Source organism: Streptomyces endocoffeicus (assembly GCF_016741935.1).
GTDB lineage: Bacteria > Actinomycetota > Actinomycetes > Streptomycetales > Streptomycetaceae > Streptomyces > Streptomyces endocoffeicus.
The window spans coordinates 57,672-115,342 of sequence record NZ_JAERRG010000006.1; the positions used below are offsets into that span (position 1 = coordinate 57,672).

A 57,671-nucleotide genomic window follows, 5' to 3' on the forward strand; every position below is an offset into this window, starting at 1 on the left:
GCCCTCGTGGAGGTCCAGGCCCCGGCCATCCTGTTCTGGGAGTTCAACCACTACGTCGTCTACGACGGCATGGGGCGGCGGTTCGGCAAGCGCGGCGTCCACATCAACGACCCCGACAAGGGGCGCCGCTTCGTCCCCATCGAGGAGTTCGACACCAGCTTCACCGGTGTGGTCCTGGTCTTCGAACCCGAGGAGTCCTTCCGCCGCGGCGGGCGCCGCCCCGGGGTGCTGGGCGCCCTGCCGTCGCGCATGCGCGGCACCACCGGCACCTTGCTGGCCTCGCTGCTGGCCAGTCTGCTGCTGGTGGCGGTGGGGGCCGCGGTCCCGGCGCTCAGCCGCACCTTCATCGACACCTTCCTGATCGCCGGCCAGGACTCGACGCTTCAGCCGCTGTTCGCGTCCATGGCCGTGGCGGTGGTCCTCACCGCCCTGCTGACCGGTGTCCAGCAGGCGAACCTGCTGCGCGGGCGCATCATCTCCTCGACCCTCAGCAGCGCGCGGTTCCTGCGCCATCTGCTGCGGCTGCCCGTCACCTTCTTCGCCCAGCGCAGCCCGGCCGACCTGGTCCAGCGGCTGCGCTCCAACGACACCGTCGCCGAGACGCTCGCCCGCGATCTGGCCGCCGCGGCCGTCGACGGGGTCGTCGTGGTGCTCTACGCCGTGCTGCTGTGGACCTACGACCCCCAACTCACCGGCGTCGGCGTCGGGTTGGCGCTGCTCAACGTGGTGGCGATCCGGGTGGTGGTGCGGCTGCGGGCCACCAGGACCCAGAAGCTGCGGGCCGACACCGCGCGGCTGACCACCACCTCGTACACCGGTCTCCAGCTCATCGAGACGGTGAAGGCCACCGGTGGCGAGGCCGGCTACTTCCGCCGCTGGGCCGGTCAGCACGCCATCACCCTGGAGGAGCAGCAGCGCCTCGGCGTGCCGAGCTCCGTACTGGCCGTGGTCGCCCCCACCCTCGCCACGCTCAACAGCGCTCTCATCCTCTGGATCGGCGGGCTGCGGGCCGTCGAGGGTCATATCTCCATCGGTCTGCTGGTGGCCTTCCAGGCGCTGGTGACCCGCTTCACCGCGCCCATCACCCGGCTCAACGGAGTGGCCGGGCGCATCCAGGACTTCTCCGCCGACGTGGCCCGGCTCAAGGACGTGGAGAACTTCCCGGTGGACTCCCTCTACACCCGCGACGAGCCGAGCGAGGACACCCGCCGGCTGACCGGGCAGGTGACCCTGGAGAACATCACCTTCGGCTACAACCCGCTGGACGAGCCGCTGCTGCGCGACTTCTCGCTGTTCGTCGGGCCCGGCCGGCAGGTGGCGCTGGTCGGCGCCTCCGGCAGCGGCAAGTCCACCGTCTCCCGGCTCGTCTCCGGCCTCTACACCCCCTGGGAGGGGGTCATCCGCATCGACGGACAGCGCCTGGAGGACATCCCCCGCGGCGCCCTGGCCGCCTCCGTCTCCTTCGTGGACCAGGAGATCTTCCTCTTCGAGGGGACGGTGCGGGACAACGTGGCGCTGTGGGACCCGTCGATCCCGGACGAGGCGGTGGTGGAGGCCCTGCGGGACGCCGCGCTCTACGACGATGTGATCGCACGGCGCCCGGAGGGGATCCACTGCCGGGTGGAGCAGGACGGCCGCAACTTCTCCGGCGGCCAGCGGCAGCGGCTGGAGATCGCCCGCGCCCTGGTGCGCCGCCCCAGCGTGCTGGTGCTCGACGAGGTCACCAGCGCCCTGGACGCGCGGACCGAGCAGCTCGTCATGGACAACCTGCGCCGCCGCGGCTGTGCGTGTGTGGTGATCGCCCACCGGCTCAGCACCGTGCGGGACAGCGACGAGATCCTCGTCCTGAACCGCGGCACGGTCGTCGAACGCGGCCGGCACGAGGACCTCGCCGCCGCCGGAGGCCCGTACGCCGAGCTGATGAAGGAGCACTGACATGGCGTCCGTTCACCCGGCCGCGGCGGTGGCCGCGGACGGCGGCGACGCGGTGGTCCAGGCGCTGGGCGCGCTCGGCACGCCCGTCGACTGCGCCGGGCTGCGCAGCCTCCCGCTGGAGGGCCCGCAGGTGCTCTGGCTCGTCGTCGGCGGCGCCCTGGACCTGTTCGCGGTCGACGCCGCCGAGGAGGGGCAGTGGCACTTCCTCGGCCGCCTGGAGACGGGCGCGGCGCTCCCCGGCCCGGTCGAGGGGCCGCGCCACACCCTGCTGGGCAGGCCCTCGCAGGACTGCCTGGTGCGCCGCATCCCGCTGCGCGAGCTGTACCGCCCGGAGGCCTACGACACGTACGGCGCGGGCCAGTCCGGCGATCCGTACGCCACGTACGGCGGCGGATTCCAGGACACCCCGCCCACCCCGCTGGAGCACGCCGTGGCGCTCGGGGTGAGCCGCAGCCTCGGCGTCCTCTTCCAGGCCCCGCTGGACGGCGGGGCCGCGCCCGACGCGGAGGCGGCCGACGAGGACCTGCTCTGGCTTCCGGTGCCGCCCGGCAGTGTGCGCTACGGCGCGGAGTACAGCGCCCAGGCCGCCGGTGACCTGCTGATCGACGGCGCGTTGTGGCAGCGGATGGTCAACCAGCAGTACCGCCTCGGCACCGCCGTGGACCGCTGGATCGAGACCATGGAGCGGGCCCACGCCGACCGCACGGCGGCCGGTATCCGGGCCGGTGAGGCCGTGCGCACCCGCGCCGACCAGGCGCTGATCGCCTCCATCGGAGGGCCCCGGCGGGACCGGCGGCCGTCGGAGGAGAGCACCGACGACGCCGTGCACGCGGTGTGCCGCGCCGTGGCGGAGGCCGCCGGGATCACCCTGCCCGACCCGCCGAGGGGCCGCGCCACCGACGACCGTACGGACCCGGTGGAGCGCATCGCCGCCCACGCCCGGATCCGCACCCGCGCCGTCCGTCTTGAGGGCCAGTGGTGGCGGGACGATGCCGGACCGCTGGTGGGCTACCGCGCCAAGTCCGGGGCCCCGGTGGCGCTGCTGTGGCGGCGCGGCCGGTACGAGGCGGTCAACCCCGCCTCCGGTCTGCGGATCCGGGTGAGCGGCGGCAACGCGGCGGAGTTCGAGCCGCGGGGTGTGATGTTCTACCGTCCGCTGCCCGACCGGCCGATGACGATGTGGCGGCTGATGCGCTTCAGCGTGCGCGGCGCCGCCGGGGACGTCCGCAACCTCCTGATCAGCGGGCTGGTGACGGTGGCGCTCGGCGCGCTGGTGCCGCTCGCCACCGGCCAGGTGCTGGGCGGCTTCGTGCCCCGCGCCGAGAAGAGCCCCATCGTCCAGATCTCCCTGGCCCTGATCGTCGCCGGCGTCGTGGCGGCCGCCTTCATGCTGCTGCAGAACCTGACCCTGCTGCGTCTTGAGGGGCGGCTGGAGTCCACCCTCCAGCCCGCGGTGTGGGACCGGCTGCTGCGGCTGCCCACCACCTTCTTCGCCCAGCGCTCCACCGGAGAGCTGGCCAGTGCGGCACTCGGCATCAGCACCATGCGCCGGGTGATGTCCGGGATCGCCCCGACGGTCCTCCAGGCCGGGACCATGGGCGTGATGAACCTCGCCCTGCTGCTGTACTACAGCGCCTCCCTGGCGCTCGCGGTGATCGCCGTACTGCTGGTGGTCTCCGGGGTCTTCCTCGGCATGGGGCTGTGGCAGGTGCGCTGGCAGCGACGGCTGGTGGAGAACGAGAACAAGCTCAACAACCAGGCGTTCCAGACCCTGCGCGGTCTGCCCAAGCTGCGGGTCGCCGCGGCCGAGAACTTCGCCTACGCGGCCTGGGCCCGCGGCTTCGCCCACTCCCGTGATCTGCACCAGCGCACCGGGCGCATCAAGAACCTCACCCAGGTGCTGGACTCCGTCTACCTCCCGCTGGTGTCCCTCGGCGTGTTCATGCTGCTGGCCGGTCCGGCGCGGGGGAGCATGTCGGCGGGCGCCTTCCTGACCTTCAACACCTCCGTGACCATGCTGCTCACCTCCCTCACGCAGCTCACCAACTCCCTGGTCTCGGTGGTCGCGGTCCTGCCCATGTTCGAGCAGGTCAAGCCGATCCTGGACGAGCCGCCCGAGGTGCGCGGCGGCAGCGCCCAGCCGGGGCGGCTCTCCGGTGACCTCCGGGCCAGAAGCCTCACCTTCCGGTACGGCGACGACGGGCCGCTGGTGCTCGACGATGTCTCGCTGGAGATCCGGCCCGGCGAGTTCGTGGCCGTCGTCGGCCCGAGCGGTTGCGGCAAGTCGACCCTGCTGCGGTTGCTCATCGGCTTCGAACGGCCGGTGTCCGGCAGTGTGCTCTACGACGGCCAGGACCTCGCCGCCCTCGACCAGGCGGCCGTGCGCCGCCAGTGCGGGGTGGTCCTCCAGAACGCCCAGCCCCTGGGCGGTACGATCCTCGACTGCGTCCGCGGCGCCGAGCCGTACACCCCCGAGGAGGCCATGGAGGCCGCCGAACTGGCGGGTCTGGCCGAGGACATCCGGCAGATGCCCATGGGGCTCCAGACCATGATCTCCGGCAGCGGCGCCATCTCCGGCGGCCAGCGGCAGCGGCTGATGATCGCCCAGGCGCTCATCCGCCGTCCTCGCATCCTCTTCTTCGACGAGGCCACCAGCGCCCTGGACAACGAGACCCAGCGCATCGTCATCGACAGCACCCGCCGGCTCAACGCCAGCCGACTGGTGATCGCACACCGGCTGTCGACCGTCATGGACGCCGACCGCGTACTGGTCATGGAGGACGGCCGGATCGTGGAGCAGGGCGCCCCGGCCGAGCTGATGGCCATCCCGGGCGGCAAGCTGCACGAACTGGTGCGGCGCCAGACGCTCTAGCGCGGCGCCGCTCGGCGAGTTCCATGGGGCGTCGGGGTGGTCGCGGTGCTACGGGGCGGCCGGGGTGGTGGACTCCTCGGCCTCCTCGGCCTTCTGCGGCTGGGCCACCGGGCCCGGCCTGCCTCGCAGCGGGACCTCCTGGACACACAGGGCGGCGATGAAGGCCACGGTGCACACGACGGCCGCGGTCAGGAAGATCCGCTGGGTGCCGGTGGCCACCGCGTGGAGATAGCCGTCCCTGACGGACTCCGGCAGCCGGGCCAGCGCCGCCGGATCGGGCCGGACCTCGCCCGTCTCCGCCCCGGCGGGCGCGTGGCCCCGTACGGCACCGGTGAACAGCGAACCGAAGACCGCCACGCCCAGGGAGCCGCCGATGGTGCGGAAGAGGGTGACCGACGCCGAGGCGGCCCCCATGTCGCGCAGTTCCACGCTGTTCTGCGCGATGGTGGTGACCATCAGCATCTGGCAGCCCATGCCCGTGCCCACCAGGGCCATGAACCACCCGGTGGCCGCGCGGGAGGTCGTGGTGTCCATGGTGGCCAGCAGGAACAGTCCGACGGCCATGCAGACCGTGCCCACGATGGGGAAGATCTTGTATCGGCCGGTGGCGGACATGACCTTGCCGCCGACCTGGGACATGACCACCACGGGGATCATCAGGGGGAGCAGCAGCAGACCGGAGCGGGAGGCGGAGACGCCCTGGACGGTCTGCTGGTACAGCGGCAGATACAGCGAGCAGCCGAACATCACCACCCCGCCCACCAGGATCAGCGCGGACGCCAGGGGGAAGTTGCGGTGTCCGGTGAAGATGCGCAGCGGCATGAGCGGTTCGGCCGCGCGCCGCTGCCGGGCCACGAAGGCGGCCACGCCCACCGCGGCCAGAGTGAACAGACCCAGGATCTGCCATGAGGTCCACGCGTAGGTGGAGCCGGCCCAGGTGGCGGCCAGGGTGAGGGCGCACACGGTCGTCGTCATCACGGTGATGCCCGGCCAGTCGATACGGGCCTTGGTGCGGGTGGCGGGCAGCCGCAGCGTCAGCTGACACCAGACCAGGGTGAGGACGCCGAGCGGCAGATTGATGAAGAAGGCCCAGCGCCAGCCGAGGTGGCCGGTGACGAAGCCGCCGAGCAGCGGGCCGCCGATGGTTCCGATGGCCATGATGGAGGCGGTCATGCCCTGGTAGCGGCCCCGCTCCCGGGGCGGCGCCAGCGAGGCGATCAGGGCGAAGGCACCGGCGCCGATACCGCCCGCGCCCAGACCCTGCAGCGCCCGGAAGACGATCAGCTGGGTCATCGTGTGGGCCGCGCCGGACAGCGCCGAGCCGAGCACGAAGACGACGACGGCGATCAGATACATGTGCTTGCGGCCGTACAGATCGCCGAACTTGCCCCAGACGGGGGTGGAGGCGGCGGTGGCCAGGGTGTAGGCGGTCACTACCCAGGAGATGTGCTCCAGGCCGCCGAGATCGCCGACGATCGTCGGCATCGCGGTGCCGACGATCGTGGAGTCGAGCATCGACAGCAGCATCGCGAGCAGCACACCGAGCAGGGCCGGACGGACGCTTTTCGGGGTGTTCTCCGGCGGGGCGGGACTGCCGGACGGCGGTGCGTCGGATACGGACATGGCGGATCACTTCCTTCTCAACGCGCTCGGCGCGGGGTTCCGAAAGACGGGAGCCGAAAGGGCGGGACGCGAACAGAAGAGCACACCGACTAAAAAAGTGCAACGACTCAACTTTTCTATTCGGTCCACATGCGGCTAGAGTGGTCCCCGTGAACGAGACGATGGGGCGCCGTGAGCGCAAGAAGGCCGCCACCCGCCAGGCGCTGGCGGACGCGGCCCTGAGGCTGTTCCTCGACCGCGGCTTCGACCAGGTGAGCGTGCGGGACATCGCGGAGGCCGCCGACGTCTCCACCACCACGGTCTTCAAGCACTTCCCCAGCAAGGAGGCCCTGCTCTTCGACCTGGACTCCGACCGGGAAGCCGCCCTCATAGCCGTCGTGCGCGACCGGCCCGAGGGGATGTCCATCCCCCGGGCCCTGCGCGAGCACACGCTGCGGATGCACTCCGACGGTGCGGGCGACCCCCAGTTGGCGCGGTTCGTCGAACTGACGGAGAGCACCCCGGCGCTGCGGGAGTACGGCCGCCGCATGTGGATGCGCCACGAGGCCGCTCTCGCCGCCGCCGTCGCCGAGGCCACCGGCGCCCCCGAGGACGACCCGGGATGTGCGGCGCTCGCCCACTTCGCGCTGGAGACCGTCAGCTTCGCCCGGGGCCGGGCCGACGCCCGGCAGGCCGTCGAGGCCGCCTTCGCCCTCCTCGAACACGGCTGGCCCGCGGCCGGTTAGCGATGCCCACCGCGGCGTCCGGGCCGGTTTGCGGACTTGGCGCAAGTTTCGGGCGGCTGCCGGATGCGGGGGCACGAGGGCGTTAGCGTCTGTCGCTATGCGGTGGGCCGGTGTGATCGACAGCGTGACCAGGACCGTCGGCGGGTCGAAGGGCCGGTGGCCGGCGGCGTCGGCGCGGCATCGGCGGTGGCTGGTGGTGGCCGCCGTCGCGGCGCTCCTCGTCCAGATGGCATTCGCGATGGTCACCACGGCGGTGGAGCAGACGCCGACCATCGACGAGCCGGTGTACGTCGGCGCTGCGGTGGACTCCCTGCACCATCACCGGGTGCGCTACAACCCCGAACACCCCCCGCTGGGCAAGCTCATCGTCGCGACGGGGGTGGCGTTCGCCCGGCCGCACCTCGACGCCGGTTTCACCGGTGACCAGACGGCGCTCGGGCGGCATGTGCTGTACGAGGCGGGTAACGACCCCTGGCGGCTGATGCTGTGCGCACGGCTGCCGATGATCGCGCTGACGCTGCTGTTCGGGCTGGTGGTGTTCGCGTTCGCCCGCGAACTGACCGGCCCCGTGGGCGGGGCGGTGGCCCTCGCGCTGTACACCTTCTCGCCGGATGTCATCGCGCACGGCTCGCTCGCCACACTCGACGTACCGGCGGCCGGTTTCCTGCTCACATCGGTCTGGCTGCTGTGGCGGGCGCGGCGGCGGCCGCGATGGCACCTTCCACTCGCCGGGGTGGCGCTCGGCGCCGCCCTCGCCACGAAGATGAGCATGCTGGCAGCGGTCCCGGTGCTGCTGCTCCTGACCGTGCTCTCGGTCTGGTACGCCCGCCGCACCCACCACCGCACACCGCGCGACCAAGTGCGGTCGCTCGGCATCGGAGTGGCGGCGGCGGTGGCCATGGCGCTGATCGCGGTGGCCGTGGTGTGGGCCGCCTACCTCCTGGTCGACCCCCGGCTGCGCTGGACGCCCACCGGGCCGGTGCCCGCCGTCCGGGGCTTGCGCGGGCTCGCCGTCCACTGGCTGCCGCTGCCGGAGGCGTACCGCGACGGGATGCGCATCCAGTTCGGCTTCGAGCAGGACACCTGGCATGGGTTTCTGCTCGGCCGCCGCTACCTCGGGTCGCTGTGGTACTACCTGCCGGTCGCGCTGCTGGTGAAGACGCCCCTGGGCATGCTGGCGCTCTGGTCGGCCGGGGCGGTCACGGTGCTGGTGGTGCCCCGGCTGCGGCCCGCCGCGCCGTATGTGCTCGTCCCCGCGGCCGTGCTGCTGCTCGCCGCCCTGGACGGGGCCCGCAACCTCGGGGTGCGGTACGCCATCTTCCTGCCGATGTTCCTGGCGGTCGCGGCGGCCGGGTTGATGGCCGTGCGGCGGCGATGGGCGTACGGGGTCACGCTGGCGCTGGTGCTGTTCGTCGCGGTCAGCTCGCTGCGGACGTATCCGTACTACCTGCCGTACTCCAACGAGGCGTTCGGCGGTCCGTCCCGGACCCATCTGCGGCTGCACGACTCGAACGTCGACTGGGGGCAGGACCTGGGGCGGCTGGCCGACCGCCTCCGGGAGCGCTACCGGGGCGAGCGGATCTGGCTCGTCTACAAGGGCAGCGGTGTGCCGTCCGCCTACGGCATCCACGCCTCCGACCCACGCCGGGCCGCCCCGGAGGAGGTGCGCGGGCTGCTGGTGGTCTCGGACTCCTCGATCGCCCAGGCCACCGGACGGCTGGCGGCGCTGATCGACGGCAGCCGTCCGATTGACGAGGTCGGCCATTCGATCACCATCTACCGCCGCTGACCGCCCACCGCCATGTCATGACATCTCTCACACAGGGCGCCGGAGTAAAGGGGGCGTAGCGGCGCATATCGACTAGGCGGCATAGTGGGTTTTGTCTGTCCTGTCGGACATGGTGGATTCTGCGTCGCCCCGGCCCCGGCACTTCGGGCCCGCCACCCACTCGCCTGGTTGCCAGGATTTCTGATGGCGTGTCGGGCCACCGCGGCCTTCCCCGGAACCCGCTCAGCATGACTCTCCGCTGAGCGCAAGTTCCGTCCTCACTACGAACCCGTGTCGTACGAACACGTGTGTTGCCCGAGTGGCGGACGGCTCCAAGAATGACGGGCCTCAACCGAGTGTGAGGTCCCGAATGAGCAAGCACCGCAGCAGCACGACGCACCGCCGCAAGATAGCCATCGCCACGCTCGCCGTGGCCGCCGTGGGTGTTCCCTCGGCCGCGATGGCATCGCAGTACACCGCCCCCGCGCGCTCCCACTTCGCCCCCGCGCGCTCCCACTCCGCCACCCCCACGGGCTCCCCCTCCGCCCCCTCCACGGGCTCCCCCTCCGCGGCCGCCACCGACCAGCAGGAAGTGGTGGACCTGGTCAACAGCGAGCGCGGCAAGGCCGGTTGTCAGCCGCTGACCGTGAACGCGAAGCTGACCAAGGCCGCCCAGGACCACAGCGAGGACATGGCGGCCCACCGCAATATGTCGCACACCGGCTCCGACGGCTCCTCCCCGGGTGACCGGATCGAGCGCGCGGGCTACTCCTGGCGCGCCTACGGCGAGAACGTGGCCTACGGCTATGACTCGCCCAAGAGCGTCATGGCGGGCTGGATGAACAGCTCCGGCCACAAGGCCAACATCCTGAACTGCGACTTCAAGGAGATCGGCGTCGGCCTGGCGCAGCCCGGCAACTACTGGACGCAGGACTTCGGCACCGCCCGATAGCTCATCCCTCGGCTGTCCGGGGCAACCGGCCCAGCCCCAGCGGGGCGGGTGGCGGGAGGGGGCGGGCCGGTTCGGCCCGCCCCGCCTCGAAGGACCGCAGGAGGTGGGCGACCAGCCGCCGGGACGCGGCCGGTGCGGTCGCGGCGTCGCCGATGACACCTTTGTTGGCCAGGAAGACGAGGCTCAGGTCGGACACGTCGAAGTCCTCGCGCAGCCGCCCCGCCGCCTTGGCGCGCCGGACCACCTCGGCGAAGCCCTCTTCGATCCGCAGTCGCTCCCGCTCGAAGCCGACCGTGTCGGGGAGCGACAACAGCAAGGCGTCGTTGAACTCCCGGTCCTGCGCCTGCGAAGCACACACCGTCTCGATGGTCCGGCGGAAGGCCCGCCATGCGTCGTCGTCGGCCAGGGCGTCGTCGACGATCGTCGCACAGGTGGCGAACTCGTCCGAGAACACCTCCCTGACCAGCGCCTCCCGGGTGGGGAAGCGCCGGTACAGCGTGGCCACCCCGACCCCGGCATGACGGGCGATGGTGGCCATCGGCACATCGAGCCCACGCGAGACGAAGAGCACCCGGGCCGCATCGAGGACACGTCGGCGGTTGGACGCCGCGTCGGACCGCAACCCCGGACTTCCGGTGTCCCGGTCATCGGTGGCGGGCGCTATATGAGAGGCGTGAGCGGGCATGTTTCTCACCTTACGCCGACCGGGCGGTTTTCCCCTTTGCGCGCATTAGCGTGGCGGCAACCCCGATGTGCGAAAGGGACGATGAGGGCGATGAGCGAGATGCGCGCGGCGCGGTACGACCGGTTCGGACCTCCCGAGGTGCTGTACGAGGGCACCGTGCCGAAGCCGGTGGCCGGTCCGGACGAGGTGCTGGTGCGGGTGCACGCCACGAGCGTGAACGGTGGCGAGCTCTCGGGCCGGGCGGGCAAGCTGAAGCTGGTGACCGGGCGGAAGTTCCCCCAGGGTACCGGTGTCGACATCACCGGGGAGATCGCCGAGGTGGGCTCCTCCGTGGGCCATCTCGCGGTGGGCGACCTGGTGTGGGGGGCGACGCCGCGCGGGACGTTCGGGGCGGCCGCCGAGTACGTGGCCGTCCGGCCACGTCAGCTCTCCGTCGCGCCCGAGGGTATCGATCTGGTCCGGGCCGCGGCCCTGCCCATCGTCGGCACCACGGCCATCACGGCGCTGCGCGACAAGATCGGCCTGCGGGGCGGCGAGCGGCTGCTGGTGCGCGGGGCGGCCGGCGGTGTCGGCAGCGTCGCCGTGCAGCTCGGACACGCGCTCGGCGCCCATGTCACCGCGCTCGCCGGAGCGAAGGCGCTCGACCTGGTCCGGGAGCTCGGAGCCGATGAGGCGCATGACTACCGGACCACCGGGCCGACCGCCCTCGGTCCCTTCGACGCCGTACTGGACGCAGTGGGCACCGGGCTCGCCGCGTACCGCGGGCTGCTGTCGCCCGGCGGCCGCATGGTGTCCATCGCCTTCGACGCAGACCGTCCGCTGTCCGCGCTGGGCTCTATCCTCGTCTCCACCCTGCACGGCTCACGGCGGGTGCGGGCCTTCTCCGGCAATCCCACGCATCAGCTTTTCGCCGACCTCGCCGCGTATGTGGAGAACGGGGCGATCCGGCCGGTCGTCGACACCGTGCATCCGCTCTCCGGTATCGGAGAGGCCCATCGCGCCTTGGAAGCCGGCGGTGTCCGCGGCAAACACGTCATCCAGGTGAAATGAGGTCATAAAACAGAGAAACGCCCCGGCTGCCTTGACGGCCGGGGCGTTTCTCGGCGTATATTGGGGATTTCCTCTGCCATTACGCTTATGGCATGGGGAAACCTGATGAAGTCATCGTATCCCGGCGGGAGTCGAATTGTCAAACGAGGAATGGGACCGTGAGCAAGAATTCCTTGATCTGCTCAATGGGCGCCTCGCCGAGCTCAGGGCACGAGCCGAGGAGTCGGTGACCGAGGCACTGTCCTTGGAGGGCACCACCTTCCAGGCGCGGCTGGAGCGCGATGTGCTGGTGGCCGAGCGGTCCGGGCTGCTCGCCGCGTTCGAGGCGGGGGAGCGGGGGCTGTGTTTCGGCCGGCTGCTGTTCCGCGACGACCGCGACTACCACATCGGCCGCATCGGCATCCGGCGCGATGACGCGGACCGCACCCCGCTGGTCATCGACTGGCGGGCCGATGTGGCCCGTCCGTTCTACCTCGCCACCGGGCACACCCCCATGGGGCTGCGCCGCAGGCGCCACATCACCACCGAGGGACCCAAGATCACCGGGCTGCACGACGAGATCCTGGACCTCTCGGACACCATACGGACCGGGCATGAGGGATCCGACGCGGACGCCGTGCTGCTCGCCGCACTCGACGCCGCCCGCACCGGCCGGATGCATGACATCGTGCAGACCATCCAGGCCGAACAGGACCAGATCATCCGCGCCCCGCACCACGGCGTCCACGTCGTGGAGGGCGGCCCCGGCACCGGCAAGACCGTCGTGGCGCTGCACCGCGCCGCGTATCTGCTCTACGCGCACCGGGAGTCGCTGGCCCGCCGCGCGGTGCTGATCGTCGGGCCCAACCCGGCGTTCCTCGGCTACATCGGCGAGGTGCTGCCCTCGCTCGGCGAGACCGGTGTGCTCCTGGCCACGCTCGGCGAGCTCTTCCCCGGTGTGACGGCCACCGGCACCGACACCCCCGCGGCGGCCGAGGTCAAGGGCCGCCCGGAGATGGCGGATGCGCTGGCCCGATTCGTACGGGACCGGCAGACGCTGCCCGACCCCGCGATCGTCATCGAGCACGACGACGGCGATCTGGTGCTGGACAGGGACATCGCGTCCGAGGCGGGCCACAAGGCACGGGAGACCGGGCTGCCGCACAACCTCGCCCGTCCGCACTTCGCGTTCCGTGTCATCGACGCCCTCACCGACCAGCTCGTGGACCGGATCGGCGCGGACCCCCTCGGCGGGCCCAACCTCCTCGGCCCGGACGACGTCGCCCAGCTCGGCAAGGCCATCGCGGTCAACCCCGAGGTGCACGCGGCCATCGCGGAGCTGTGGCCTGCCCTCACCCCGCGGCAGCTCGTGGCCGACTTCCTCGGCGACCCCGTCCACGTCTCCGACGCCGACGCCGCCGCGATCCGCCGCACCGACGGCGAATGGACCCCCGCCGACGTCCCGTTGCTGGACGAGGCGGCCGAACTCCTCGGCCATGACGACGCGGCGGCCCGCGCCGCCGCGGAGGCCGAGCGCCAGGAGCGCATCGAGTACGCACAGGGCGTGCTCGACCTCTCCTACGGCTCCCGCACCCTGGAGTTCGAGGACCGCGAGGACGAGGAGTCGGAGGTGCTGGCCGCCCACGACCTCATCGACGCCGAACGGCTGGCCGACCGCGCCGAGGAGCGCGACCACCGCAGCGCCGCCGAACGCGCCGCCGCCGACCGCACCTGGGCCTTCGGCCACATCATCGTGGACGAGGCCCAGGAGCTGTCCGCGATGGCGTGGCGGCTGCTGATGCGGCGCAGCCCGACCCGTTCGATGACCCTGGTCGGCGACCCCGCGCAGACCGCGGAGCCGGGTGGCTGCGGCTCCTGGTCCTCGATCCTGGAGCCGTACGTCGGCGACCGCTGGGAGCACAGCCGGCTCGGCGTCAACTACCGCACCCCGACCGAGATCATGGACGTCGCGGCGCGGGTGGCCCGTACCGTCGACCCCGCCTTCCAGCCGCCGCGCTCGGTGCGCGCCACCGGGGTGCGGCCGTGGGCGGAGCACACCGGCGATCTGCCCGGCGCGGTGTCCTCGGCCGTGGCGCGGGAGACCCGCACCGAGGGCCGTCTCGCGGTGATCGCTCCCAAGGACCGCCATGACACGCTGTCAGCCGCGCTCCCGCAGGCGTCCACCGGCCGGTCCCCGGACCTGACCAGCGCGGTGGTACTGCTCGACCCCCGGCAGGCCAAGGGGCTGGAGTTCGACACCGTGATCGTGGCCGAGCCCGCGGAGTTCGGCACCAGCGACCTCTATGTGGCGCTCACCCGGGCCACCCAGCGGCTGGGCGTGGTGCACACCGGGCCGCTCCCGGAGGGCCTGCGCGACCTGGCCGGCACGGCGGATCCGGCCGGTCCCGCCGACCTGCCCGACGCGGTCGGTCACGAGGTGGTCGGCGGCTCCGAGAGGCGCGGCTGACCGCCTTCGACGGCCGGCCGTGGTCTGCCACGGCCGGCCCGTCGTGGGTCATGAGGAGCAGTTCTCGCTGGATCCGCTGGAGCTCACCCGCAGCGCTCCGCCGGAGGTGTTGGCGCTGTCGGCGAGGCAGTAGCCGGACACGTTCTGGACGACGACGTCCGCCGGGCTGTCGCTGCCGCGCTGTGCGGTGAAGTGGTCGAACCGCAGCGCGCTCCCGGAGTTGGCGATGACCGCCGGACGCCCGTCGTTCTTGGCGAACCGCACCGAGCTGTCGTTGAAGGTGATGTGATCCGCGTTGTGCAGATACCAGCCGAAGGCGGGACGGGTGCCGATGCTCTTCGGGTTGTAGTCGTCGGCGTCATTGCTGGGAACAGCGGTGGACATGGTGCCGTTGCCGCCGGGCACGGTGAGATTCACCTGGTTGAAGGTCACACCGCTGATGTGATTGCCACCGGACTCGCCCCACAGCGTCGGGCTGAAGGAGGGGGTGTTCCCGGTCCCGGTGATGTTGTCGTAGGTGATGTCGCTGATGTGGCCGACTCCCGGATTTCCGCCACACCGTTTTCTCGTCCCGATCTTCTGCATGATGGGGGAGTGCACATTGGTCATGGTGATGTCGCGGTAGTGCACATCGGAGATGTTGGCGCCGTCCATCGAGACCATGCCGAGCCCGGACTTGTCCGCACCGGTGATGGTGATGCCCTGGAAGTTGTAGTCCGAGAAGTCACCACAGGTCTCGGAGCCGAACATCAGGGCGTTGCAGCACTTCGCGGAGAGATGTGAATCGGTCACCTTCACATGGCCGTTGGACAGCTTGGCGCCCAGGGCGTAGTCGCTCTTGAAGACGAGCGCGTCGTCGTTGGCGGCGATATCGGCATGGGTGATGGTCACATTGGTGGTGCTGATGATGTTCCAGCCGTCGCGGTCGCTCGCCGTGTCGATGGTGAGGTGGTCCGAGGTCACGTTCTTGCAGCCGTTGATGAGGGCCGCGAAGTGGCCACCGCGCCGCAGGGTGATCCCGTCGAGGGTCAGTCCGTCACAGCGCGTCAGCGAAATGATCTTGTCCGCCTCGCCGGAGTCGGGGTTGCCGGTGATGAGGTTGCCCGCGCCGTCGATGGTGCCCGAACCGGTGAACCCGATGTTGGTGAGCTTGTCGCCGTAGAACATCGCGTTGTGGAAGTGGCTGTGGCCGTAGTCCTGGTAGTCGTCGTTCGGATTGGCCTCGGGCTTGTCATAGGTGTCCGCGCTCGAACCGAGGATCGTGGCCCCGGAGTCCAGCTGGAGGGTCACCTCGCTCTTGAGGTGGACGGTGTTCTTGGACTTGTACTGTCCGGACGGGAAGCGGACGATTCCGCCCCCGGCGCCGTTGGCCGCCGTGATGGCCTTCTCGATGGCGCCGGAATCATTGGACGAACCGTCGGCCTTGGCGCCGTAGTCCATCACGCTGAACACCGGTGCCGCGGAGGTGGCCGTCTCCTGCGCGGGGGTGGCGGCCGCCTGCGGCACTTGCGATAACCCGAAGACGGCGGCGAGGGCGAGCGCCGCGCCTGCGGCGAGTCTCTTCATCTCTCGTTCTCCTTCTCCTATGGAGCCGTGGAGATCCGACGTGTTGGAAGGTCTGAACCTGATTGAGCTGCGAGAATCCCTCTGGTGGGGCGACTTCTGTCTATGCCGGACCAGAAAGGTAGGATCTCTCTCCTTCTGTGGAAGGTAACAGGCGGATCCGAGCTGTCAATGGCCTCAGCCGCCACGACCGCTTCCCCGGCCGTCGATCGCCTACGATCCCGCCGTGGCCCCCTTCCGTATCGAGCGGCGCTCCGCACTGCCCGTCGACGAGACCTGGCGACGGCTCACCGACTGGCCGCGCCACGGCGCCCATGTGCCGCTGAGCGGCGTCACCGTGCGTCCGGCGGGGCCGACCCGGGTGGGCACCGTGGTCGTGGTGCGCACGGGTGTCGGCCGCGCCGGATTCGACGACCCCATGGAGGTCGTGCGCTGGGACCCGCCCACCGGGGACACTCCCGGCAGCTGCAGGCTGGAGAAGCGCGGCTCGGTGGTCCTCGGATGGGCCGAGATCGAGGTGCGCCCCCGGGAGGGCGGATCCGAGGTGGTATGGCGCGAGGAGGCGCGACTCCGGGGACTGCCCCGCCTGTTCGACCCGCCCACGGCATGGTCCGGCCGCCTGCTCTTCGGCCGGGTGGTCGACGCGTTGCTCAAGGGGTGACGGCGCCTCGGTTCTCGCCGGGTACCGGCGCGCCGGTGGTCACGCCCCGGTAAGGCGCCTCGCCCTCCGGGCGCCTCGGCCGTAGGGGGGCCGACGGATCGTGACGCTGCGGCGGGCTGCTCCCCTCCCCGCCCCTTCCCGAAACTGGGGCTTCGCCCCAGACCCCGGACCGGGGCTTCGCCCCTTCCCGCGGCATCGGTATGCGGCTCCGCCGCGCGGCGGAGCCGCAAATCGACACTGTGGGAAGGGGCAGGGAGGGGAAAGCATCGGTGTGCGGCGCCGCCGCGTGGTCCGCCGGACACCTCGTAAGTGGCCGGGCCGGTACGGCGTTTGACGACCCATGGCGGGGTCGATCATCCGGGCACATCGCTGGGTAGGGATACGCCGGGCCCCGCCGCGGGCTCGCCCCGCGTACGGCACACCGCACACTGCCCCCGCATCACCGCAAGGCACCGCACCGCACCGCCCCCGAAGGCCCCCGAACGCCACGGAGGAGATGTCCCATGCGCAGTCGCTTCAGAACCCTGGCACCCGTCACGGTGTTGTTCACCCTGCTGGCCCTGCTGTTGCCCACCGGCGCGGTCGCCACCGCGTCCACCACCACGGCCACCGCCCCCGGGGCGCTGCCGGTCGTCACCCCGCGCCCGCAGGAGATGTCCCGCATCGGAGCGGACGTCCACGTCCCCTCCCGCGTCCGCCTCGTCATATCGGACGGTGTGGACCGTCCGACCCGCGATCTCGTCACCTCCGTGCTGCGCCGCGCGGGGGCCTCGCGGATCCAGGACGGCCCCGGGCCGAAGCTGACCGTGACCGTCGGCCGGATCGCCGATCCACGGGTCGAGAGGGCGCTTCGGGCCGCCGGGGGCCGGGTGCCCGGCCCGCTGCCCGCCGAGGGCTACGCGCTCGCCGCCGGACGCGGCTCGGTGGCGCTCGCGGGCGCCGACTCGGACGGGACGTACTACGCGGCGCAGACGCTGCGTCAGCTCGTTTCCGGCCACCGCACGATCGCGTCCGTCTCGGTCACCGACCATCCGCTGATGCCGCTGCGCGGGGTGATCGAGGGCTTCTACGGAAGTCCCTGGACCCACGCCGAGCGCATGGACCAACTGGCGTTCTACGGGGACGTCAAGATGAACACCTACATCTACGCGCCGAAGGACGACCCCTACCACCGCGAGAAGTGGCGCGAGCCGTATCCGGCCGCCAAACTCGCAGAGCTCGGCGAGCTCGTCCGGCAGGCCACCGACCACCATGTGCGGTTCACCTTCGCCGTCTCCCCGGGCAACTCCATCTGCTACAGCGACCCCTCCGACCTCGCCGCGCTGGAGGCCAAGCTGGACGCGGTCTACGACCTCGGGGTGCGCAGCTTCTCCATGCCGTTGGACGACATCAGCTACACCCGCTGGAACTGCGAATCCGACCGCGCCACCTACGGTAACCCCTCGTCGGAGGCCGCGGCCAAGGCCCAGTCCGACCTGCTCAACACGGTGCAGAAGACGTTCCTGGACGAGCGGGCGGACACCAGGCCGCTCCAGATGGTGCCCACCGAGTACGGGGACGTCACCGACACCCCGTACAAGCGCGTCCTGCGCGAGCGGCTGGACTCGCGGGTCGAGGTGATGTGGACCGGAACCGATGTGGTGCCGCCGCGGATCACCGTGGCCGACGCGGAGCGGGCCGCCACCGTGTGGGGGCGCAAGGTCTTCGTCTGGGACAACTACCCGGTCAACGACTACGGCCAGGCCGAGGGCCGGCTGCTGCTCGCGCCGTACGACGCCCGTGAGCCCGGACTGCACCGGCAGCTCTCCGGCCTGGTCCTCAACCCGATGAACCAGGCCGCCGCCAGCAAGGTCGCCCTCTTCGGCGGAGCGGACTTCGCCTGGAACGACACCGGCTACGACGCCACCCGCACTTGGGAGGCCGCCGCCCGCTACCTCGCCGGGGACGGCCCCGGCGCGCACCCGGGCCGTACCGACGGGACCGTTCGCTCGCTGCTGGCCTTCTTCGACACCCAGCACCTCGCACCCACCTTCGGCGCCGAACCCTGGCAGCCGCAGGCCCCCGAACTCGCCGCGCGGCTCGACCGGTTCCACACCGCCTGGGAGGCGGGGCACGGGCGAGCGGCCCTGCGGGAGCTGCGCCCGTACGCCCGGCTGCTCGCCGCCGCGCCCGAGCGCATCAGGGCCGGGGCCGCGGACCGGGGATTCGTGGCGGACAGTACGCCCTGGCTGGACGCGCTGTCGCTGTGGGGGCGCGCCTTGGAACGTACCCTGGACGCGCTGGGCGCCCGACTCGACGGCGATGACGCCCAGGCCGCGGGGTGGTTCGCCGAGGCGGCGGCCGACGCGCGGCGGGCCGGGGAGATCCGCACCATCCCGGGCGAGACCCGCCCCGAGGGACCGGTGCGCATCGCCGACGGAGTCCTCGACACCTTCATCACCGAGGCCGCCGAAGGCGCCTGAGCCGTCGAAGCGGTTGTATTTACCACCCGTTGGGGTGGTGACGCTCGGATGATCATGCACTACGCTCCGTAGTATGGGGGTACCGGGGGAAGGTATGGAGCGAGGGACCGCGGTGGTGATCGGCGGAGGTCTCGCCGGGCTGCTGGCCGCATGGGCGCTGCGGGGATACGCCGAGCGCATTGTCATAGTCGAGCGTGACCGCTATCCCGAGGGGCCCGCGTTCCGCTCGGGCGTTCCACAGGCGCGCCACGCACATCTGCTGCTCGAGGCCGGGCATCGGGCGCTGGCGGAGCTGATGCCCGGCGCGCGCGAGGAGTTGCTGACCGCCGGCGCGGTGCGGGTTCCGATGTCGGGCGTGCGCTGGCTCAGCGCGGCCGGGTGGCTCGCGAAGTACGAGAGCGAGGTCGCGTTCCTCTCCTGCACCAGACCGCTGCTCGACCATACGGTGCTGCGCCGGGTGCGCGGCGAGCCCTCGGTGCGATGGCTGGAGAACACCGACGTCGTCGGACTCCTCGGCACCCCGGGCGAGCTGACGGGCGTCCAGGTCCGGGCGCGGGGCGACGCCCGCGCCCGGGTGCGCGAGCTGCGCGCGGAGATGGTGGTCGACGCCTCCGGGCGCACCTCCTCGGTCCCGTCCTGGCTGGCCCGGCTGGGCTGTCCGCCCACCCCCGAGGAGCGCGTCGACGCGGGGGTGTCGTACGCCAGCCGGATGTACCACCGCACCGCCGGGGCGGATCCGGGCTTCGACGCGCTCTACCTGCAGACCAAGGCCCCCGACGCGCCCAGGCTCGGCGTGGTGCTGCCCGTGGAGGACGGCCGGTGGATCGCCAGCGTCGGCAGTATGCGGGGAGCGCAGGCCGAGCCGGGGGCGTCCGGTTTCGACCGGCAGCTGCGGCTGCTGCGGGACCCGAGCCTGCGCGAGCTGCTGGCCGCGGCCGAGCCCGCCGGTGCGGTCCGCGGCTTCTGGCCCGGCCCCGGTGTGCGGCGGCACTACGAGCGCCGGGCGCCGCGGGGGCTGGTCGTCATCGGCGACGCCGTGTGCACCTTCAACCCGGTCTACGGCCAGGGCATCACCGTGTCCGCGCTCGGCGCCCGCGCACTGCGGGCCGCCGCCGAGCGCCACGGCGGAATCGGCCACGGTACGGCGCATACCGCCCGTAAGGGCATCGCGGCCGCCACGGACACCGCGTGGCTGCTGTCCTCCAGCGAGGATGTGCGCTTTCCCGCCACCACGGGCGGCCCCGCCGGACTGGGGGTGCGGGCCCAGCACCGCTATCTGGACCGGGTCATCCGGCGTGCCACCGTCGATCCGGCGGTCTGCAAGGCCCTGCACGAGGTGATGTCGATGGTCGCCGCGCCCACCGCGCTGATGCGCCCCGCCGTCCTCGGGGCCGTGCTGCGCGGGGGAGGGAGGGGCCGACCCGCATCCCCCTAGTGATCGTCGCGGATCCCGGACGGTGCCTGGCCGGCCGCCCTAGCATCGACAGCATCCGGGTGTTGTGAGGCCACCCGCACCCATGCCCCGACGACATGTCAATGGACCAGACGGCCCTATCAGGAGCACAGCGTGCGAGCGACTTTTGCGGATTTCACCATCGATCCGCCTCGATTCGGCAATGGCGCGGCCCGGTACATACGGTGCCATCCCGACCGGGACCGTCTCGCGATCGGCGCGGGCGGACGAGTCGAGCTCGACTTCGCGCTGGACGGCGGCGAACTGCCGGAGCAGCTGACGCTGACCCTGATCGCGCGGGTCTCACCACTGGGGGAGTCCCTGGGATGGGCGCCCATCGACATCACCGTCAACGGGCAAGCGGTGATCTCGCGGTTCACCGTGCCCGGTGGCGCCCGCCCCCGGGAGGTGGCCTTCGCGGTCCCCGGTGAGGCGCTGGTGGCGGGCCTGAACACGCTGTGCGTCCGGGGCTGCGCCGAGGCGCGCGGGCTGCTCTGGCTGTACCGGATCACCGTCGAGCCGTCCCGCATCTGCGCCCGGATGCACCTCATGGCGGAGGAGCGCCCCGCCGAGGCGGCGGTGTGCGCCTACCGCACCGAGTGGCGCGCCCCGGGCTCCGCCGAATGGCGGCCCGCCCCGCGGCTGCTGGTCCATCTCGACCGGGGCGAGGGCTCGCTGCCGGTCCGGCTTGCCTGGCGCGGACAGGACGGTGCGGAGGCGTCGATCGGCTTCCGGCCGGCGATGACGGAGTTCTACGGACACCGCAGGGCCGCCGACGGCACGCTCACCGAGTACCGGGGGGTGCTGGAGGGCCGCTCACCGCTGCGGGACAGCGCGCTGGAGGAGGTGATGCACCGCTTCCGCACCGTGGAGGGCTGTGGGTCCGGGGCCCCGGGGCTCCGCCAGGAGCTGCGCCTGCTGATCGAGGACGGGGGCCCGCCCGTCGAGCGGGTGATGTGGGGCGATCCGTCGGGCCACTCGGGCACGGTGTCGCTGCTCGCCGCCGAGCCCGGTCCGGAGGCCGAGGTGACCGACCTGGTCATCGAGGTCCGGGCGCACAGCGAGTTCGCCGAGGCGGGCGAGGTCGCGGAGAACCTGCTGCACGACTCATGGCACAAGTGGCTGGGCCATGGCGACCGCGCCTGGCTGGAGTTCACCCTGCGGCGGCCGGTGGCCGTCGGCCACTACGTTCTGACCTCGGCCAACGACGTCCCGGGCCGCGACCCGAAGGACTGGACCCTCAAGGGCTCGGACGACGGGGAACACTGGGTGGACCTGGACTCCCGCGTCGAGGAGAGCTTCGCGCACCGCCATCAGCCCCGGGGATTCACCTTCGCCGCCACCAACGCCCACCGCCACTACCGCCTGGAGATCACCCGGAACGCGGGGGAGGACCAGATCCAGCTCTCCCAGGTCCGCCTCTTCACCTCCGCCCCCCAGCCGAAGGGCTTCATCGGCCACTACCAGCGGGCGGGCGAGGCGCCCACCGGATACCGCGGCACCTCGGTGTCGGCCGTCCCGGAGCCGGGGTCAGCGACGGCGCCGCCGCGGACCGTCGAGCAGTGGCGGTCCTATCTGGCGGAGTACAGCGCGACCATCCTGCGGGTGGCCGACGAGGAGGAGCTGAGCGAGGTCGACGACGGGCAACGGGCGGCCGGATGGCTCGGGTTCGAGGGCGCGGACGAGGAGAGCGTTCTCGCCCTGGAGGAGCGGCTCGGCACCCGGCTCCCGCCGAGCTACCGCACCTTCCTGGGCGCCTCCGACGGCTGGCTGAACATCAGCCCGTTCATGTGGCGGATGCGCCCGGCCAAGACCGTCGGCTGGCTGCGCGAGGCCGACCCCGAGACCTGGAGCGTCATCCGGGGCGGTGAGGGCGAGGACTGGGACGACACCGCGTTCATGGACCGGGCGCTGCTGGTCTCCGAGGAGGGCGACGCCCAGCACTGGCTGCTGGACCCCGCCGATGTGTCCGAGGACGGGGAGTGGGCCGCGTACATCTGGGCGAGCTGGTACCCGGCCCTGGGGGACCGGCACGCCTCGTTCGCCGAGCTGGTGGCCGAGGAGCGCACCGGCTTCGAGGACCAGGCGGCCCACGAGGTGCGCATGGGACGTCCCGGGACCGCCGAGGATCTGGTGGCCGAGGGCAGGGCGCAGGCCCTGCGGGGCGAGGTGCGCATGGCGATGGCCACCTTCGAACAGGCCGCGGTCAAGGGCTCGGGCGCCGGTGCGTATCTGGGCATCATCCTGGGGGCGTTCCTCGACATCAGCGCCGCCCACCACTGGATACGCACCGGCATCCTCGGGGACCCGCGCGTCATCGAGGCGATCGGGATGGAGCAGTTACGGGCCGAGGCCGCCCCGCTCTATCTGCGTTGCGCGGCCGAGGAGTGGACCGGCACCCCCGGCGGCTATCTCTCGGCTCTCGGCGACATCCTGCCGCGGCTCCCCGACGGCGTGGACGGCGTCGTGGGCGCGGGCGGTGTGGCCGCGAGTGGCGCCGCCACCGAGGGCGACGACGGCACCGCCTGGATGGCCAGGGCCGCCGCCTTCGCCCCGCCCGCCCTGCCCGAGTCCCGCACCTTCCAGCAGGCCCTGGACCTGGCCAGGGCGCTGGCCGACCGCGGCGCCACCGATCAGTCCTGGGCCGTGCTCGAGGCCGCCCTGCCGCACTGGCACTGCGACTCCCCGCACCGCATCGCCCCGGTCGTCCTGCTCACCGATCCGGCCTTCCGCGAGGTGGTCACCCCGGCCCGGGCCCGTCGCGTCGTCACCACGCCCCGCGGGGAGTTCCGCGAGTAGCGCCCGGCTCCGTACGGCCCGCATGGCTTCCTACCGCCTGCCGTTCGCCGCCGGAAGGCCGTCCAGGAGGGCGCCGAGCGCGGAGGTGACCAGCGCGCACACCTCGTCCGGGTCCGCGTCCGCCAGCGGCTCCTTGCCCACCAGCACTCGCATCATCCCTATGCCGAGCAGCCAGGACAGCGCCAGGTCCGCCCGCAGTTCGTGGTTGTCGGCGCTGGACAGGGAGGCCAGCACCCGCGCGTAGTCGTCGCTGATGGCGCGCACCGCCGTACCGATCTCGTCGCCGCTGTCCACCGAGCGCAGCAGCGTGGCCAGCGCGCGGCTGCCCGGTTCCCTGCCGCCGTGGCCCAACAGCCCGCGCAGGGCGGCCTCCAGCAGCTCATGGGGTGGGGTGGTGCGCAGCTGCTCCTCCCCGTTGTGCGCGATCACCTCGCCGAACAGCGCTCTCTTCGAGCCGAAGTAGCGGAACAGCAGCGCCTGGTTGACCCCCGCGCGATCGGCGATGTCCCGGACCGTCGCCCGTTCGTAGCCCCGCTCGGCGAACAGCGCCACCGCGGCCTCCAGCAGCCGCCGACGTGTGTTCCGCGCGTCCCGGCGCTGCCCCTCGGACACGGTCGTCCCCATCACGACACCCCTCTCGTCTGCCTCCGGCGATTCCCTCCGGCCCGTCAGATCAACGGCGCAAAGGGGCCGTTGACCGTACCAGCCGCCGCCTCCTAGCTTTGTAAGCACGTGCTTACGCAAGGGAGGTCACGGTGACCACAGCGGAGACCACACCCATCGCCTACCCCTTCAACTCCGCCGAGGGGCTCGCGCTCAGCGAGGCGTACGACCAGGCCAGGAACCACACCGGATTACTCCGGGTGCGCATGCCCTACGGTGAGCCCGCCTGGCTGGCCACGCGGTACGCCGACGCCCGGCTGGTGCTCGGGGACCGGCGCTTCAGCCGGGCCGCGGCGCTCCACCACGATGTGCCACGGCAGTCCGAGGGCCGCCGCGACAGCGGCATCCTGACCATGGACCCGCCCGACCACACCCGGCTGCGCACCCTCGTCGCCAAGGCGTTCACCGTCCACCAGGTGGAGAAACTCCGCCCATGGGTAAGGAAGTTGACCCAGGACCTGCTCGACGAGCTCGAGGCCGCGGGGCCACCCGTCGATCTCGTGGACCGCTACGCCCTGCCCATTCCGGTCGGGGTCATCTGCACCATGCTCGGTGTCCCGGAGGAGGACCGGCCCAAGTTCCGCACCTGGAGCGATGCCGCGCTGTCCACCAGCTCCCTGAGCGCCGAGGAGTTCGACCGTAACCGCGATGAGCTGCGCGCCTATATGGCCGGGCTGATCGAGGACCATCGCATCCGCCCGCGGGACGACATCATGACGTCGCTGATCGAGGCGAGGGACGCGGGCGACCGGCTGTCCGAGCTCGAGCTCGTCGATCTGTGCGTGGGCATCCTGGTGGCCGGGCACGAGACCACGGCCACCCAGATCCCCAACTTCGTGCTGACGCTCCTGGACCACCCGGACGAACTGCGCCGGCTGCGCGAGGAGCCCGTACTGCTGCACGGCGCCGTCGAGGAGCTGCTGCGCTTCGTCCCGCTGGGCATGGCGGCGTCCTTCCCCCGCTACGCCACCGAGGACATCGAGGTGGGCGGCACCCTGGTGCGCGCCGGGGAGCCCGTGCTCGTCGCCGTCGGCTCGGCCAACCGCGACGCGCTGCGCTTCGACGAGCCGGGCACCCTGAACGTCGCCCGCCCCGCCACCCAGCACCTGGGCTTCGGCCACGGTGTGCACCACTGCCTGGGCGCGCCCCTGGCCCGGCTGGAGCTCCAGGAGGCGCTCGGCGCGCTGATCACCCGCTTCCCGAATCTGCGGCCGGCCGGGGATGTGGAGTGGAAGGGCCAGATGCTGGTCCGCGGGCCCCGTGTCATGCCCATCGGGTGGTGAGCCGGATGACCTGGAAGGCGGAGGTCGACGGCGGCCGGTGCATGGCGTCCGGCATGTGCGCCGGTATCGCCCCCGACCTGTTCGTCCTCGACGAGGAGCACGCCCGGCCGCGACGCGAGGAGGTCCCGGAGGAGGAGCGGGTGCTGGACGCGGCGGACTCCTGTCCCGCGCTGGCGATCACCATCCGCGACGGCACCACGACCGTCGGACCGCGTCCCTGAACCCCGTCCGGGAGACCCCGGGTCAGGACTTCTGCGCGACGCCCGCCCAGAAGGACACCTCTGCGTCGGTCACATCGCCGGTCTCCACATGGGAGTCCCTTTCGGCCAGGTCGGCCCGCCAGCGGTGCGGCACCTCCAGGCCCGGTTCGACCAGTTCCAGACCGGTGAAGAAGCGCTCCACCTCGTCCCTGGTGCGGATCTTCCCCTGGATTCCGCCGCTGTGGTACACCTGCACGGTCTTCTGGGTGGCCTCGGGGTCGAAGTCCGGGGTGATGTGGCTCAGCACCAGGAAGGAGCCGGGGGCGAGCGCGTCGACCAGCCGCTGGACGAGGTCGTACGGGCCCCACTCGTCGGGGACGAAGTGCAGGAGCGAGACCAGGCTCAGCGCGACCGGCTGGGACAGGTCCAGCACCTCGGTGAGGTCGGGCGAGGCGAGGATGGCCTCGGGCTCGGTGATGTCCCCGTGCACATAGGCGGTGCGGCCCTCGGGGTGGCTCTTGAGCAGGGCCTGGGCGTGGGCGAGGACGATGGGGTCGTTGTCCACGTAGACGACCCGGGACTCCGGGGCGATCCCCTGGGCGACCTCGTGCAGATTCGGCCGGGTGGGAATCCCGGTGCCGATGTCGAGGAACTGGCGGATGCCCCGCTCGTCGGCGAGGAACCGGATCGCGCGGTGCATCCAGGCCCGGTTGGTCCGGGCGGCGATCATGACACCCGGCCACAGGGTGAGGACCTTGGCCGCGGCCTCACGGTCGGCGACGTAGTTGTCCTTGCCGCCCAGGAAGTAGTCGTACATCCGGGCGCTGTGCGGTCGCCCCTGGTTGAGAGGGGTGTTGGGGGGCTCCGGCCCGCTTCCGGTCTGGGATGCTACCCCTTGCGCGGTCACGTGGTGTTCTCCTCCGTATCCGGGCGCGATCCCTCACGCCGCGGCCGACTGTTCAAAGGATGGTAACCGCGTGATCGTATGAGGAAGTTGAGGGGCCCGGTGCGGTCGGCGCCATCACGCGCCGGCCGCGCCGCGTTACGAGGCCCGGGTCAGGAGGCCGCGTTGTCCATGCGTTCGCGCAGGCTGCGCGGCCGCATGTCGGTCCACACCTCGTCGACGTACGCGGAGCACTCGTCCTTGGTGCCCTCCTTGCCGACGGCGTGCCAGCCCTCGGGCACCTCGAGGTCGGCGGGCCACAGCGAGTACTGGTCCTCGTCGTTGCGCAGCACCTGGTAGCGGGCGTTGTCGTCCATGGTCGTTCTCTCCTGTCGGTGATCGGTCGGATCGGTCGGGTAGGTCGGGTCGGTCGGATCGGGAAGGGTCGGTGAAGTGCCGGATGGCGGTCAGCCGTCCGTCCGGCCGGCCTCATGGCGGCGGGACAGCGTGCGCAGGGTCGGGCTGACGGTGGCCAGGACGGCCGCGGCGGCCATCCCCGCCGCGCAGAGCAGGATGGCCCGGTCGCCCGGCAGGGCCTGGGCGAGCGCTCCGCCCAGCGCGGGGCCCGCCGCGCCCGCGGCACCGCAGGCCAGGACGAGTGTGCTGGTGAGCCTGCCGCGCAACTCGTCCGGGGTGCGCAGCAGTTGGTCGGTCATGATGGCGGTGTTCGCGGTCGGCGGGAACAGTGCCATCAGGGCGAACAGCACCCCGATGAGATAGCCGCTGTCCATCAGCACGGTGACCGGGGCGAGCACGGCCAGCGCCCAGAACACCGCGATGATGCCGCCGTACGGGCCCAGCCGCCGGTGCAGTGCGGGCGCCAGCAGCGCGCCGGCCACCCCGCCCACCCCGAGCATGGCCGCCATCACGCCGACCTCCCCGGAGGGCACCCCCCTGGACTCGGCGAGCACGATGACGACGAGGTAGAAGGCGCTGAAGAACAGGTTGAGCACCACCGCGCACACCACCGTGACCCGGATCCGGCGCTCCCGCCACACCCACCGCAGCCCCGCCAGCGCCTCCCGGCCCAGCGGGCCCACCTCGTCGGCGGACCGCTCGCGCCGGGGCAGCCGTACGAAGAGCAGCGCGACGAAGGAGAGCGTGTGGGTCACGGCGTCCACCAGGAAGGGCACGAACCGCCCCACGGCGAACAGGAACCCGCCGGTCGCGGTGCCCGCCAGCTGCCCCATCGAGGCCCGTGCCGTGTTCATCGCCACCGCCGTGGGCAGATGTTCCTCCGCCACCAGGCCGGGCAGCGACGAGCTCTCCGCCGGTTCGAAGAGCGCCGCGCTCGCCCCGAACACCGCCGCCACGACGACCATGTGCCAGACGGTGGCCGCACCGGCCCACACGGCGGCCACCAGGCTGATGGCGGAGACCGCCTGGGCCGCCTCACAGCCCAGCATGATGGCCTTGCGGTCGTAGCGGTCCACCAGGACGCCCGCCGGGAGCCCGGCCACCATCTGCGCGGCGGCGATGGTGCCCATGACCAGACCGGAGGCGGCGCCCGAGCCGGTGAGCGCGAGGACCAGCAGCGGAAACGCGATCAGCGCCGTGTGGAAGCCGAACTCCGAGAGCGCCTGACCGCCCCACAGCAGCCGGTAGTCCCGGTTGCGCGACAGCGGAACCGGCGGGGACACCGGCGGGGCGGCGGTCATACGGCGCCCCGGCAGTCCCCGGCGATCCGGCGCAGCGCCTCCGCGAAGTCCCCGGCCACCGCCTCCACGGTGCGCCTCTCGTGCACCTCGGGACGGTAGCGCCAGGTGAAGCCGAGCCGGCCGTCCTGCACCGCGCCCACCACTTCCAGCAGATGGGAGCCGCCCTCGCGCGGATCGTGGTCCTGGCCGAACGAGCCGTGCTCGGCGTGCACCAGACCGCCCTGGGACTCGGCCGACCGGGCGTCCCACTGGCCGAGGTAGTTGAACACGATCTGCGGCCCGGTGCCGGGCCGGGACAGCCGTTCGCGCAGTTCGGGTGGGCCGAAGGCGCGCAGCGCCCCGAAGCCGAAGCCGTTGCCGGGGACGGTCCGCAGCCGCCGCCGCACCGACTTCACCAGTCCGCGCCAGTCGGCCGGCCCGCCGCCGGGGATGTCCGGCAGCGTGAAGGAGACCGGATACATGGTGGTGAACCAGCCCACCGTACGGGAGAGATCGACACCGTCCAGGATGTCCTCGCGCCCATGGCCCTCCAGCTCCACCGACACCCGCTCCTGGCCCGTCCAGCGGGACAGCGCCAGCGCGAGGGCGGCGAGCAGCACATCGTTGATCCGGGTGCGATAGGCGGTGGGCGCCGAGCGCAGCAGCGCCTCGGTGTCCCGCTCGTCGAGCTCGACCGGCACCGTAGCGATCTCGGGTCCCGGCGCGGCCACCTGATGGTCGACCGGCAGCGGCCGGGCGTCGAGGGCCTCGCACCAGTGGTCGGCCTCATGGTCCAGGCCGCCCTCGGCCACATGCTCCGCGAGCCGCCGCGCCCAGTCGCGGAAGGCGGTGGTCCTGGCGCCGAGGTCCACCGGTTCGCCCCGCACACCCTGCTGATAGGCGATGTCCAGGTCGTCCAGCAGGATCCGCCAGGACACCCCGTCGATGACCAGATGGTGCGCGGTCAGGAAGAGGAACGGGCGCCGGGCCTCGCCGAAGCGGAACAGCGCGGCCCGCAGCAGCGGGCCCCGGCCCAGGTCGAAGCCCGCGTGGAGGGCGTCGGCCGCCTTCTCCATCGCCGCGTCCGCCTCCCGCGCCGGCAGACCGGACAGGTCGTGGCGGTCCAGGACGCCGCCGTCGCCATCCGGTTCCGGGACGTGGCCGTGCCACTCGCCGCCGTCCTCGGTGAACCGGGTGCGCAGCGCGTCATGGTGGACCAGGAGCGCGGCCAGCGCCCCCTCCAGCGCCTTCTCGTCCGGCTCCTGGTGCAGCTCCAGCAGCGTGGACTGGTTGAAGTGGCGCGGATTCACGGTGTGGGTGGCGAAGAACCAGCGCTGGATCGGGGTGAGCGGAAGCGCCCCGGTCACCGGCTCCGCACGGCCCTCGTCCCGCTCGGCGGTGGCCACGGTGGCGAGCGCCGCCACCGTCTGATGGGTGAACAGATCCTTGGTGGTCAGCCGCAGCCCGGCCTGGCGGGCGCGGGAGACCACCTGGATGCTGAGGATGGAATCCCCGCCGAGCTCGAAGAAGTTGTCCTCCACGCCCACCCGCTCCAGACCGAGCACATCGGCCCAGATGTCCGCGATCCGGCGTTCCATCGGGGTGCGCGGGGCGACCTGGCCCGCGCCGGAGGTGACGGGCACCGGGTCCGGGTCGGGCAGCGCCCGGCGGTCCACCTTGCCGTTGGCCGTGAGCGGAAGGGCGTCCAGGGTGGCGAACGCGGACGGCACCATATGGGACGGCAGGGTCCGGCCCAGGACGTCGCGCAGCGAGGCGGCGGTCGGCGAGGTACCCGGCGCCGGGACGACATAGCCCACCAGGCGCTTCCCGCCGGAGGGCTGCTCCGGAGTCGGGGCGGTCTCCCGTACGGCGACCACCGCTTCCCGCACCTCCGGGCTGCGCCGCAGCGCGCTCTCCACCTCGCCGAGCTCGATCCGGAAGCCCCGCACCTTGACCTGGTCGTCGGCCCGGCCCAGGAAGGTGAGCTCACCGTCGCCGGTCCACCGCACCACATCGCCGGTGCGGTACATCCGCCCGCCCGCCGGGCCGAACGGATCGGCCACGAACCGTGCGGCGGTCAGCCCCGGACGGCCCAGATAGCCCCGCGCCAGACCCGGGCCCGCCACATACAGCTCCCCGGCCACGCCCACCGGCACCGGGCGCAGCGCCTCGTCCAGTACGTAGACCCGGGTGTTCGGGATCGGCCGGCCGATCGGCGGCGCCCCCGACCCGGCGGTCAGCGGCCCGGACCAGGTGCTCACCACCGTGGCCTCGGTCGGGCCGTAGGAGTTGACCATCCGCCGGCCCGGCGCCCAGCGGTCCACCAGCTCCGCGGAGCAGGCGTCGGCGCCGACGATGAGGGTCCGCAGCTCCGGCAGCCCCGTCCGCCGGTCCGCCTCCTCCACGGTGGCCAGCGCGGCCGGGGGGATCAGCGCATGGGTGATCCGCTGCCCGCCGAGCACCTCGGCCAGCCGCTCGCCCAGCAGCGGGCCCTCGTCGCCGATCACCAGCGCCGCGCCATGGGGCAGCGAGACGCACAGCTCCAGGACGGAGGCGTCGAAGCTGGGCGAGGAGAACTGCAGCACCCGGTCCCCGGCCCGTACCTCGTAGTGCGCCGCCGCGGCGGCCGAGAAACCGGCCAGCCCGGCATGGGTGACCACGACCGCCTTGGGCACACCGGTGGAGCCGGAGGTGTAGATGACATAGGCCGGGTGGTCCGGCGTCAGGCCACGGAGGGGCGGCGGTCCGGCGGGGCCCTCCTCGGCCCACACCGAGGCCGCGTCGTCGAGCACCACCGAGGGCGCGGCGTCCCGCAGCATGAACGCCACCCGCTCCTTCGGATAGCCGGGGTCGACCGGCAGGAACGCACCACCCGCCTTCGCCACGGCCAGCTGCGCCACCAGCATCTCCACCGAACGCGGCAGCACCAGCGCCACCAGCCGCTCCGGCCCCACACCCCGGCCGATCAGCCGGTGCGCCAGCCGGTTCGCGGCGGTGTCCAACTCGGCGAAGGTGAGATCGCCCTTCCCGTACCGCACGGCCGTGGCATCCGGGGAGACGGCCACCTGCCGCTCGAACAGCTCGCGCAGCGTGGCCCGCTCCACCTCCAGGCGGGTGTCGTTCCATTCGACCAGGGTGCGCCGCAGCTCGGCCTGTGTGGTCAGCGGCAGCGCGCCCACCGGACGCTCCGGATCCGCGGCGATCCCGGCGAGCAGCGCCCGCAGGGCCGAGCCCATCCGCTCCACGGTCGAGGCGTCGAACAGATCGGTGCTGTAGCCGATCAGCCCGCGCAGCACACCCTCCTCGGCCTCGGCGAACTCGAAGGTGAGGTCGAAGGCGGCGGTCTGGGTGTCGAGTTCCACGTCCGCCAGCTCCAGACCGGGCAGCTCCAGCACCCGGCCCGGGGCGTTCTGGAGCACCACCATCGCCTGGAACAGCGGTGTCCGGCTGGTGTCCCGCACCGGCCGCACCTCGTCCACCACCCGCTCGAACGGCACCGCCTGATGGGCGAAGGCGTCCAGGACGGTGCCGCGCACCTCGGCCAGGAAGTCGCCGAAGCGGGCGTGCGGATCGACGGTGGAGCGCAGCACCAGGGTGTTGACGAAGAAGCCGATCAGCCGCTCCACCTCGGGGCGCTCCCGCCCCGAGGTGACGGTGCCCACGGCGATGTCCCGCCCGCCGGAGAGCCGGGCCAGCAGGATCTGGGCCGCCGCCACCAGCGTCATGAACAGGGTGGTGCCCCGCGTCTGCCCGAACTCCTTGAGGCGCGAGCTCACCCCGGTGGGCACCGTGAACTCCACGGTGGCGCCGTTCTTCGTCCGTACCGCCGGGCGGGGCCGGTCGGTGGGCACCTCCAGCGGCGGCACTCCGGCCAACTGGCGTGCCCAATAGGCCAGTTCCTCATTCGCGCGGGGAGCGGTGAGCTCGGTCCGCTGCCAGGCGGCGAAGTCCGCGTACTGCACCGGGAGCGGGGGCAGCGCGGCGGGTTCACCGCTCAGCGCCGCCCGGTACAGCTCCCGCAGATCGCCGGTGAGCACACCGGTGGACCAGCCGTCCGTGATGATGTGATGCAGCGTCAGGCTCAGCATGTGCTCCTGGGGGCCGAGCCGGATCAGCCCGGTGCGCAGCAGCGGGCCGCGCCGCAGATCGAACGGGCGCTCCCGTTCGTACGCCAGCAGCTCCCCCAGCTCCGCCTCCCGTTCGGCGGCGGGAAGATGGGACAGGTCGTACGGGTCGAGCCGGACCTCCCAGGGGTCGTGCACGATCTGCACCCCGCGGCCGTCCACCGCGTCGAAGGTGGTCCGCAGCGACTCGTGCCGGGCCACCAGCGCGGTCAGCGCCGCGCTGAGCGCGTTCACATCGAGGGCTCCCCGCATCCGCAGCGCCAGCGGGGTGATGTACTCGGCGCTGTCGGGGGCGAAGGAGTCCAGGAACCACAGACGCTGCTGCGGATACGACAGCGGCAGCTCGCCGTCCCGGGCCACCGGTGTGATCGGGGCCGGCCGGTCCGCGCCGCGGCCGTCCGCGCCACCGAGCGCCTCGGCCAGGGCGGCGACGGTCGGGTGGGTGAACACCAGGCGGGGCGACGGCTCCACCCCGAGCACCTCCCGCAGCCGTGAGGTGAGCCGGATGGAGAGGATCGAGTCGCCGCCGAGTTCGAAGAAGTTGTCCCCGGCGCCGACGCGTTCGACCTCCAGCACCTCGGCCCAGACCGCCGCCACGGCCCGTTCGGCCCCCTCGCGCGGCGCCCGGTAGGGCGTGCGGCGGGTGTCCGGGCCCGGCGCGGGCAGCGCCGCGCGGTCCAGCTTCCCGGTGGGGCCGAGCGGCAGCGCGTCCAGCGGGACGACGGCCGACGGCACCATATAGTCCGGCAGCCGCTCGGCCGCGTACGCCCGCAGCGGGTCACCCTCCACCGGCGTGTCGCCACCGGCCACCACATAGGCCACCAGCCGCCTGCCACCGGGACCGTCCGCGCGGGCCACCACCGCGACATCCGCCACCTCGGGATGCCCGGCCAGCACCCCCTCCACCTCGCCCGGCTCGATCCGGAAGCCACGGACCTTGACCTGGTCATCGGCGCGGCCGAGGAACTCCACCGTGCCGTCCGGGCGTCGCCGCGCCAGATCGCCGGTGCGGTACATCCGCTCCCCGGCGGGCCCGTACGGATCGGGGAGGAACGCCGCCGCGGTCGGTCCTGGCCGGCCGAGATAGCCACGGGCCACCCCCTCCCCGGCGACGAAGAGCTCGCCGACCACACCCGGCGGCACGATCCGCATCCTGGAGTCCAGGACATGGACCCGCATGTTGTCCAGCGGCCGGCCGATCGGCACCACCTCGGGCACCTCGTCGGCGCGGGACATCGGGAAGTACGTGGCGAAGGTGGTGGTCTCGGTCGGCCCGTAGCCGTCCACCACGGTCAGCCCGGGGCAGTGCTCCAGCACCCGGCGCACCGAGGCCGCGGGCACCACATCGCCGCCGGTCCACACCTCGCGCAGCCCCGCGAAGCAGTCCGGCGCGTCCTGAGCCAGCAGCCGGAACAGCCCGGCGGTCAGCCAGAGCCCCGTCACGGCGTGCTCGGCCACCAAGTGGCGCACCGCGGCGGCGTCCAGCTCGCCCGGTGTCACCACCACCCGGCCACCGTTCAGCAGCGGCACCCACATCTCGTAGGTGGCGGCGTCGAACGCCACCGGCGAGTGCAGCGGCACCCGCTCATGCCCGCCACCGGCGAAGGCACGGTCCAGGGCGAGCGCCGCCACATCGCGATGGCGCACCCCCACGGCCTTGGGCACACCGGTCGACCCGGAGGTGAACATCACATACGCCAGCTGGTCCCGGTGCACCGGCACCGCGGCCGCCACGGGCTCGCCCTCCCGGGCGGCGGCCACCTCCTCCGGCGTCAGCACGACCGCGGCGCCCGCCTGGTCCAGCAGCGTCCGCCGCCGGTCGCGCGGGGCGCGGGCGTCCACCGGTACGTACACCCCACCGGCCCTGACCACCGCGAGCTGGGCCACGACCAGCTCCACCGACCGGTCCATGAGCAGCGCCACCCGGTCCTCGGGACGCACCCCGGACCGCAGCAGATGTCCGGCCAACCGGCCCGCCCACTCGTCGAGTTGGGCATAGCTGAGCGAGGTGGCGCCGTCGGTGACGGCGACGGCGTCCGGGCAAAGGCGCACCCGCTCGGCGAACAGCTCGGCCGGCGAGCCCTCCGGCAGCGGCCGGGCGGTCGCATTCCACGCGCCGGCCGCCCGCAGCCGCTCCGCCTCCGTCAGCAGCGGCAGCTCGTCCAGTGACCGCCCGGCGCCGTCCGCGATCCCGGTCAGCAGCGTCTCCAGATGGGCCGCCGCCCGCTCGGCCGTGGCCGCGTCGAACAGCGCCGGATCGTAGGCGAGGTCGAAGCCCAGCCGGTCGCCGAGATAGGCGCGCAGACACAGCGGGAAGCTGGTGGAGTCCTCGGCCCGCACCTCCCGGACCCGGATCCCGGCACCGGCCGCCGACGCCTCGTCGAAGGGGTAGTTCTCGAACACCACCATGCTGTCGAAGAGCGCCTCACCGGCCGGGATCGCGCTGAGGGCCTGGATCCGGGGGAGGGCGACGAAGTCGAAGCGGCGGGACTCGCTCTGCTGCTCCTGAAGCTCCCGCAGCCACGCCACGACCTCACGGCCGCCCTCGGCCACGGCCCGGGTGGGGACCGTGTTGATGAACATGCCGACCATCGTCTCCACGCCCGGCAGCCCCTCCGGACGGCCCGAGACGGTGGTGCCGAACACCACGTCGCGCACCCCGCCGTACCGCGACAGCAGCAGCGCCCACGCGCCCTGCACCACCGTGTTGACCGTCAGCCCGCCGCCGCGCGCGGTCTCCCGCAGCCGGGCGGACACCTCCTCGGTCAGCTCCAGCCGGGTCAGCGCGGTCGAGGTGGTGCGATGCGCCTCCCGGGGCGGCCGGTCGTACGGCAGCGGCGTGCGGGTGCCGAACCCCGCCAGCACCTCGCGCCAATGCCGCTCCGCACCCTCCTGGTCCTGCTCACGCAGCCAGCGCAGGAAGTCCCGGAAGGCCCGGCGGGCGGGCGGCTGCGGCGAGCGCCCGGCCACGAGAGCCGCGTACGTCTCGCACACCTCGGCGAAGACCTGGCCGGTGCTCCAGCCGTCGAGCATCAGATGGTGCGAGGTCCACACCAGCATGACCTCGTCATCGGGCAGCCCGGCCACCGCGATCCGGCTCAGCGGGGCCGAGGTGAGCTCCATCCCGGCGGCGCGGTCCTCGGCCAGCAGCCGCCGCAGCGCCTCCTCCCGCGCGGACGGCGTCAACTCCCGCCAGTCCAGCCGGACGGTGGGCAGGTCGGCCCGGCGGTGGACGACCTGGACCGGCTCGGCGAGCCCCTCCCAGCGGACGGAGCTGCGTAAGCCCGGCGTACGGTCCACCACCCGCCGCCAGGCGGCCGCGAAGGCGTCCGGGTCGGCGATCCCGCCGATCCGGATGGCGATCTGGTCGAAGTAGGCGCCACCGGTGGCAGCGCTGTCCACGAGGCCATGGAAGAGCATGCCCGCCTGGAGCGGGGTCAGCGGATACACGTCCTCCACCGCGCCGCCGTCACCGGCGATCAGATCCACCTGCCGCTGGCCGAGCCGGGCGAGCGGGAAGTCGGACGGGGTGCGCCCGCCCGCGCCGGGCTCCGCGCAGTGCGCGACGATCTCCTTCAGCGCGGCCAGACAGTCGTCCGCGACCCGGCGCACGGTGGCCTCGTCGTACATCCGGGCCGGATAGCTCCAGCCCAGCTCCAGCCGGCCGTCCTGGACCGCCCCGGTGACCTCCAGCAGACACGGGCGGGTCTCCCCGGGCGCGGCGTCCTGGCCGGTCACCGGGAGGGCGGCGCGGTACAGGCCCGGGGCGCTTTCGTCGGCCGCGGCCACGTCCCACTGGCCGTGGTAGTTGAAGACGATCCGCGGCGACGGCCCGCTTCGCAGCTCCCCGGCCGGGGAGCCCTCCGGGGCCAGCCGGCGCAGCGCTCCGTGGCCGAGCCCGTGGTGCGGAACGGCCCGCAGCTGCTCCTTGACGGACCGGAGGGTGTCCCGCCACCCCGCCCCGGCGTCGACGGCCAGCGCGAGCGGGTACTCGGCGGTGAACCAGCCGACCGTACGGGAGAGGTCCAGGTCCTCGAAGAGGTCCTCGCGGCCGTGCCCCTCCACGCCGATCAGCACCGTGTCCCCGCCGGTCCAGCGCGCCAGGCTCCGGCCGAGCGCGGCGAGCAGTACGTCGTTGATCCGCGTCCGGTAGACGCCGGGGACCCGGCGCAGCAGCGCCTCGGTCTCGGCACGGCCGAGGACCGTGGTCACCGTGGCCGCCGTCTCATGGGTGTTGGGGCCCTCGCGGTCGACGGGGAGCGCGGCGGGCGCGGAGCGCGCCACGCCCGTCCAGTACGCCAGGTCGCCGTCGAGCCCGCCGGAGCGCACATGGTCCGCCAGCCGGGCCGCCCACCGGGTGAAGGCACTGCTCGCCGGGGGCAGGGTGGGCGCGCCACCGGCGGCGGCGCCGCGGTAGGCGGTCTCCAGATCGCCGAGCAGGACCCGCCAGGAGACGCCGTCCACCACCAGATGGTGGGCGGTGAGCAGCAACTCGGGCGCCTGCCCGGGGCCGAAGGTGAACAGCAGCGCCCGCAGCACGGCCCCCTCGGCGATGTCCAGTCCCGTTTGGGCCGCGACCGTGGCCTCCCGTACGGCTTCGGCGCGTGCCGCCTCGTCCAGACCGGACAGGTCGTGCCGCTCCAGGACACCGCCGGGGGCGGTGGGCAGGACCTCCTGCCGCCACTGCCCGTCGACGGCCAGGAAGCGGGTGCGCAGCGCGGCGTGGTGCGCCACCAGGGCGTCCACCGCCTGCCGCAGGGCGGCCTCGTCGAGGTCGCCGGTGAGCTCCAGCCGGTGGCTCATGGTGAAGTGGTGCCGGTCGCCGGGGTGCCGCCCGTCCAGGTACCAGTGCTGGATGGGGGTCAGCGGCGCCGGTCCGGCCACCGCCCCGGCCGCGTCGGCGAGCGGCTGCCGCCGGGCCGTCTCGACGCTCAGCGCGAGCTCCGCGATGGTCTGGTGGCGGAAGACGTCCTTGGAGGTGAGCGTCAGCCCGGCCTGGCGGGCGCGGGAGACGATCTGGATGCTCAGGATCGAATCGCCGCCCAGGGCGAAGAAGTTGTCCTCCACGCCCACCTCGGGAACGCCCAGCACCTCGGCCCACACGTCCGCCAGCACCGTCTCGGCGGGGGTCCGGGGCGCCACGTACGGCGAGCCCTGCTCCGGCCGGTCCGGGGGAGCGGGCAGCGCGCGCCGGTCCACCTTGCCGCTGTCGGTGCGGGGCATCCGGTCCAGTGTCACGAAGGCGGCCGGGACCATGTAGTCGGGCAGGGTGCGCTTGAGCAGGGCGCGCAGCTCCACCGGATCGGGAGCGTCGGCCGGGCCGTCGGAGCGGGTCACCAGATAGGCCACCAGCCGCCGGTGACCGGTGTCCTCGCGGGCCACGACCACCGCCTCCTGGACCGCCGGATGGCCCAGCAGCGCGGCCTCGATCTCGCCGGGCTCGATCCGGAACCCACGGATCTTGAGCTGTTCGTCGGCGCGGCCCAGGAACTCCAGCGCCCCGTCCGCCGTCCAGCGCGCCCGGTCGCCGGTGCGGTACATCCGGTCGCCGGGAGGCCCGTACGGGTCGGCGACGAAATGGCCCGCGGTGAGCCCGGGGCGGCGCAGATAGCCGCGGGCGACCTGTGCCCCGGCCAGATGGAGTTCACCGGGGACGCCTGGCGGCACCGGCCGCAGCGCGCCGTCCAGGACGTACGCCCGCAGATTGCGGCCGGGGCGTCCGATGAGCGGCCGGTCGCCGAGACCGGCCAGGTCGCCGTAGACCGCGTCCACGGCGCATTCGGTGGGCCCGTAGAAGTTGTACGCCGCCACGCCCGGCACCGCGCGCAGCTCCCGCCACAGTGCCGCGCCGAGGGCCTCGCCGCCCACCATGACGATCCGGGGGCGGTGGCGGTCCCCGGTGAACAGCCCGGCCGCCATCAGCTCATGCAGGTACGACGGGGTGACGTCGAGGAAGTCCAGCCCACGGTCCTCGACCAGCGCCACCAGGGCGGCCGGGTCGAGCCGTACCGCGTCGTCCACCAGATGCACCTCCTGGCCCGAGGCCAGGAACACCGCGCCCTCCCAGGAGGTGTCGAAGGAGAACGCGGCGGTCAGCGCCGAACGCAGCGGACGGCCCGCCTCGGCCTGGTGCGGTGCGATGAGCCCGGCCCGGTGGTCGAGGCAGAGGTTGACCAGCTGGCGGTGCTCGACGGCGACACCCTTGGGACGGCCGGTGGACCCCGAGGTGTAGGTGATGTACGCGGTGTGCCCGGGCAGCAGGGGGGACAGCAGGTCCGCGTCGGTGGGATCGGTGTCCGGCAGCCCGTCCAGGGGCGCGTCCCGCAGGGCATCGGGGGTGAGGACGACCTCGGGCGCCGCGTCTTCCAGCAGGAACCGCGCGCGTTCGGCGGGCAGCCCGGGGTCCACGTACAGCTGCGTACCGCCCGCCTTGAGGACCGCGAGCAGGGCCACCATCAGCTCGGCGGTGCGCGGAAGCCTGACCGCGACCACCTTCTCCGGGCCCACGCCCAGGGCGATCAGATGGTGGGCCAGCCGGTTGGCGGCCGCGTTCAGCCCCGCGAAGTCGTAGGTGGCGTCGGAGGCCACCAGCGCGGTGGCGCCCGGGGTGCGGGCGGCCTGCTCCTCGAAGAGCCGGGGGAAGGTGGTGTCCGGCACGGCGAGTGCGGTGTCGTTCCACTCCGCCAGCACCGTCCGCCGCTCCCCGGCGGTCAGCAGCGGCAGTTCGCCCACCCGGAGCCCGGGGTCCTCGGCCACCGCTGCCAGCAGCAGCCGCAGCTGACGGACCATCCGCTCCACGGTGGCCGCGTCGAACAGATCGGTGTTGTACTCCACGAAGCCGGTCAGGCCGCCGGGGCCCGCCACGAAGTCGAAGCCCAGGTCGAAACCGGCGGTCCGGCCCGGGACCCGTACGGCCTCCACGGCCAGACCGGGCAGGTCGGGCACCTCGGCGCCCAGGTTGTGGAGCGCCACCATGACCTGGAAGAGCGGGGTGCGGCTGGTGTCCCGCTCCGGCTGGAGCGCGTCCACGATCCGCTCGAACGGCACGTCCTGGTGGGCGAAGGCGTCCAGCACGGTGCCCCGCACCCGGGTGAGCAGCTCCTCGAACGAGTCGTCGGCCGCCACGCTGGTGCGCAGCACCAGCGTGTTCACGAACATCCCGACCAGATGCTCCAGTTCGGGCCGCTCCCGTCCCGAGGTCACGGTGCCCACCGCGATGTCCTCCTGCCCCGACCAGCGGGCGAGCAGCACCTGGCAGGTGGCGAGGAGCGTCATGAAGAGGGTGGAGTCGCGCCGCCGCCCGGCCGCGCGCAGCCGCTCCACCAGGGCGGCGGGCAGGGTGAACTCCAGCAGCGCCCCGTCCTTGGTCTGCACGGCCGGCCGGGGACGGTCGGTCGGCAGCTCCAGCGGCGCCAGATCCGCCAGCCGCGCCCGCCAGTACTCCAGCTGCGGCTCCATCCGCGCCGCGCCGCCGAGCGGATCGCGCTGCCATGCCGCGTAGTCGGCGTAGCCCAGCGGCAGCGGGGCGAGCGCGGGCCGCCGCGCCATGACCGCCGCGCCGTACAACTCGCTCAGATCGGCGCTGATGACGGCCGTGGACCAGCCGTCCGTGACGATGTGGTGCATCGTCAGGGTGAGCACGTGCTCCTCGTCGTCCAGCCGGATCAGGGACGCCCGCAGCAGCGGCCCGGTGCGCAGATCGAAGGGGGTGGCGCCCTCCCGCTCCAGCAGCCGCTCCAGCTCCCGCTCGCGCTCGGCCACGGGGCGGGCCGTCAGGTCGTGCACCGGCAGCGCCACCGGGTACGGATCGTGCACCCGCTGCACCCCGCGGCCGTCCACCTCGGCGAAGGTGGTGCGCAGCGGCTCGTGCCGGGCCACCAGGGCGTCCAGGGCGGTGCGCAGCGCGGCGGTGTCCAGGCGGCCGCGCAGCCGCAGCGCGAACGGCGTCACATACTCCGTGCCGCCGCCGTCGAAGGAGTCCAGGAACCACAGACGCGCCTGTGCGAAGGACAGCGGCAGCTCCCCGTCCCGTGGCACGGCCGGGATGGCGTCCGCCGCCCCGCCGACCTCCGCCGCCCCGCCGACCTCCGCCGCCCCGCCGTCCTCCGGCGTTCCGCCCGTCTCCGGCGCGCCCAGCGCGGCGGCGAGTTCGGCCACGGTGGTGTGGGTGAACAGCGCGCGCGGGGTGACCTCGGTGCCGAAGGCCGTCCGCAGCCGGGAGGCCACCCGGATGGCCAGGATCGAATCGCCGCCCAGGGCGAAGAAGTCGTCCGTCGCCCCGGCCGCCTCGACCGGGAGCACCTCGGCCCACACCCGCGCCACCGTGCGCTCGGCCTCGGTGCGCGGGGCGATCCGCTCGGCGCTCGCCGCGAAGCCGTCGAGGCCGGGCGCGGGCAGCGCGCGCCGGTCCAGCTTGCCGTTGGCGGTCAGCGGCAGCGCCTCCAGCGCCACGAACGCCGCCGGGATCATCTGCGCGGGCAGCGTCCGCTGGAGGAACTCCCGCAACTCACCGGCCTGTGGTGGCGCGGCCGAACCGGCGGCCACCACATAGGCCACCAGCCGCCGCACCCCGGGCTGGTCATCCCGTACGGTCACCACCGCGTCGCCGACCTCCGGATGGGCGGTCAGGGTGGCCTCGATCTCCCCGGGCTCGATCCGGAAACCACGGATCTTCACCTGGTCGTCGGCGCGGCCCAGATACTCCAGCTCGCCGTCCGCGCTCCACCGGGCCCGGTCGCCGGTGCGGTACATCCGGCTCCCGGCGGGCCCGTACGGATCGGCCACGAAGCGGGACGCGGTCAGCCCCGGGCGGCGCAGATAGCCCCGGGCGAGCCCGGCCCCCGCCACATACAGTTCGCCGACCGCCCCCGGCGGCACCGGCCGCAGCGCCTCGTCCAGCACATACACCCGCAGATCGGGGATGCCGGTGCCGATGGCGCTCGCCGCGACGGACGTTGCCGCGCGGTCGAGCGGGGCGTAGGTGACATGGACGGTGGTCTCGGTGATCCCGTACATGTTGACCAGCACCGGCGCGGTGTCCGGATGCCGTGCGTACCAGCCCGCCAGCCGCCGTGCGTCGAGCGCCTCACCGCCGAACACCACCCGGCGAAGGGCGAGTTGGGCTCCGGGGTGCTCCTCGTCGGCGCGCATCAGCCCCTGGAAGGCGGACGGCGTCTGGCTGAGCACCGTCACCCCCTCCTCCGCCAGCAGCCGCAGGAACTCCTCGGGGGAGCGGGAGACGGCGTACGGGACGACCACGAGCCGGCCGCCGTGCAGCAGCGGCCCCCAGATCTCCCAGACGGAGAAGTCGAAGGCGTAAGCGTGGAACAGCGTCCACACATCGCTCGCGTCGTACGAGAACCACTCCCGGGTCCGGGAGAACAGCCGGACCACATTGGAGTGCGGGATCACCACGCCCTTGGGCACGCCCGTGGACCCGGAGGTGTAGATGGCGTAGGCGGGGCTCTCCGGCAGCGGACCCGAACCGGCCGGCAGGGCGGCGGGGCGGCGCTCCAGATCGGCGATCAGGGCGGGGTCGTCCAGACACAGCCGGGCCACGGCGGTGTGCCCGGCGGTGTCCGGGTCGTCGGCGAGCCGCGTCTCCAGGGCGGTGGTGGTCAGCAGGGCCACCGGTTCGGCGTCGGCGAGCATCCGGGCGATCCGGCCGGACGGCTGGTCCGGGTCGAGGGGCAGATAGGCCGCCCCCGTCTTCAGCACCGCCACGATCGCCACGATCATCTCGGGTGAGCGGGGCAGCGCCAGCGCCACATACCGCTCCCGCCCGGCGCCCTCGGCGATCAGACGATGCGCCAACCGGCCCGCCCGTGCGTCGAGTTCGGCGTACGACAGCGAAACCCCGGCACACGAGACGGCGATGGCCCCGGGGGCGCGGGCGGCCTGCTCCTCGAACAGGTCCACCAGGGTCCGCTCCGGCGCCTCAGGGGGCGCGCCGCCGCCCCACTCCACCAGGATCCGCCGCCGCTCCTCGGCGGTGGTCCACGGAAGCGCCCGCAGCGGACGGTCGGGGTCGGCCGCGATCGCGGTGAGCAGCAGAGACAGCCGGTCGGCGAGCGCGGCCGCGGTCCGGGCGTCGAACAGCCCCGGGTCATAGCCGAGGTCGAAGCCCAGCCGGTCGGAGAGATGGGCCCGCAGACTCAGGCCGAAGTTGGTGGCGTCGATCGAGCGGACCTCGACGATCCGCAGGCCCGCCTCGCGCGCCGAGGAGTCGTCAAAGGGGTAGTTCTCGAAGGCCACCATCGAATCGAAGAGCGAGGTCCCGGCCGGTATCTCGCTCCAGCCCGCCACCTGCGCCAGCGAGACGGATTCATGGCGCCGGGACGCGGACTGCGCCATCTGGAGGTCCCGCAGCCAGTCCCCGGTGTTCCGGGCGGCGTCCACCCGCACTCGGGTCGGCAGGGTGTTGATGAACATCCCGACCATCGACTCGACCCCGGCCAGCTCCGCCGGACGGCCCGAGACGGTGGTACCGAAGACCACGTCCTCCTCACCGCCGTACCGGGACAGCAGCAGCGCCCAGGCGCCCTGCACGATCGTGTTGACGGTCAGGCCGCCGCCGCGGGCCGTACGGCGCAGCTCCTCCGACACCTCGGGGGTGAGCGACACCGCCACGGTCGCCGAGGAGCGGGCACGGTGGGACTCCACGGCCCTGCGGTCGGCGGGGAGCGGGGTCGGGGCGGTGAAACCGGCGAGCACATCCCGCCAGTGGCGCTCGGCCTCCTGCCCGTCCCGCCCGTCCAGCCACCGCAGATAGTCGCGGAACGGGCGGCGGGCGGGAAGCGCCGGAGCACGGCCCTGGGCCGCCGCGGTGTACCGCTCGCACACCTCGGTGAACACCTGCGCCAGGCTCCAGCCGTCCAGGACCAGATGGTGCGAGGTCCACATCAGCGCCACCCGGGCGTCGGTCAGCCGGGCGATGGCCAGCCGCATCAGCGGCGGCGCGGTCAGATCGATGCCCCGGGCCAGGTCCTCGGCCCGGAACCGCTCCAGTTCGGCCTCGCGCCGCTCCTCCGGCAGCCCGCGCCAGTCCAGCTGGGTCACGGGCACCCCGGCCCGGTGGCGGACGATCTGCAGCGGCCGCTCGACCCCCTCCCAGACGACGCCGGTACGGAGCACCGGTGTGCGGTCCACCGTCTCCTGCCAGGCCCGGGCGAACGCCTCCGGGTCGCCCACCCCGTCCAGGATCAGCGTGGCCTGGTCGAGGTAGACGTCCTCCTCGCCGCCGACCAGCCGGTGGAACAGCATGCCCTCCTGAAGGGGCGTCAGCGGATAGACGTCCTCGATCCGGCGTCCGTCGCCCACCAGCCGGTCGACGGCGGCCTGGTCCAGCCGGGCCAGCGGGAAGTCGGAGGGAGTCCGGCCGCCCGCGTCCGGTCCGTCGCAGTGCGCCACGATCTCCCGCAGCGCCGTGAGCATGCCGTCCGCGAGCCCCCGCACCGTGGCCGCGTCGTGGACCCGGTCGGAGTACAGCCAGGTCAGCTCCAGCTCACCGTCCGCCACCACGGCGGACACATCCAGCGGATACACCGACGGCTCGTCGGCGGCCAGATCCCGCCCCAGGCTCTCCCCGGTGAGCGTGAACGCGCCACCGTCCCCGCGCGAGTCCCACTGGCCGTGGTAGTTGAAGCAGATGCCCGGCGGCGGCGCGTCGGCGAGCGCCCGCGCGGGGGAGTCCGGTGCGCTCAGATACGCCAGCGCCTCATGGCTCAGCCCCCGGTGCGGCACCGCGCGCAGCTGCTCCTTCACCGACTTCAGCACCGCGCCCCAGCCGTCCCCGGGCAGCGTCAGCGCCACCGGGTACTGCGTGGTGAACCAGCCCACGGTCCGGGACAGCTCGACGGCCGCGTCCAGCTCCTCGCGGCCATGGCCCTCCATGGCCACCAGCACCCGGTCCCCGCCCGTCCACCCGGCGAGCACCCGCCCCAGCGCGCCGAGGAGCACATCGTTGATCTGTGTCCGGTACACCCCGGGCACCCGGCGCAGCAGCCCATCGGTGACCTCGCGGTCGAGTGTCACGCGCACGGTGTGGGTGGACCCGGCGGTGGCCGTGCCGGGACGGTCCGCCGGAAGGCCCGCGCCGCCCGCCCGCCGTACGCCCTCCCAGTACGGCAGATCGCCGTCCAGCTCGCCCTCCCGCACCCGCTCGCCCAGCCGATGGGCCCAGGTGGTGAAGGGGGTGGAGGCGGGCTCCAGGCGCACCGGCTCCCCGGCCGCGGCCTGCCGGTAGGCGGTCTCCAGATCGCCCAGCAGAATGCGCCACGAGACGCTGTCCACGGCCAGGTGGTGCACGGTGAGGAACAGCCGCGGCCGGGCCCCCGCCCCGCGCCTCAGCAGGGCACCCCGCAGCAACGCCCCCGTGGTCAGGTTGAGTTCGGCGCGGGCGGCCTCCGCGGCCGCCTCGGCCGCGGCCGTCTCCTCCGTGCCGCCGAGCCCGGACAGATCGTGGCGGCGCAGCACCGGCCCGCCCGGCGCGCCGTCCGCGAGCTGCCGCCACCCGCCGTCGTCGCCCTGGACGAACCGGGTGCGCAGGGCCGGGTGGTGCGCGACCAGGGCGTCCAGCGCGGCCTCCAGCGCGCCCTCGTCCAGGCCGGACGGCAGATCGAGGACCATCGACATGGTGAAGTGGCGCAGCGGGCCATGGGTGGCGAAGAACCAGTGCTGGATCGGGGTCAGCGGCGCCGGACCCGCCACCTCCGCCGGCTCGTCCCCGGCGGCTTCGGGCGCCTCGCGCGGTGCCACGGCGGCGGCCAGCCCGGCGATGGTCTGGTGCAGGAAGACATCCCGCGAGGTGAGCGCGAGCCCGGCCTGGCGGGCCCGGGAGACGATCTGGATGCTGAGGATCGAATCGCCGCCCAGCTCGAAGAAGTTGTCGTTCACCCCCACCGTCCGGGCGCCCAGCACCTCGGCCCAGATCCGCGCCAGCTCCCGCTCCGCCTCGGTGCGCGGCGCGGTGGCGTCCCGCTCCGGCCGGTCCGCGTCGAGCCGCGGCGCGGGCAGCGCCCGGCGGTCCAGTTTGCCGCTGGTGTTGAGCGGCATGGCGTCGAGGGCGACAAAGGCACCGGGGACCATATGGCCCGGCAGGGTCCGCCCGAGAGCCGCGCGCAACGCGCCGGAGGCGGGCGCCTCACCGCCGGGCGCGGGCACGTAGTACGCGGCCAGCCGGGCGTGGCCCCGGTCGTCGGTCACCGCGACGACGGCCGCCTCGGCGACGGCCGGCAGATCCAGCAGCGCCGCCTCGATCTCGCCCGGTTCGATCCGGTGGCCCCGGATCTTCACCTGGTCGTCGGCCCGGCCGAGGTAGTCCAGCTCCCCGTCCGCGGTCCAGCGGGCCAGGTCCCCGGTGCGGTACATCCGGCTCCCGGCGGGCCCGTACGGATCGGCCACGAAGCGGGACGCGGTCAGCCCCGGACGGCCCCGGTACCCCCGGGCCACCTGCTCACCCGCCAGATACAGCTCACCCGCGACCCCCATCGGCACCGGCTGAAGCCGGGAGTCGAGCACATGGGCGCGCAGATTGCCCAGCGGGCGGCCCACCACCGGGCGCCCCGCGCCGCCGATCCGGGCGGCGAGCGCGTCGATGGTGCATTCGGTCGGACCGTAGAAGTTGTACGCCGTCGTCCCCGGCGTGTCCGCCAGCCGCCGCCACAGCGACGGACCGATGGCCTCGCCGCCCAGCATCAGCACCCGCGGCCGGTGCCGGGGGTGGTCCAGCAGCCCGGCCGGGAGGAGCTGCCGCAGATACGAGGGGGTGAGGTCGAGGAAGTCGATACGGTGCTCGGCGACGCGCGCCACGAGCGCGGCCGGGTCGAGCCGGGTGGCCTCGTCGATGAGGTGCAGCTCATGGCCGTCGGCCAGCAGCAGCAACCCCTCCAGCGAGGTGTCGAAGGAGAACGACGCGGTCAGCGCCACGCGCAGCGGCCCGCCGCCCGCCTCGGCCACAAAGCCCTCGCGGTGGCCGACCAGCAGATTGACCAGCGACCGGTGCTCCACGGCCACCCCCTTGGGGCGGCCGGTGGAGCCCGAGGTGTACAGGACGTAGGCGGCGCTGCCGGGACGCAGTGCGGCGGTCCGGTCCGCGTCCATGGGGTTCGCCACCGGCAGCGTGGCCGGGACGGCGCGCAGGGCGGCCTCGTCGAGCACCAGCGCGGGCTCGGCGTCGGACAGGAGGAACGCGACGCGCTCGGCGGGGAGTTCGGGATCGAGGGGCAGATAGACCCCGCCCGCCTTCAGCACACCCAGGATCGCCACGATCATGTCGGAGGTCCGGGGCAGTTTCACCCCGACGACCCGCTCCGGGCCCACGCCCTGGGCGATCAGATGGTGCGCCAGCCGGTTGGCGGCCGCGTTCAGCTCCGCGAAGTCGTAGCAGGCGTCGGAGGCCACCAGCGCCGTGGCATCCGGGGTACGGGCCGCCGCCGTCTCGAACACCGCCGGGAACGTGGCCGGTTCGACCGACAGCACAGGGCCGTGCCCGGCGGCCGTCATCCGCCGCCGCTCCCCGTCCGTGAGCAGGGGCAGCTCGCGCACCGGCCGGTCCGGTTCGGCGGCCACCCCGTCGAGCAGCACCAGCAGATGTCCCGCCATCCGCTCGGCGGTCGCCCGGTCGAACAGCTCGGTGCTGTACTCCAGCAGCCCCCGCAGCTCTGCCCCATCCGGCCCGGATTCGACGAATTCGACGCTGAGGTCGAAGGTGGCCGACCGGCGGGGCACGGCCACGCTCGTCGCGGCCAGGCCGGACAGCCGGGGCGCGCTCCTCGGGGCGCTGTGCAGCAGCACCATCACATCGAACAGCGGATTGCGGCCCGCCTCCCGGCGCGCCCCCACTGCCTCCACCAGCCGCTGGTACGGCGCCTCGTCATGGGCGAAGGCGTCCAGCACCGTGGCCCCGGCGTCGGCCAGCAGCGCGCGGTAGGAACGGGCCGTGTCCACCGCGGAACGCAGCACCACCGTGTTGACGAAGAAGCCGACGGCGCGCTCGAGTTCGGTGCGGCCACGTCCGGAGGTGACGGTGCCGATGGCGATGTCGTCCTGCCCCGACCAGCGGGCGAACAGCCCCTGGCAGGCGGCGACCAGCGCCGTGAACAGAGTGGTCCGCTCGTGCGCCGCGAGCGTTCGCAGCCGGTCCGCGGTGGCGCGGCCCACCGTGAACTCGTGGATCGCCCCCGCCGAGCTGGGCGCCGCGGGCCGGGGCCGGTCGGTGGGCAGCTCCAGCGGGACGACGCCGTCCAGCCGCCCCTTCCAGTAGTCGAGCTGGCGGTCCAGGGCGGCCCCCGAGAGCCGCTCCCGCTGCCACACGGCGAAGTCCGGGTACTGCACTGGCACCGGCGGCGGCGGGTCCGCGCCGGGCCCGGCGCCGTAGAGCGCGCACAGCTCGTCCTGCAGCACCCCCATCGACCAGCCGTCGGTGACGATGTGATGGGCCGTGAGCAGCAGTACGTGCGCGTCCTCGGCCAGGCGGATCAGCAGCGCCCGCAGCGCCGGACCGGTCCGCAGATCGAACGGCCGGGCGTACTCGGCCAGCAGCAGCCGGTCCAGCGCCTCGGCGTCTCCGTCCGCGCCGGTGAGGTCGGCCACCGGCAGCGGGACGGGCCCGGCCGGGCGCACCACCTGGGCCGGCCGGCCGTCGAGATCGTCGAACGTGGTCCGCAGCGCCTCATGGCGCTCCACCAGGGCATCCAGCGCCCGGGAGAGCGCCGCCACGTCCAGCGCGCCGGTCAGCCGCAGCGCCAGCGCGCTGTTGTACCCCGCCTCCTCCGGCTGGAGGGTGTGCAGGAACCACAGCCGCTCCTGGGCGAAGGACAGCGGCAGCGGCCGCGCGCGGTCCGCGCGGGGGATGGCGTCGGCGCGCCCGGCCTTGCCCGCGAGACGGCGGCGCAGCGCCTCCCGCAGCTCCTCGGGCAGCGCGGAAGCGCGGTCCTTCCTCGAAGACGTCATGTCGTCCTTCCTCACCGGTCGTCGTGGTCGCTGCCGCCGGAGGCGGCGTCTTCGAGTTCGCGCAGGATGTGCTCCTCGACCAGGTCGGCGAGGGCGGAGACGGTGCGCGCGGTCAGAATGTCCCGCGGGGTCAGTTCGACGGCGAACGCCTCCTTGGCGCGGGAGGCGATCAGCAGACTGCGGACCGAGTCACCGCCCAGGGCGAAGAACTCGTCCTCCGCGCCGACCGGCGACACCTCCAGCACCTCAGACCAGATCTCCGCGATGACCTCCTCGGTCGGGGTGCGCGGGGCGATGTGGGCGGCCGGTGCGGCGGTGGTGGTGGCGGGGCCGGGCGCGGGCAGCGCCGCGCGGTCGGTCTTGCCGTTCTCGGTGAGCGGCAGCCGGTCCAGCACGGCGAACGCCGACGGCACCATCGGGCCCGGCAGCGTCCGGCCCAGATGGGTGCGCAGCTCGGTGTCGGCCGGGGCACCGGCCCCGGGCGCGAGGACCAGATGGGCCACCAGCCGGCGCACTCCGGGCTCGTCCTCCCGCACCGTCACCACGGCCTCCGCGACGGCGGGGTGGCCGCACAGCGCGGTCTCCACCTCACCGGCCTCGATGCGATGGCCGTGCAGCTTGAGCTGGTGGTCGCCGCGCCCCAGATGGTGCAGGCGGCCTTCCGCGTCGTAGCGGGCGAGGTCACCGGTGCGGTACATCCGGGAGCCGGGCGGCCCGAACGGGTCGGCCACGAAGCGGGCGGCGGTCAGCCCGGCGCGGCCCAGATAGCCGCGGGCGAGCGACGGACCGCTGACCCACAGCTCGCCGGCCACCCCCACCGGCACCGGGCGCAGCCGCGCGTCGAGCAGACGCACCCGGGTGTTGGGGATGGGCCGCCCGATCGGCGGCGGGGCGCCGTCGGGGGTGAGCGGCTCGGACCAGGTGGCCACCACGGTGGTCTCGGTCGGCCCGTACGCGTTGATCATGCGGTGGTGCGGCGCCCAGCGGGCGGCCAGGTCCGCGCCGCAGGCGTCCCCGCCCACGATCAGCGTGCGCAGGTCGGGCAGCTCCCGCTCGGTGCCCGGGGGCAGCGTCGCGAGGGCGGCGGGCGGGATGAGGGTGTGGGTGATCCGCTGCCGCCGCAGGACGTCCGCGAGCTGGCCGCCCAGCAGCGGGCCGGGCTCGGGCACCACCAGCGTGGCCCCGGACGGCAGCGCCATGCACAGCTCCAGGACGGAGGCGTCGAAGCCGGGCGAGGAGAACCGCAGCACCCGGTCGCCCGGCCGCACCTGGAAGTGCTCGGCCTCGGCGGCGGCGAACCCGGCGATCCCGCGGTGGGTGACCACCACGCCCTTGGGCGTCCCGGTGGACCCGGAGGTGTAGATCACATAGGCGGGGTCGTCCGGGTGGACGGCGCTGAGCCGGTCCTCGTCCGTGGGGCGGTGCGCCGGGCCGTCCGGCGCCTGGACCTCGGCGGCCCGCTCGATCACCAGATGCGGGGCGGAGTCCTTGAGCATCAGCTCGACGCGCCCGGCCGGGTAGTCGGGGTCGATGGGCAGATAGGCGCCACCGGCCTTGGCCACCGCGAGCCGGGCGACGACGGACTCCACCGAGCGGGGCAGCACCAGCGCGACGATCCGGCCGGGGCCCACGCCCTGCCCGATGAGGTGATGGGCCAGGCGGTTGGCCCGGCCGTCCAGCTCCGCGTAGCTCAGCCGGAGGCCGGGGGAGTCCACCGCGGTCGCGTCGGGCCGGCGGTCCGCCGCCGCCTCGACGAGCTCGGCCCAGGTCGCCCGGGGCACCTGCCGGGCGGTGTCGTTCCAGTCCACCAGGAGACGCCGGCGCTCGGCGGCCGGGAGGATGTCGATCCGGTCCGGCGGCAGCTCGTCGGGGGCCGCGGCCAGCGCGCCGAGGAGATGGGTGAGCCGGTCGGCCAGCGCCCCGGCGGTGGACTCCTCGAACAGCCGCGGGTCGTAGCCGAGTTCCACGGACAGTTCGGATCCGGGCGAGACCACCACGGTCAGCGCGTAGTTGGTGGACTCCAGGGCGTTCAGATCGCGCACCCGCAGCCCGTGCTCGGCCGCGGCGGAGCTGTTGATGGGGTAGTTCTCGAACACCACCAGGCTCTCGAAGAGGTCCACCCCGGCGGGCAGTTCGCTCCAGCCCCGCAGCTGGGCCAGCGGCACATGGCCGAAGCCGCGCGCGTCCGCCTGCTCGGCCTGGAGCTCGCGCAGCCAGGCGGCGGTACCGGCGGCGCCCGCCACCGCGCACCGCACCGGGAGCGTGTTGATGAAGATGCCGGTGATGTCGTCCGCGCCGGGCAGCTCCGCCGGCCGCCCGGAGACCGTCGTCCCGAAGCAGACGTCCGACTCACCGCTCAAGCGAGATACGAGCAAGGCCCAAGCGCCCTGCACGATGGTATTCAGCGTGAGCCGGTGCCGCCGTGCGAAGTCCTGGAGGGCGGCGGTGTCCCGCTCACCGAGCCGGTGCGACAGCCAGCGCGAGGACCGGGTGGCGATCTCCGGCGTCGGCCTGCGGTCGTAGGGGAGGGGAGTGGGAGAGGTGAATCCTTCCAGGGCCTGCCGCCAGTGCGCCTCGGCACGCGTGCGGTCCTGACGGGCGAGCCAGGCCACATAATCGGCGAACGGCCTGCGGGCCGGCAGCCTCGGCTGCTCACCGGCGGCCAGGGCGGCATGGGCGGCGAAGACATCGCCGAGCACCTGGAAGACGCTCCAACCGTCCAGCAGCACATGGTGGAAGGTCCACAGCACCCGCACCTCGCCGGGGGAGAGCCGGGCCAGGGTGACGCGGAGCAGCGGGGCCGCGGTGAGATCGATCCCGCGGGCGCGGTCCCGGTCCAGCAGCCGCTCCAGCTCGGCCGTGCGCTGGTCCTCCGTGAGACCGCTCCAGTCCAGCTCCTCGACCGGTACGGCCGCGGTGCGGCGCACGACCATCAGCGGCTCGGGCACATCGTGCGTCACCACCGCGCCGCGCAGCACCGGGGTGCGGTCCACGACATGCTGCCAGGCGGCGGCCAGTACCCCGGAGTCGCCGACCCCGTCCAGGACGAATGTCGCCTGCTCCACATAGAGCCCTTGGCCCCGCTGGGCCAGGGCATGGAAGACCAGCCCGGACTGGGTCGGGGTCAGCGGATGGATATCGGCCACGTCCCGGCCGTCGCCCACCAGCCGGTCGACGGCCTTCTGGTCAAGCCCGGCCAGCGGGAAGTCCGACGGCGTCCGCCCGCCCGCGTCGGGGCGGGTGCACAGCCGGACGATCGCCCGCAGCTCCTCCGTCATCTCCTCGGCGAGCCGGCGCACCGTGGCGCGTTGGTGCAGCGACCGGGAGTAGGACCAGCTGAGTTCGAGCCGCCGGTCCGCCACCCGGCCGATCACATCGAGCAGATGCGGCCGGTCCGCCTCGGGGCTCATATCGCCCTCCAGCCCACCGGTCAGGGCGTGTAGCAGACCACCCGCCGGGGGCTCCCAGTCCTGCTGGCCCAGGTAGTTGAAGCTGATCTTCGGGGCGGCGGGAAGCCCGGCGGCGGCCGAGCCGGACAGATGGCGCAGCGCGCCGTAGCCGAGGCCGTTCCCGGGGACCGCCCGCAGCCGTTCCTTGACGGCCTTCAGCGTCCGCTCCAGCCCCCAGTCGGCGGGGGCCTCCAGCGCGACGGGGAACATGCTGGTGAACCAGCCGACCGTACGGGACAGATCGACCCCGTCGAAGATCTCCTCCCGGCCGTGGCCCTCCAGGGCCACCGGCACCGTGTCCCGGCCGGTCCAGCGGGCCAGCACTCGTCCCAGGGCGCACAGCAGCACGTCGTTGACCCGGGTCCGGTACGCCCCCGGCACCTCCTGCAGCAGCAGCCGGGTCTCCTCGGCGTCGAGCCGGACGGTCACCTCCTCCTCCGAGGCGGCGGTGTTGGGGCCGTCGCCGTCCATGGGGAGGTCGGTGCCGCCGTGGGGGGCCGCCCAGTGGTCGCGCTCGGCGTCGAAGCCCCCGGCGGCGGTGTGCTCGGTCAGACGCAGCGCCCAGGTGCGGAACGACGTGGTCTTGGGGCCCGGTTCCGGCGTCCGTCCCGCGACGATCTGCCGGTAGGCGGTGTCCAGGTCCTCCAGCACGATGCGCCAGGAGACGGCGTCCACCACCAAGTGGTGCGCGGTCAGCAGCAGTACGGGCCGTTCCGCCTCGCCCCGGGTGAAGAGCACGGCGCGCAGCAGCGGTCCCCGGGCCAGGTCGAACCCGGCCCGGATCCGCCCCGCCGTCTCCCGCATCACCGCGTCCCGCCGCTCCGGCGCCACGGCGGACAGATCGTGGATGTCCCAAGCCGGCTCCGTGTCCGGCGGGGCGTTGTGCTGGCGCACGGCGCCGTCCCCGGTCCGCTCGAAGCGCAGCCGCAGGGCGTCATGGTGGGTCAGCACCGTGGACAGGGCGGTGCGCAGCGCGCTCTCGTCCACCGGCGCGGTCAGTTCGGCTGAGACCGATTGGGTGAAGTGCCCTGCCGTGGAGTCGAGTTGATCGAGGAGCCAGTGCTGGATCGGGGTCAGCGGCACCTCGCCGACCACCGGACCCCGCTCGGTCTCGGCCGCCGTGGCCGTGGCCTCCCGCGCGGCCGCCGCCAGGTCCGCCACGGTCTGGTGGACGAAGAGATGGCGCGGGGTCAGCTCGATCCCGGCCCGCCGGGCGGCGGAGACGATCTGGATGCTGAGGATGGAATCGCCGCCGAGGGCGAAGTAGTTGTCCTCCACGCCGATCCGCTCGACCCCCAGGACCTCCGCCCAGATGGCGGCGAGGGCCTTCTCGGTCTCCGTGCGCGGCTCCACATGGCCGGTGGCGCGGGCCGCCCAGACGGGCGCGGGCAGCGCGCGCCGGTCCAGCTTGCCGCTGGACCCCAGCGGCAGCCGGTCCAGGACGACCACGGCCGAGGGGACCATATGGTCCGGCAGGCTCGTGGCGAGGAAGGCGCGGATGGCCGCGGTGTCCACCGGCGGGGAGCCCGGGACCCGCACCACATAACCGGCCAGGCGCTTGTGACCGCCGGTGTCGACGACCGCCGCGGCCGCCTCGGCGACACCGGGATGGCGCGCCAGCGCCGCCTCGACCTCGCCCAGCTCGATACGGAAACCGCGCACCTTGACCTGGTCGTCGGTTCTGCCGAGGTACTCCAGCTGCCCCCGCTCGTCCCAGCGGACCAGGTCGCCGGTGCGGTACATCCGGCCGCCCGCGGGGCCGTACGGATCGGCCGTGAACCGCTGCGCGGTCAGCCCCGGCCGGCCGAAGTACCCCCGGGCGAGGCCCGGCCCCGCCAGATAGAGCTCTCCCGGCACCCCGACCGGCACCGGCCGCATCCGCGCGTCCAGCGCGTAGGCCCGGGTGGCGGCCACCGGGGTGCCGATGGGCGGGGTGCGGTCCGGGTCGGCGGGGTCGCAGGTCCAGGCGGTGGCGTAGACGGTCGCCTCGGTGGGCCCGTAGATGTTCGCCACCCGGCAGCCGGGGATGGCCGCCCGGACCTCCTTGACGGTGCGGGCCGCGAGCCCCTCGCCCGCCAGCACCACGGTGTCGGCCGTCACCGAGACCGACCCCTTGCCGAGCATCTGCCCGAGCGCCGAGGGCACGGCGCTGATCAGGCTCGCCGTCCAGCCTTGCGTCCGCTCGGCCAGGGTGAGCAGATCGCGGACGATCTCGATGGCGCCACCGGCCAGCAGTGGGCAGAGGATCTCGAAGACCGACACATCGAAGTTGAGGGAGGTCGAGGCCACCACATGGGACAGTCCCTGGGCGCCGAACTCCTCCCGCGCCCACGCCGCCAGGGCGGCCACGCTCTCATGGGTGACCACGACGCCCTTGGGCGTACCGGTGGACCCCGAGGTGTGGATGGCGTACGCCGGATGGGCGGGGAGCAGCGGGCGGCGCCGCTCGGCGTCGCCGACGTCCTGGGCGGGCAGTTGAGCCAGCCGCCCCCGGAACTCCGCGTCGTCCAGCAGGATCCGGCCGCCGCTCGCCCCGGCGGGGATCCGGTCCGCCACCTCTCCGGTGGTCACCACCGTGTCCGGGGCGATGTCGCCGAGCATGAAGGCGATCCGCTCCGCCGGATACGCCGGGTCGACCGGGAGATAGGCCGCCCCGCTCTTGAGCACCGCCAGCACGGCCACCACCAGCTCCGGTGTGCGCGGCAGGGCCAGGGCCACGAAGTGTTCCGGCCCGGCGCCCGAGGCGATCAGCAGCCGGGCCAGCCGGTTGGCGCCCTCGTTGAGCTCCCGGTAGGTCAGCGGTCCGCCGTCGCCCAGCACGGCCACCGCGTCCGGGGTACGGGCCGCCCGCGCCTCGAACAGCGCGGGCAGCACCGCGTCGGGCGCGGCGGAGACCGGGCCGCTGAAGCGGTCGAGGATCCCGCGGGTCTCGGCCTCGCCGACCAGCGGCAGTTCATCCAGCCGCCGCTCCGGGTCGGTCGCCATCTCCACCAGCAGATTCCGCAGACAGCCGCCCAGCCGCTCGATCGTCGGGGCGTCGAAGGCCGCGGGGTCGTAGTCCAGGCAGATCGACAGCCGCTCCTCGGGCGCCACCACCACGCTGAGCGCGAAGTTGGTCGGCTCCACGTCCCGCTCCTGCCGGATGCCCAGGCCGTGGGCCGCGATGGCCTCGCTGTCGAACGGGTAGTTCTCGAAGACCACGATCGAGTCGAAGAGGCTCACCCCGCCGGGCACCTCGCTCCAGCTCCCCAGCTGCGCCAGGGACACGAACTCGAAGAGCCGGGACTCCGACTGCGCCGACTGCAGCTCCCGCAGCCAGTCCAGCAACCCGCTCTCCCCGGCCACCCGGACCCGGGTGGGGATGGTGTTGATGAACACCCCGACCATGGACTCGACGCCCGGCAGCGCCGTCGGCCGCCCCGAGACGGTGGTGCCGAAGCACAGGTCGTCGGACCCGCTGTACCGGGACAGCAGCAGCGCCCAGGCGCCCTGCACCACCGTGTTCATGGTCAGCCCGCCGCGCTGCGCGGTCGTCCGGAGCCGGGCGGACTCCTCGGCGCCCAGCGTGACCCGGTGCGAGCCCGAGGAGGCGCTGCGGTGCGCCTCCGACGCGGGCCGGTCCCGCGGCAGTTCGGTGGGCGAGGTGAACCCGGCCAGCGCCGTACGCCAGTAGCGCTCGGCCTCCGCCGTGTCCTGCTCGCCGAGCCAGCCCAGGTACTCACGGAACGGCCGGCGGGCGGGCACCACGGGCGCCCGTTCCGAGGTCAACGCCGCGTACCGCTCGCAGACCTCGTCGAAGACCTGCGCCGCGCTCCAGCCGTCGAGCAGCACATGGTGGAAGGTCCAGACGATCCGCACCTCGTCGGCGGACAGCCGGATCAGCGCCAGCCGCATCAGCGGCGCCGTGGCCAGGTCGATCCCCTCGGCCCGGTCCTCGGCGAGCATCCGGTCCAGCTCGGCCTCGCGCCACTCCTCGGACCGCCGGGTCCAGTCGTGGTGGGCGATCCGGAGCTCCGCCCGGTGCGTCACGACCTGGAGCGGCTCCGGGGTGTCCGCCCACACCAGATGGGTGCGCAGAATGGGGTTGGAGTCCACTGTCCGCCGCCATGCGGTGGCCAGCGCCCGCGGGTCGTCCGCCCCGGTCAGCGTCAGCTGGACCTGGTTGACATACGCGTCCGACGCCGGGTCCATCAGCCCGTGGAACAGCATCCCGGCCTGGGTCGGGGTCAGCGGATAGATGTCCGCCACCGCCCGGCCGTCGGCGGCGATCCGGTCCACCGCGGCCTGGTCGAGCCGGGCCAGCGGGAAGTCCGACGGGGTACGGCCGCCCGCCTCGGGGGCGGCGCAGTGGCCGATGATCTCCTCCAGCGCACGGAGCATCCCCCGCGCCAGCCCGGCCACCGTCTCCTCGGAGTGCGTCCCCGAGCCGTAGTACCAGGTGATCTCCAGGCACCGGCGCTCCACCCGGCCCACGACGTCCAGCAGATGCGCCCGGACCGTGTCGGGCGCGGCGTCACCGCCCAGACCGTCCCGTACGGTGCGGACGAGACCGGTGTCGTCATCCGCCGCCGACCAGTCGAACTGCCCGAGGTAGTTGAAGCTGATCCCGGGCTCGGCCGTGCCCCGGAGCCCGGAGCCGGGGGCGAGATGGCGCAGCGCGCCGTGACCGATGCCACGTGCGGGCACCGCCCGCAGCTGCTCCTTGACGGACTTGAGCGTCTCGCCCCAGCCGCCGTCCGGGATGTCCAGGGCGACCGGATAGAGGCTGGTGAACCAGCCGACGGTGCGGGACAGGTCCACCCCGTCCAGCAGATGCTCCTCCCGGCCGTGGCCCTCCAGGTCCACGGCGATCCGGCGCCGCCCGGTCCAGTCGCCGAGCACCCGGCCCAGCGCCGCGAGCAGCACGTCGTCCACGCGGGTGCGGTAGACCTCGGGGACCTGCCGCAGCAGCGCCTCGGTGCGCTCCCGGTCCAGCCGGACGGTGACCGACGCCATGGACGCCACCGTGTTGTCCCCTTCACCGTCCACGGGCAGCCCCGCGGCGCACTCCGCGGTCACCGCCCGCCAGTGGGCGAGTTCGGTGTCGAAACCACCGGCGGCGGTGTGGTCGGTGAGCTTCAGGGACCAGTCCCGTACGGACGTGGTGCGCGGGCCGAGGTCGGCCCGCCCGCCCGCGAGCAGTTGCCGGTACGCGGTGTTCAGATCCTCCAGCAGCACCCGCCAGGAGACACCGTCCACCACGAGGTGGTGGGCGGTCAGGAAGAGCGTCGGCCGCTGCCCGTCGCCGCGGTGGAACAGCCGGGCGGCCAGCAGCGGACCCCGCGCCAGGTCGAACCCGGCCTGCGCCTCGGCCATCGCCGCGTCCTCGGCGGCCCGGCACTCGTCCGCGTCGAGCCCCGACAGGTCGTGCTCCCGCAGGGGCGCCGGGGCCGTCAGATCAGGCTGCGGGCAGTACTGCCGCGGGCTTCCATCGGCGCCGGGCTCGAACCGCGTGCGCAGCGCGTCATGGTGGACCAGCAGCGCGTCGAGCGCCGCGCGCAGCGCGCGGAGGTCCGGTTCCCGCTGGAGCTCCACGACCACGGACTGGTTGAAGTGGCCGGGCCGGTCGGTCCGCATCCCGAAGAACCAGTGCTGGATCGGGGTGAGCGGCACCTCACCGGTCACCGGCCCGGTGTCGGCGGCGGGCGTGGCGGTGGGCGTGGTGACGGCGGCGAGCGAGGCGACGGTGGGATGCCGGAAGAGCTCGCGGGGGGTGAAGGCCAGCCCCGCCTGCCGGGCGCGGGAGGCCACCTGGATGCTGAGGATCGAATCCCCGCCCAGATGGAAGAAGTTGTCCTCGGCGCCGATCCGCTCCCGGCCCAGCAGGGTGCCCCAGATCTCCGCGAGGGCCCGCTCGGTGTCGGTACGGGGCGCCACATACCCGGCCGTCCCGGCCGCCGCCGGGTCGGGCTCGGGCAGTCGGCGGCGGTCCACCTTGCCGTTGCGGGTGAGCGGCAGCGCGTCGAGGGCGACGAACGCCGAGGGCACCATGTAGTCGGGCAGCAGACCGCCCAGGAAGGACCGCAGCTCCCCGGCGTCGGGCACCTCGGCCCCGGCCACCGGCACCGCGTAGCCGGTCAGCAGCGTGCGGTCGGCCACCCGGGAGAGCGCGACGACCGCCTCCGCCACGGCCTCGTGGCGGGTCAGCGCTGCCTCGATCTCGCCCGGCTCGATGCGGAAGCCCCGGACCTTCAGCTGGTCGTCGGCGCGGCCCACGAAGCGCAGTTCACCGTCGTCGGTCCAGGCCACGATGTCCCCGGTGCGGTACATCCGGGAGCCGGACGGCCCGAACGGATCGGCGATGTACCGCTCCGCGGTGGCGCCGGGGCGGCCGTGGTAGCCGCGCGCCACCCCGGCGCCCGCGATGTACAACTCCCCGGGAATGCCG

At 73.3% G+C, this 57,671-nt stretch carries 22 protein-coding genes (2 of these 22 cut by a window edge); 13 read left to right on the forward strand and 9 right to left on the reverse strand.

Translation table 11 applies throughout. The annotated features are described in order from the left end of the window. Positions 1 to 1,935, forward strand: partial view of an NHLP family bacteriocin export ABC transporter peptidase/permease/ATPase subunit gene (locus JK364_RS17045; protein ID WP_372461954.1) — the 3' portion only. The gene continues 348 nt to the left of window position 1, outside the view; 1,935 of the gene's 2,283 nt are visible here — the last part of the coding sequence; its start codon lies off the left edge, out of view; its stop codon occupies positions 1,933 to 1,935. A gap of 1 nt (position 1,936) precedes the next feature. After that, positions 1,937 to 4,807 carry an NHLP bacteriocin export ABC transporter permease/ATPase subunit gene (locus JK364_RS17050; RefSeq protein WP_201851947.1) on the forward strand — a complete coding sequence of 957 codons (2,871 nt, stop codon included), beginning with the start codon at positions 1,937 to 1,939 and terminating at the stop codon, positions 4,805 to 4,807. Between the two features lie 48 nt (positions 4,808 to 4,855). Here JK364_RS17050 and JK364_RS17055 read toward each other — a convergent pair whose 3' ends face one another. After that, complete coding sequence (locus tag JK364_RS17055; protein ID WP_201851948.1) at positions 4,856 to 6,430, reverse strand: MDR family MFS transporter; 1,575 nt, start codon at positions 6,428 to 6,430, stop codon at positions 4,856 to 4,858. Positions 6,431 to 6,591: 161 nt separating this feature from the next. On the opposite strand from JK364_RS17055, the gene JK364_RS17060 reads away from it, so the two are divergent. The 3 genes from JK364_RS17060 to JK364_RS17070 all read left to right on the forward strand — a co-directional run bounded on the left by JK364_RS17060 (position 6,592) and on the right by JK364_RS17070 (position 9,875). Continuing rightward, entirely contained in the window at positions 6,592 to 7,155 is a 564-nt protein-coding gene (locus JK364_RS17060; protein WP_201852227.1) for a TetR/AcrR family transcriptional regulator, read from the forward strand. 226 nt (positions 7,156 to 7,381) lie between these two features. Then, a complete protein-coding gene (locus JK364_RS17065; protein WP_230992118.1) occupies positions 7,382 to 8,944 on the forward strand; it encodes an ArnT family glycosyltransferase in 1,563 nt (520 codons plus the stop codon). 349 nt (positions 8,945 to 9,293) lie between these two features. Continuing rightward, on the forward strand, positions 9,294 to 9,875 hold the full coding sequence (locus tag JK364_RS17070; RefSeq protein WP_201851950.1) for a CAP domain-containing protein: 582 nt from the start codon (positions 9,294 to 9,296) through the stop codon (positions 9,873 to 9,875). Between the two features lies 1 nt (position 9,876). On the opposite strand, the gene JK364_RS17075 is transcribed toward JK364_RS17070, so the two are convergent. Beyond that, complete coding sequence (locus JK364_RS17075) at positions 9,877 to 10,560, reverse strand: TetR/AcrR family transcriptional regulator (protein ID WP_201851951.1); 684 nt, start codon at positions 10,558 to 10,560, stop codon at positions 9,877 to 9,879. 90 nt (positions 10,561 to 10,650) lie between these two features. Here JK364_RS17075 and JK364_RS17080 point away from each other — a divergent pair, with 90 nt between their 5' ends. Next, positions 10,651 to 11,610: an NAD(P)-dependent alcohol dehydrogenase gene (locus tag JK364_RS17080; protein ID WP_201851952.1), complete on the forward strand. Its 960-nt coding sequence runs from the start codon at positions 10,651 to 10,653 to the stop codon at positions 11,608 to 11,610. Between the two features lie 136 nt (positions 11,611 to 11,746). Then, positions 11,747 to 14,056, forward strand: a complete 2,310-nt coding sequence (locus JK364_RS17085) for a HelD family protein (protein ID WP_201851953.1) — start codon at positions 11,747 to 11,749, stop codon at positions 14,054 to 14,056. A 48-nt stretch (positions 14,057 to 14,104) separates the two neighbouring features. Here the strand turns inward: JK364_RS17085 and JK364_RS17090 are convergent, their stop codons facing one another. Further along, on the reverse strand, positions 14,105 to 15,622 hold the full coding sequence (locus JK364_RS17090; protein WP_201851954.1) for a glycoside hydrolase family 28 protein: 1,518 nt from the start codon (positions 15,620 to 15,622) through the stop codon (positions 14,105 to 14,107). A gap of 223 nt (positions 15,623 to 15,845) precedes the next feature. Between JK364_RS17090 and JK364_RS17095 the strand changes: the two genes are divergently transcribed. From JK364_RS17095 to JK364_RS57020, 4 genes are all read left to right on the forward strand, one after another. Continuing rightward, entirely contained in the window at positions 15,846 to 16,280 is a 435-nt protein-coding gene (locus tag JK364_RS17095; protein WP_201851955.1) for an SRPBCC family protein, read from the forward strand. 503 nt (positions 16,281 to 16,783) lie between these two features. After that, positions 16,784 to 18,742 (forward strand): glycoside hydrolase family 84 protein, encoded by a 1,959-nt coding sequence (locus tag JK364_RS17100; RefSeq protein WP_201851956.1) that lies wholly within the window; start codon positions 16,784 to 16,786, stop codon positions 18,740 to 18,742. Positions 18,743 to 18,836: 94 nt separating this feature from the next. Next, entirely contained in the window at positions 18,837 to 20,177 is a 1,341-nt protein-coding gene (locus tag JK364_RS17105; RefSeq protein ID WP_230992090.1) for an NAD(P)/FAD-dependent oxidoreductase, read from the forward strand. A gap of 132 nt (positions 20,178 to 20,309) precedes the next feature. Next, positions 20,310 to 22,994 carry an SMI1/KNR4 family protein gene (locus JK364_RS57020; protein ID WP_201851957.1) on the forward strand — a complete coding sequence of 895 codons (2,685 nt, stop codon included), beginning with the start codon at positions 20,310 to 20,312 and terminating at the stop codon, positions 22,992 to 22,994. A gap of 30 nt (positions 22,995 to 23,024) precedes the next feature. Here JK364_RS57020 and JK364_RS17115 read toward each other — a convergent pair whose 3' ends face one another. Further along, a complete protein-coding gene (locus JK364_RS17115; RefSeq protein ID WP_201851958.1) occupies positions 23,025 to 23,618 on the reverse strand; it encodes a TetR/AcrR family transcriptional regulator in 594 nt (197 codons plus the stop codon). A gap of 131 nt (positions 23,619 to 23,749) precedes the next feature. Here JK364_RS17115 and JK364_RS17120 point away from each other — a divergent pair, with 131 nt between their 5' ends. Beyond that, entirely contained in the window at positions 23,750 to 24,940 is a 1,191-nt protein-coding gene (locus tag JK364_RS17120; RefSeq protein WP_201851959.1) for a cytochrome P450, read from the forward strand. Positions 24,941 to 24,945: 5 nt separating this feature from the next. After that, positions 24,946 to 25,161 (forward strand): ferredoxin, encoded by a 216-nt coding sequence (locus JK364_RS17125; RefSeq protein WP_201851960.1) that lies wholly within the window; start codon positions 24,946 to 24,948, stop codon positions 25,159 to 25,161. A 22-nt stretch (positions 25,162 to 25,183) separates the two neighbouring features. On the opposite strand, the gene JK364_RS17130 is transcribed toward JK364_RS17125, so the two are convergent. The 5 genes from JK364_RS17130 to JK364_RS17150 form a co-directional block, all read right to left on the reverse strand. After that, positions 25,184 to 26,047, reverse strand: coding sequence for an SAM-dependent methyltransferase (locus tag JK364_RS17130; RefSeq protein ID WP_201851961.1), 864 nt, complete (start codon positions 26,045 to 26,047; stop codon positions 25,184 to 25,186). A gap of 149 nt (positions 26,048 to 26,196) precedes the next feature. Next, on the reverse strand, positions 26,197 to 26,400 hold the full coding sequence (locus JK364_RS17135) for an MbtH family protein (RefSeq protein ID WP_201851962.1): 204 nt from the start codon (positions 26,398 to 26,400) through the stop codon (positions 26,197 to 26,199). 90 nt (positions 26,401 to 26,490) lie between these two features. Continuing rightward, positions 26,491 to 27,741 (reverse strand): MFS transporter, encoded by a 1,251-nt coding sequence (locus tag JK364_RS17140; protein WP_201851963.1) that lies wholly within the window; start codon positions 27,739 to 27,741, stop codon positions 26,491 to 26,493. Further along, the gene (locus tag JK364_RS17145) at positions 27,738 to 47,795 is read right to left on the reverse strand and encodes a non-ribosomal peptide synthase/polyketide synthase (RefSeq protein ID WP_201851964.1); all 20,058 of its coding nucleotides are present in this window, start codon (positions 47,793 to 47,795) and stop codon (positions 27,738 to 27,740) included. Before JK364_RS17145 ends, JK364_RS17140 begins: the two co-directional genes overlap by 4 nt. Positions 47,796 to 47,806: 11 nt before the next feature. Continuing rightward, positions 47,807 to 57,671: the 3' portion of a non-ribosomal peptide synthetase gene (locus JK364_RS17150; protein ID WP_201851965.1), read on the reverse strand. The gene runs 8,816 nt beyond the window's last position; the window shows 9,865 of its 18,681 coding nt (coding positions 8,817-18,681); its start codon lies beyond the right edge, outside the window; its stop codon occupies positions 47,807 to 47,809.

Excerpts from the sequence above, each read along its gene's own strand:
- JK364_RS17050 (WP_201851947.1), top strand. The coding sequence starts at position 1,937 with ATGGCGTCCGTTCACCCGGCCGCGGCGGTGGCCGCGGACGGCGGCGAC.
- JK364_RS17115 (WP_201851958.1), bottom strand. The coding sequence starts at position 23,618 with ATGGGGACGACCGTGTCCGAGGGGCAGCGCCGGGACGCGCGGAACACA.
- JK364_RS17070 (WP_201851950.1), top strand. The coding sequence starts at position 9,294 with ATGAGCAAGCACCGCAGCAGCACGACGCACCGCCGCAAGATAGCCATC.
- JK364_RS17080 (WP_201851952.1), top strand. The coding sequence starts at position 10,651 with ATGAGCGAGATGCGCGCGGCGCGGTACGACCGGTTCGGACCTCCCGAG.
- JK364_RS17090 (WP_201851954.1), bottom strand. The coding sequence starts at position 15,622 with ATGAAGAGACTCGCCGCAGGCGCGGCGCTCGCCCTCGCCGCCGTCTTC.
- JK364_RS17055 (WP_201851948.1), bottom strand. The coding sequence starts at position 6,430 with ATGTCCGTATCCGACGCACCGCCGTCCGGCAGTCCCGCCCCGCCGGAG.
- JK364_RS17140 (WP_201851963.1), bottom strand. The coding sequence starts at position 27,741 with ATGACCGCCGCCCCGCCGGTGTCCCCGCCGGTTCCGCTGTCGCGCAAC.
- JK364_RS17145 (WP_201851964.1), bottom strand. The coding sequence starts at position 47,795 with ATGACGTCTTCGAGGAAGGACCGCGCTTCCGCGCTGCCCGAGGAGCTG.
- JK364_RS17075 (WP_201851951.1), bottom strand. The coding sequence starts at position 10,560 with ATGCCCGCTCACGCCTCTCATATAGCGCCCGCCACCGATGACCGGGAC.
- JK364_RS17065 (WP_230992118.1), top strand. The coding sequence starts at position 7,382 with ATGGCATTCGCGATGGTCACCACGGCGGTGGAGCAGACGCCGACCATC.
- JK364_RS17135 (WP_201851962.1), bottom strand. The coding sequence starts at position 26,400 with ATGGACGACAACGCCCGCTACCAGGTGCTGCGCAACGACGAGGACCAG.
- JK364_RS17105 (WP_230992090.1), top strand. The coding sequence starts at position 18,837 with ATGGAGCGAGGGACCGCGGTGGTGATCGGCGGAGGTCTCGCCGGGCTG.
- JK364_RS17060 (WP_201852227.1), top strand. The coding sequence starts at position 6,592 with ATGGGGCGCCGTGAGCGCAAGAAGGCCGCCACCCGCCAGGCGCTGGCG.
- JK364_RS17100 (WP_201851956.1), top strand. The coding sequence starts at position 16,784 with ATGCGCAGTCGCTTCAGAACCCTGGCACCCGTCACGGTGTTGTTCACC.
- JK364_RS17125 (WP_201851960.1), top strand. The coding sequence starts at position 24,946 with ATGACCTGGAAGGCGGAGGTCGACGGCGGCCGGTGCATGGCGTCCGGC.